This window comes from Paenibacillus haidiansis (assembly GCF_036553665.1).
Taxonomy (GTDB): Bacteria; Bacillota; Bacilli; order Paenibacillales; family Paenibacillaceae; genus Fontibacillus; species Fontibacillus haidiansis.
The window spans coordinates 115,344-165,000 of the sequence record NZ_JAZHPZ010000012.1 but is presented as its reverse complement, the minus strand read 5'-3'; the positions used below and the strand labels follow the sequence as shown (position 1 = coordinate 165,000).

The 49,657-nt window shown below is 46.0% G+C and carries 39 protein-coding genes and 1 pseudogene (1 of these 40 running past the window's edge); 6 read left to right on the top strand and 34 right to left on the bottom strand.

Annotated features, from left to right (window positions below):
• Nucleotides 1-128: 128 nt before the first annotated feature.
• The 14 genes and pseudogenes from V3851_RS20275 to pcrB all read right to left on the bottom strand — a co-directional run bounded on the left by V3851_RS20275 (nt 129) and on the right by pcrB (nt 18,756).
• Nucleotides 129-1,601, bottom strand: a complete 1,473-nt coding sequence (locus tag V3851_RS20275) for an ABC transporter substrate-binding protein (protein WP_331848384.1) — start codon at nt 1,599-1,601, stop codon at nt 129-131.
• Between the two features lie 246 nt (nt 1,602-1,847).
• Nucleotides 1,848-2,714 (bottom strand): MurR/RpiR family transcriptional regulator, encoded by an 867-nt coding sequence (locus V3851_RS20270; RefSeq protein WP_331848383.1) that lies wholly within the window; start codon nt 2,712-2,714, stop codon nt 1,848-1,850.
• 45 nt (nt 2,715-2,759) lie between these two features.
• Nucleotides 2,760-3,809: a DUF871 domain-containing protein gene (locus V3851_RS20265; protein ID WP_331848382.1), complete on the bottom strand. Its 1,050-nt coding sequence runs from the start codon at nt 3,807-3,809 to the stop codon at nt 2,760-2,762.
• 47 nt (nt 3,810-3,856) lie between these two features.
• Entirely contained in the window at nt 3,857-5,326 is a 1,470-nt protein-coding gene (locus V3851_RS20260; protein WP_331848381.1) for a PTS transporter subunit EIIC, read from the bottom strand.
• A gap of 13 nt (nt 5,327-5,339) precedes the next feature.
• The gene (gene murQ / locus V3851_RS20255; protein WP_331848380.1) at nt 5,340-6,233 is read right to left on the bottom strand and encodes an N-acetylmuramic acid 6-phosphate etherase; all 894 of its coding nucleotides are present in this window, start codon (nt 6,231-6,233) and stop codon (nt 5,340-5,342) included.
• A 329-nt stretch (nt 6,234-6,562) separates the two neighbouring features.
• Nucleotides 6,563-7,942: a radical SAM/SPASM domain-containing protein gene (locus V3851_RS20250; protein WP_331848379.1), complete on the bottom strand. Its 1,380-nt coding sequence runs from the start codon at nt 7,940-7,942 to the stop codon at nt 6,563-6,565.
• Nucleotides 7,943-8,112: 170 nt separating this feature from the next.
• Entirely contained in the window at nt 8,113-9,471 is a 1,359-nt protein-coding gene (locus V3851_RS20245) for an ABC transporter substrate-binding protein (protein WP_331848378.1), read from the bottom strand.
• Nucleotides 9,472-9,629: 158 nt separating this feature from the next.
• Nucleotides 9,630-9,770, bottom strand: a pseudogene (locus V3851_RS20240) (BRCT domain-containing protein); the annotation flags it as partial.
• Between the two features lie 585 nt (nt 9,771-10,355).
• Nucleotides 10,356-10,655 carry a hypothetical protein gene (locus tag V3851_RS20235; protein WP_331848376.1) on the bottom strand — a complete coding sequence of 100 codons (300 nt, stop codon included), beginning with the start codon at nt 10,653-10,655 and terminating at the stop codon, nt 10,356-10,358.
• A 153-nt stretch (nt 10,656-10,808) separates the two neighbouring features.
• The gene (locus tag V3851_RS20230) at nt 10,809-11,264 is read right to left on the bottom strand and encodes a hypothetical protein (RefSeq protein ID WP_331848375.1); all 456 of its coding nucleotides are present in this window, start codon (nt 11,262-11,264) and stop codon (nt 10,809-10,811) included.
• A gap of 289 nt (nt 11,265-11,553) precedes the next feature.
• Nucleotides 11,554-11,883, bottom strand: coding sequence for a hypothetical protein (locus V3851_RS20225; protein WP_331848374.1), 330 nt, complete (start codon nt 11,881-11,883; stop codon nt 11,554-11,556).
• Nucleotides 11,884-12,061: 178 nt separating this feature from the next.
• The gene (ligA, locus tag V3851_RS20220; RefSeq protein WP_331848373.1) at nt 12,062-14,077 is read right to left on the bottom strand and encodes an NAD-dependent DNA ligase LigA; all 2,016 of its coding nucleotides are present in this window, start codon (nt 14,075-14,077) and stop codon (nt 12,062-12,064) included.
• An 804-nt stretch (nt 14,078-14,881) separates the two neighbouring features.
• Entirely contained in the window at nt 14,882-17,248 is a 2,367-nt protein-coding gene (gene pcrA / locus V3851_RS20215; RefSeq protein WP_331848372.1) for a DNA helicase PcrA, read from the bottom strand.
• Nucleotides 17,249-18,024: 776 nt separating this feature from the next.
• On the bottom strand, nt 18,025-18,756 hold the full coding sequence (gene pcrB, locus V3851_RS20210) for a heptaprenylglyceryl phosphate synthase (protein WP_331848371.1): 732 nt from the start codon (nt 18,754-18,756) through the stop codon (nt 18,025-18,027).
• Nucleotides 18,757-19,205: 449 nt separating this feature from the next.
• Between pcrB and V3851_RS20205 the strand changes: the two genes are divergently transcribed.
• Complete coding sequence (locus V3851_RS20205) at nt 19,206-19,769, top strand: hypothetical protein (protein ID WP_331848370.1); 564 nt, start codon at nt 19,206-19,208, stop codon at nt 19,767-19,769.
• A gap of 176 nt (nt 19,770-19,945) precedes the next feature.
• On the opposite strand, the gene V3851_RS27005 is transcribed toward V3851_RS20205, so the two are convergent.
• The 3 genes from V3851_RS27005 to V3851_RS20195 form a co-directional block, all read right to left on the bottom strand.
• Nucleotides 19,946-20,029 carry an S-layer homology domain-containing protein gene (locus V3851_RS27005; RefSeq protein ID WP_414859336.1) on the bottom strand — a complete coding sequence of 28 codons (84 nt, stop codon included), beginning with the start codon at nt 20,027-20,029 and terminating at the stop codon, nt 19,946-19,948.
• A 360-nt stretch (nt 20,030-20,389) separates the two neighbouring features.
• Nucleotides 20,390-21,796: an undecaprenyl-phosphate glucose phosphotransferase gene (locus tag V3851_RS20200; RefSeq protein WP_331848369.1), complete on the bottom strand. Its 1,407-nt coding sequence runs from the start codon at nt 21,794-21,796 to the stop codon at nt 20,390-20,392.
• Nucleotides 21,793-22,740, bottom strand: a complete 948-nt coding sequence (locus tag V3851_RS20195; RefSeq protein WP_331848368.1) for a glycosyltransferase family 2 protein — start codon at nt 22,738-22,740, stop codon at nt 21,793-21,795. The genes V3851_RS20200 and V3851_RS20195 overlap by 4 nt, the downstream gene beginning before the upstream one ends.
• Before the next feature lie 144 nt (nt 22,741-22,884).
• Here V3851_RS20195 and V3851_RS20190 point away from each other — a divergent pair, with 144 nt between their 5' ends.
• The 3 genes from V3851_RS20190 (at nt 22,885) to V3851_RS20180 (ending at nt 26,726) form a co-directional block, all read left to right on the top strand.
• On the top strand, nt 22,885-24,009 hold the full coding sequence (locus tag V3851_RS20190; protein WP_331848367.1) for an acyltransferase: 1,125 nt from the start codon (nt 22,885-22,887) through the stop codon (nt 24,007-24,009).
• Between the two features lie 160 nt (nt 24,010-24,169).
• Complete coding sequence (locus tag V3851_RS20185; RefSeq protein ID WP_331848366.1) at nt 24,170-25,117, top strand: glycosyltransferase family 2 protein; 948 nt, start codon at nt 24,170-24,172, stop codon at nt 25,115-25,117.
• Nucleotides 25,118-25,268: 151 nt separating this feature from the next.
• The gene (locus tag V3851_RS20180) at nt 25,269-26,726 is read left to right on the top strand and encodes a glycosyltransferase family 2 protein (RefSeq protein WP_331848365.1); all 1,458 of its coding nucleotides are present in this window, start codon (nt 25,269-25,271) and stop codon (nt 26,724-26,726) included.
• Nucleotides 26,727-27,038: 312 nt separating this feature from the next.
• Here V3851_RS20180 and rfbD read toward each other — a convergent pair whose 3' ends face one another.
• The 4 genes from rfbD to V3851_RS20160 are packed head-to-tail and all read right to left on the bottom strand — an operon-like array spanning nt 27,039 to nt 30,256.
• Entirely contained in the window at nt 27,039-27,911 is an 873-nt protein-coding gene (gene rfbD, locus V3851_RS20175) for a dTDP-4-dehydrorhamnose reductase (RefSeq protein ID WP_331848364.1), read from the bottom strand.
• Nucleotides 27,908-28,930, bottom strand: coding sequence for a dTDP-glucose 4,6-dehydratase (gene rfbB, locus V3851_RS20170; RefSeq protein WP_331848363.1), 1,023 nt, complete (start codon nt 28,928-28,930; stop codon nt 27,908-27,910). The genes rfbD and rfbB overlap by 4 nt, the downstream gene beginning before the upstream one ends.
• Before the next feature lie 15 nt (nt 28,931-28,945).
• Complete coding sequence (rfbC, locus tag V3851_RS20165) at nt 28,946-29,494, bottom strand: dTDP-4-dehydrorhamnose 3,5-epimerase (protein ID WP_331848362.1); 549 nt, start codon at nt 29,492-29,494, stop codon at nt 28,946-28,948.
• An 18-nt stretch (nt 29,495-29,512) separates the two neighbouring features.
• Nucleotides 29,513-30,256, bottom strand: a complete 744-nt coding sequence (locus V3851_RS20160) for a sugar phosphate nucleotidyltransferase (protein WP_331848361.1) — start codon at nt 30,254-30,256, stop codon at nt 29,513-29,515.
• A 92-nt stretch (nt 30,257-30,348) separates the two neighbouring features.
• On the opposite strand from V3851_RS20160, the gene V3851_RS20155 reads away from it, so the two are divergent.
• Complete coding sequence (locus V3851_RS20155; protein WP_331848360.1) at nt 30,349-31,560, top strand: CDP-glycerol glycerophosphotransferase family protein; 1,212 nt, start codon at nt 30,349-30,351, stop codon at nt 31,558-31,560.
• 17 nt (nt 31,561-31,577) lie between these two features.
• Here V3851_RS20155 and V3851_RS20150 read toward each other — a convergent pair whose 3' ends face one another.
• The 6 genes from V3851_RS20150 to V3851_RS20125 form a co-directional block, all read right to left on the bottom strand.
• The gene (locus V3851_RS20150) at nt 31,578-32,735 is read right to left on the bottom strand and encodes a CDP-glycerol glycerophosphotransferase family protein (RefSeq protein WP_331848359.1); all 1,158 of its coding nucleotides are present in this window, start codon (nt 32,733-32,735) and stop codon (nt 31,578-31,580) included.
• Between the two features lie 38 nt (nt 32,736-32,773).
• The gene (tagD, locus tag V3851_RS20145) at nt 32,774-33,172 is read right to left on the bottom strand and encodes a glycerol-3-phosphate cytidylyltransferase (protein WP_331848358.1); all 399 of its coding nucleotides are present in this window, start codon (nt 33,170-33,172) and stop codon (nt 32,774-32,776) included.
• 19 nt (nt 33,173-33,191) lie between these two features.
• On the bottom strand, nt 33,192-34,973 hold the full coding sequence (locus V3851_RS20140; protein ID WP_331848357.1) for an S-layer homology domain-containing protein: 1,782 nt from the start codon (nt 34,971-34,973) through the stop codon (nt 33,192-33,194).
• 66 nt (nt 34,974-35,039) lie between these two features.
• Nucleotides 35,040-37,508, bottom strand: coding sequence for a glycosyltransferase (locus tag V3851_RS20135; protein WP_331848356.1), 2,469 nt, complete (start codon nt 37,506-37,508; stop codon nt 35,040-35,042).
• Between the two features lie 31 nt (nt 37,509-37,539).
• Nucleotides 37,540-38,277, bottom strand: coding sequence for an ABC transporter ATP-binding protein (locus V3851_RS20130; RefSeq protein ID WP_331848355.1), 738 nt, complete (start codon nt 38,275-38,277; stop codon nt 37,540-37,542).
• A gap of 8 nt (nt 38,278-38,285) precedes the next feature.
• A complete protein-coding gene (locus V3851_RS20125; RefSeq protein WP_331848354.1) occupies nt 38,286-39,062 on the bottom strand; it encodes an ABC transporter permease in 777 nt (258 codons plus the stop codon).
• A 113-nt stretch (nt 39,063-39,175) separates the two neighbouring features.
• Here V3851_RS20125 and V3851_RS20120 point away from each other — a divergent pair, with 113 nt between their 5' ends.
• Complete coding sequence (locus V3851_RS20120) at nt 39,176-41,632, top strand: O-antigen ligase family protein (protein WP_331848353.1); 2,457 nt, start codon at nt 39,176-39,178, stop codon at nt 41,630-41,632.
• A gap of 43 nt (nt 41,633-41,675) precedes the next feature.
• Here V3851_RS20120 and galU read toward each other — a convergent pair whose 3' ends face one another.
• The 7 genes from galU to uvrA form a co-directional block, all read right to left on the bottom strand.
• Complete coding sequence (galU, locus tag V3851_RS20115; protein ID WP_331848352.1) at nt 41,676-42,560, bottom strand: UTP--glucose-1-phosphate uridylyltransferase GalU; 885 nt, start codon at nt 42,558-42,560, stop codon at nt 41,676-41,678.
• 139 nt (nt 42,561-42,699) lie between these two features.
• Nucleotides 42,700-42,897, bottom strand: coding sequence for a hypothetical protein (locus tag V3851_RS20110; protein ID WP_331848351.1), 198 nt, complete (start codon nt 42,895-42,897; stop codon nt 42,700-42,702).
• A gap of 305 nt (nt 42,898-43,202) precedes the next feature.
• Complete coding sequence (locus tag V3851_RS20105) at nt 43,203-45,758, bottom strand: U32 family peptidase (RefSeq protein ID WP_331848350.1); 2,556 nt, start codon at nt 45,756-45,758, stop codon at nt 43,203-43,205.
• Nucleotides 45,759-46,077: 319 nt separating this feature from the next.
• On the bottom strand, nt 46,078-46,287 hold the full coding sequence (locus V3851_RS20100; protein ID WP_331848349.1) for a DUF2759 family protein: 210 nt from the start codon (nt 46,285-46,287) through the stop codon (nt 46,078-46,080).
• A 415-nt stretch (nt 46,288-46,702) separates the two neighbouring features.
• Nucleotides 46,703-47,053, bottom strand: coding sequence for a type II toxin-antitoxin system PemK/MazF family toxin (locus V3851_RS20095; protein WP_331848348.1), 351 nt, complete (start codon nt 47,051-47,053; stop codon nt 46,703-46,705).
• Nucleotides 47,043-47,249: a DUF2281 domain-containing protein gene (locus V3851_RS20090; protein ID WP_331848347.1), complete on the bottom strand. Its 207-nt coding sequence runs from the start codon at nt 47,247-47,249 to the stop codon at nt 47,043-47,045. The genes V3851_RS20095 and V3851_RS20090 overlap by 11 nt, the downstream gene beginning before the upstream one ends.
• Nucleotides 47,250-47,367: 118 nt before the next feature.
• Nucleotides 47,368-49,657, bottom strand: the 3' portion of a protein-coding gene (gene uvrA, locus V3851_RS20085; protein WP_331848346.1) for an excinuclease ABC subunit UvrA. Its footprint extends 569 nt past the window's final position; the window shows 2,290 of its 2,859 coding nt (coding positions 570-2,859); its start codon lies beyond the right edge, outside the window; it ends in the stop codon at nt 47,368-47,370.

Below are 49,657 nucleotides of genomic sequence, written 5' to 3'. Positions count from 1 at the left end.
CGAAGCGACAAAAAATAATTTACCACGCCTGACGACGAAAAGCAATAAGTAAAATATCCCAACTTAATATAAACAAAGAAGACCACCCCGGGCAAATTGTCCGGGAATAGTCTTCTTGTACACAATCGCTAATTGGAAGGCTCCACTATAATTACGGAGCTCCCCGCGCTTGAACTTGATTCGGAGCCGCTTCCGTCGGCCGAATCCTCCGAGCCCTTTTTGGCTTCTTTGTCCTTGACGGCTTTGTCGAGGGCTGCCTGACCCTCCTGCTCGACCGCCTGCAAGGCTTCGTCTATCGATTTCGATTTCTTTTCGACCAATGCCATTTCCCTGTCGAGAATCTGTTGATACTCTTGATAAAACTCCATCGGGATTTTTTCCATCCGCTCGTACGAATCATTCGATAATTTCGGCTTCAACTTATAAAAGACCTCAAGGCTGTGTCCGTCATAATCTTTATTGAATCCCATCCGCGACAAAATCCCGTTGTTCATCGTTCTCGATTTGATTCTGGCGAAATCTTCACCGTTTATAAATTTGAGGAAATCCCAAGCGGCATCCGCATTCGGCGATCCGGCTCTGATGCCGAACAGATCGCTGAAGTAAATGGAACGCGTCGTCTCCGGATCGGTCGGATCAACCGGGCCCGAGACCATTCCCAGTTCAAACGGTTTGTAATCCTTTAGGCTATTTTTGACATCCTTTAAGCTTTGCAGCGTATACGGGTCACCGATTGTCATCGCCATCCGTCCCACCAGGAACAATTGACTTTTGTAGTATTCCTCCATCGTGCCGCCCATAAACCCTCCATCTTCGGGGTTATAGACCGCTTTCGATTCAACCGCATCGAGTGCAGTCTTGTAGGCCTTTTTCCAAGAGTCCGTATTGAGCGTCACCTTTAACGTATCCGGGTTGACTGCGCTTAGTCCCTCCGCAGAGGCAATTCTCTGGGCCAGACTGCTAAAGGACATACCTCCATATCTCTCCCCAAAGCCGTAAATCCGGGTTTTGTCATCGCCATCCGTCGGGAACCGGCGGGCCAGCTCCAGAATATCCGCCCAGGTCATCCCGTCGTGAGGAAGCTCAACACCGTATTTATTAAACAAATCGACATTATAAAATACGGCGTCCGCGCTAAAGGTAGGACTTAGCCCGTACAGCTTGCCTCCCCCTTTTTCCTTAAGCATTTCAATCAGTGCGGGATAAATCGTTTCGGTATTATATTTGTCCCGTTCAATCATGGCGTCCAATTCCATGAGTTCCCCGTCGGAGACCATTTTCTCGTAATTTTCCATGCCCAGCATCACGACATCCGGTTGTTCCTTTTTGATGAAATCCCGAATCGCTTTATTATAGTCGGTCACTTCATCGCCGGAGTATATGGATTGGGTGCTGATTACCTCCACATCGACATCCGGATACTGCATGGCGAATAGATCGCCGTATTGTTGGAAGAAATAACTTTCATCGTAAAACATCACTTTCAGACTTCTTTGGGTTTGCGTTTCCTTCTGCGGGTTCGGCGTACAGCCGGCAGCCATCACCAGCATGGCGCTCATCGCCGCAAGCACCAGCTTGGGCAGCAATTTGCCTTTTAACATAAGATCCTCCTTGAACATGATTTTTGCATGCTATGTACCTTGTGAGCTCCGATTTTACCCCCCGTATGATTTTTTTTAATCTGGTCTCTAGAGGTATAACGCATGTTCGACTCAGAAAGTTACAAAAAATTGCTAGTGATTCCACTTCAGCGGAAAAAAATTTGCATACCAAGAAGCCTTTCGGACCTGTCAAGGGACCAAAAGGCTTCTCGTTTGCTTATATGCCCGGAAATGACAGCAACCGGTCTAATCGGCAGCTTCGGTTCGCTTTAAACTGTTGATGGCATCGCGGGTCTTTTGGATTTTATCGAGCGAGGCTTCGATATCGATCGAAGCGCAAACATAATACAACACGTCGATAATGAAAAATTGACTATGCTTCGAGCCGGTCGCCGCGCTTCGGACCTTCGCTTCGGGAGCCAGGGAAGTAAACAGGCTGAAATCGCTAAGCTCCGACAGCTCGCTCTTCCCGAACCCGGTGAAGCTGATCGTCACCAGCCCCGTTTTCTTGGCGAACTTCATCATTTGCAATACTTCCTTGGTAGCGGCGCTGTATGATATTCCTATAAAAACGCTCCCCTTGGGCGCGTTCGCCATGCTCATGGTCAGAACGTGTAGATCCGATAAGGCGTAGGCGTTCTTCCCCAAACGCAGCCATTTCTGCGCGATATCCTCCGCAACCAAAGCCGAGGCGCCGACACCGTAAGCAAATACCGCCGGGGCGTTGTATAGGGTATGCGCCACTTTTTCTATCATTTCGAGGTCCAACAGGCCCACCGTATCCCGCAGCGACTGAACCGCATTCGAAAGAATTTTATCGACCAGGTCGGCGGTATTTTCATTCTTGTTCAAATCGTAATAACCCGACTTTTGGTCTTTGGCCAAATCGGCCGATATCGCCACTTTCAATTCCGGGAACCCCTTGAGGCCCATGGAACGGCAAAAGCGGACGACGGAAGCGCTGCTGGAAAGGGAACGGTTCGCCATCTCCTGCACCGACATAAACACGACTTCTTCCGGAGCGGACAGGACAAAGCGCGCCACCTTTTGCTCGGATTGCGTCAATTTAGGCAGCACATTCTCGATTCGCGACAAAATTTGACCAACACCCACGCCAACGCCTCCAATTAATCTTTCAACCATCTCAATACTATTATATTATTCCCGATCCTGATCTCTGGCAAGAAAACGGAACGGATAACGCCATTTCTGCAATAACGGCAGCAGCGGCAGATCCTCCTGCGCAACATAGCCTATGACGTTGACGCGCTCATCGGATGGCAACGGGTTCACCACGATTTGAAATTCTCCCTTATACCGCATATAGTTGTCGTTATCCAGGGTCAAGGCGCCCCGCGGCCGCTCCACACAATGGTCGGGCGGGATACTTCCCCGAAAATGCCGGCGCGCCTCCTCCGAGCGGATCACATCACGGGCAATATCCGGCCGATTATGATGAACTTCTTCCCATACATGGGATGGCCGCTGTTCGCGGATGCCGAGCAGCACGATTCCTTCATGCCATGAAATAAATTGCTTCATCGTCCATTCGCCGAGCGACAAGTCTCCGATGACCACCAGGTCCACCGCTCCTTCGGCATGCAGCTCCAGGTAGCTGGCGAACGGCGATTGATGCCGGTGCTGCTCCAGCGTCGGCAGTCCCTCATACAGTGGGCCCCGGCGCCGACCGTCCCCCGGAATAAAGGCGCCGACCTTCAAGCCTTGAGCTCTTAACCACTCGTTCTGCGCTTTGAAGGTGTTCCATTCCAGCCCCGTTTCCGGACGGGGGTAATAATTATGCCACGCCTCGAGGGCTGAAAAATCGGCCCCCAATTTTCCGAGATCGTCGAGGAAGGCTTGATCGATCGTACTGGCGTTCAAGGAAACCTGCCAGTTATGAGTCAGCGCGGCGATCTCGGCGTTTTCCATGCCGTTATCTATACGCAGCCCCGTAACGCCCCGGTCTTTAAGTTGTCCGAGCGTGAAGTTACGAAATGCCCGCGGGGACACGTCCACCATCAGTTCCATCCCGTGCTCGCCCGCAAACCCGCCGATCCGCCCCAACGGTTCAAGCAGGTCGGCCGGCTCCTCCTCGGGAATCTGCAAAGAGGTAAAAATCGTATCGAATCCGTATTGCCGCATGAAGGCCAAATACTCCAACGTACGGTCGATGCTCTGCTCTGTCAGCGAAACAAGTACGCCGCCCAATGAAAACCACTCCTTTATCTTTTCATTCATATCATTAACCGTATGAGTTACGCCTCTTTAGGCTGTCTCGCTTCCTTCGGCACGCCGAAAAAGTAAGTGAGCAGGAAGCCGAAGAGGTACGCCGTGATCAAGCCGAGCAAATAGATCCACCATTTGCCGTCGGCGATCAGCAGGAGCATTTCTATGCCGGTGGCTCCGATGGCGATCGCCCCGACGTTGCCGAAGTAGCCGATCACGGCTCCGCCAAACGCGGCCCCCAGGCATGCGGTTACGAAAGGCTTGCCGAGCGGAAGGGTGACGCCGTAAATGAGCGGCTCGCCGATGCCCATGACGCCGACCGGCAGGGCGCCCTTAATGATATTGGCGAGCGGTTTGTTTTTGTAGCAGCGGACCCAAAGCGCCAACGCCGCGCCGACCTGTCCCGCTCCGGCCATCGCCAGAATCGGCAGCAGCACGGTCATGCCCGTCTGGTTAATGAGCTCGATATGAATCGGGGTCATAATATGATGCAGGCCGAGCATGACCATGACCAGCCAGATTCCGCCCAGTACGAAGCCGGATAATGCACCGCCGACGGACAATATCCAGTTGACGGCTGTCAGCAGATAGCTGGCGACAAAGCCGGCAAACGGCATGATCAGGAAGATGGTCAACAATCCGGTAATCAGCACGCTGAGGAAAGAGGTCACAATGAGATCAATCGAATTGGGAATGATTTTATGCAATCTTTTCTCGATGATGGACAGAATCCACACGGCCAATACAACACCGATGATCCCGCCTTGCCCGGCGATAAGCGGATCGCCAGTAAACAAGTTGACGATGGGGAGCTCGGGCTTCATCCCGGTCAACAGCGTGGCGCCCCCAATGACGCCGCCAAGCGACGGACTGGCCCCGAATTCTCTGGCCGAGTTGATCCCGACGAAGATGGCCATATAAGAGAAAATACCGTTCTTAATTACATTCAAGATCAGGTTGAATTGCTGCCAGCTGTCCCCGGCCAGATGCCCGGACGTAATAAAGTTGGCGATCACGGAAGTGATCCCCGCCAGCAAACCTGCGGCTACAAAGGCGGGCGCAAGCGGAATAAAGATGTGAGAAATCGATTTCAAAAAATTTTTAATCGGAGTATTATTCCGTTGCTTATACTTTTCTTTATTTTTGGCGGCTATTCTGGCAGCTTCCTCTTTATTGTCCGATTTATTGTCCGGCCGTGCGCCGTCCATTGCCGGGGCCGAGACATCCGCCGGGATAATCTCGCCCATCTCAACCCCGCTGATATCGGCGATTTCTTTCGCCACCTTGCCGACGAGGCCGGGACCGACAACCACCTGAAGGGTGGATTCAACGACGACCCCCATGACGCCGGGCACTTTTTTCAGCCGATCGATGTCCGCCGCCTCCTCATCGCGTAAAGTGAGGCGGACACGCGTCATGCAGTGGGTCACCAGCTCGACATTTTCGATTCCGCCGATCGTATCCAGAATCCCTAAGGCCAAATCCTTCTCTTTTGCCATTGTCATATCCCCCTTACTTTTGTTGTATGGCCCGGCTAATAAAGCCGTCCGATTCCTCCAGCCTCTTCCGGGCTTCCTCGTAGTTCAGGCCCGCGAGCAGCATCGTCACGGCGGCCTTTACTTGGTGATGGCTCATTTCATAATATTTGGAAGCGGTTTCAACATCGCATCCCGTAATCTCCCGAATCATCGATTTAGCCCGGGCCACCAGCTTCTCGTTAGTGGGTTGAACATCCACCATCAAATTGCTGAATGTTTTGCCGATGCCGACCATCGCCGCCGTGGAGATCATGTTGAGCACCATCTTCTGCGCCGTTCCGGCTTTTAATCGGGTCGAGCCCGTCAACACTTCCGGACCGGTTACAATCTCAATCGGATACTCGGCGTACTTGCTGATTTCAGCATCTTTGTTGCAAGCCAGGGATGCCGTCGCGGCTCCTACTCCTGTCGCATACCTTAACCCGCCGATGACATAAGGGGTTCGCCCGCTGGCCGCGATGCCGAGGACGGTATCTTTGGCGCTTAAGTCCAGTTTCTCCAGATCCGCCGCTCCCTGTTCCGGCGAATCCTCCGCGCCTTCCACCGCGAAGCGTATGGCCGCGTCGCCGCCGGCGATTACTCCCTGCACCATCTCCGGGTCGGTACCGAACGTCGGCACGCACTCGACGGCATCCAGAATGCCCATCCGTCCGCTGGTGCCGGCCCCTAAATAAATAAGGCGTCCCCCCTCCTTAAAGCTCTCGATCACCCGCTTGGTTACAAGTTCGATTTCGGGCAGCTTCTCCTTGATCGCCAACGATACTTTGGCGTCTTCCTCTTGAATAAGTTCCAGGACCGATATCGTTGGCAGTTGATCCAAATCCATTGTGCGGCGATTTCTTGTCTCCGTTGTCAAATTATCCAGCAACCATATCCCTCCTCTTCTATCTGCCCTCAGTGTACATCAATAGAAATAAAATTACAATATATAAATAAATTTATGTAATATTATTTCAGAGTATGTTAGCATAATGTAATGATTGAACCTAATGATTAACCATCCCCCAAAATGAAAAAAATCCTCAAGCCGGAAATCAATCCAGCTTGAGGATTTCATGTTGCGAACCGATTAACTCAAATTACCCGGAACCGATTTGGAAACGCGGCCCGTTTTGACCAAAGCAGCTTGGGCTGCGGAACGGATTACCTTCACGACGCATTCACCTCCTTCACATCATGAAGTCATGATCCAGTCGTTTACGGCCGGGCCTGTTCCCCCGATCCGGCAAATTCCAGCGCGTCATCCCGCTCGTTCTGCAGCCAGATCGTCCTCAGCGTCCGCTTGATCTGACGCTTCTCGTAAGAGCAAGGGCGTTGGCCGGTACGCATTCTATACAACGGGCAATGATTGCCCTGGCAGGCAGGCCGGAAGAAACAGGCTTGGCATTTCTCATCCGTTTCCTCTCCGGACGTCGTCCACAGCGCCAACTTGTCATAATCCAGGTCCAGCGTGCCGTCGGGGTGAATCCAGCCGAGCCGGTTATTGTCCTGCTCCAGCGCCACCGAGCATTTATACAGGCGTCCGTCCGACCCGACGATCAGCGAATTCGGCTTGGCCGCATAGCACACGGCTCCCGTAGGCAGCAAAATATCCGAAATAAACGAGCTGACGGTAAGTCCCGCCTGAATCGCCTGTTCGTTGAATTCCCAGATTTTCGCGTCTTTGGTACGTTCGTCACACACCGGAAGGTTCAAGTCATTCTCCCCTCCCATACAGCCGACGGGACGGAAATACACCTTAAACCGCGGGTCGTCCGCGAACAGATCGCGCAAAACGGGAATGAATTCCGCGACCGCTTCAAGATTGCTGTTGTCGAAATTGACGCGTAAATTAATTTCAAACGGACGATCCACCTGCTTAAGAGACAGCAGATTATCGACAATCGTCCGGTACGTCCCTCCACCGCCGTTAAGCCCTCGCCGGGCGTCGTGCGTCTCGCCTTCGCCGTCCAGCGTGACCATGAACCGTCCGACGTTGAGATCAAGCATCTGCTCAAAGCGCTCCCGCGTCAAATAGTAGCCGTTAGTCGACATTTCGGCGCTATAGCCCGCGCCGCTTTGCTCACAGGATGCCATAAAAGAGCGGGACAGCCGTTCAATGATATGCGGGACGAGCAGCGGTTCTCCGCCGTGCCAGCTGATCGTCAAATGGTTCAGCGACTTGGCGCGGTCCCGGACATAAGCCTCGAGCCCCTCGATCACTTCCTGACGCATCGAAGCCCGCGGAAAATATTCATAGCAATAATTGCAGCGAAAATTGCAGGCCTCGGTGACCAGGAGAACCAGGTGCATCGTGTCCTGCGCGTGGATGGACTGATGCAGGAACAGAGCGCGCCGCATCTCGTCCGTCTCGCCCTTGACGAGAAAGCCTTGCTCGATCAATCCGGCGTACAGCGGGGGAGCGGGCTCCGGTATAGGCGCTGCCGGCCGCAGCCACTCCAATACTTGGCTTCGTTCCTCCGGCCCGAACGAGGCGAGCGCTCCCGTATAGCTGTTATACAGCATCAGGCCGCCGTCGTCGCTCTCGCTTTGCGCGTTAAATCGCGAGGGCTTCCACTGCAATGCGTCTTGATTCATCGATTGTATCCTTCCTTTTGATCAATTCGGAAGCCGAAGCAAATCCTTCGAAGTCGCTGCGTTTCACGCTTCCGTTTACCACTTAATTACTATGAGCGGAAGCGGAGAAGGAATACAATGACGAGGGTCACTATCTTGCTGCAAAAATTTCCCGAACAGCCGTTAAGCCTTTACTCCGTCAAAAGCGCTTGGCCATCCTGCTGTATCGCCTTCAGCGCTTCTTCAAGCGGCTTCGTCCCGTCCAGGACCAGACCGATTTCACGGCCGCGGATCTCCTGGAACCGGGCGGCAAAATCCTGCGGAATTTTATCCTGATTCACATAGCTCCGGTTCAGCTTCGGCTTCAACGCATAGAAGGCATCCAATGCGGTGCCTTTATACTCCTTGCTGTAATCCGTCCTGGACATCAGGCCGTATAAGGTTTTGGAATTGATTCTGGCGAATTCGGCGCCGTTCACGAATTTCCAAAACTCCCAGGCAGCCTCAGGATTCGCCGTCTCCGCATTGATGGCGACGATCTCGCCCAGACTGATCTCCCGGGTGTAGTCAGGTGCGGCTGGATCGACCGGAGCGGCCACGATGCCGTATTCAAACGACTTGTAGTCTTTGGTCAAGGACGGAGCTTCATTCAGCTGCTGCAAAGTCATCGAGCTGTTTACCGTCATGGCCGCGCGACCCGTCATGAAAAGGTCGCTTTGAACCGCTTCTTTAACCGTTCGCATAGAGGCTCCCGGGTCTTCGGGGCTGTAAATCGAATCTGATTTGTAGACGTTTAAGGCGAGCTCGTATACTTTTTTCCAAGAATCCGTATCTATGGTTATCTCCATCGTATCGGGGTTGAAGTAATTAAGGCCTGCCGCAGACGAAAACAGGATCACCAAATTATCAAAGGTCAGCGGATAATCGGCCGCATAGCCGTAATCGACATCCTGTCCACCCCCGTTCTCACCGCTTTGCCCCGGAAAACGTTGGGCCAATTCCATGATTTCTTCCCAGGTCATCCCGTCATGCGGCGGCTCCACCCCATATTCTTCAAACAGATCTTTGTTGTAATATAAGACGCTGCCATAAAAAGTGGGGTTTAAACCGTAAAGCTTATCGTCCCCAATCTCCCGCAGCGCCTCGACCAAACCGGAGAGAATCCCGTCCAGACTGTACCCATCCCTTTGAATCAAGGGATCCAGCTCCAGCAGCTTGCCTGCGGCGACGTATTTTTCGTAAATCGTGGAGTTCAGCATCAGAATATCCGGCTTCTCCCGTTCCACCAGCTCGTCGAAAGCTTCATCGTACGTCTTGCCCCCCGGATTATTGCTTAGCCCCTGCGTACTTACGACCTCGAATTCGACATTCCCCTCCTTCATGGTGAACAAATCGCCGTATTGCCGGTAAAAATAATCTTCATCGGAATACAGCACTTTTATGATCTTCGTTTGATTCTGCTCATCTTCTTTCAGACCCCGGGCGCATCCGGCGATCAGGCTGACGCCTAGGAATATGAGTGCAGTGACATACCATAGCTTCCCCTTCATAATACCCTCCTAAAAAATGGGTTAAGTTTTAGGAAAATAACGCTTGAGGAGAGAGGAAAGTTACAATTTCCGGTAAAGGAAAAAATCCCGGGCCGGGCGCTCCGAATGATAAGAGACGCCGGTCCGGGATTTAAATAAACGGTTCCGTTTATTGATTATTAACTGTCGCCGCCGTTTAACAGGCGGATAAATTCGTTCTCATCCTCGATCACGGGGATGCCGAGCTCCTGGGCTTTGGCCAGCTTGCTGCCGGCCTTCTCGCCGGCGATCACGAGGTCGGTCTTCTTCGACACGCTGCCGAGAGAGGCCGTAACGGCCACCCTCGCTCTTGTCCTAATCCTGATTCGCTACCTTAACGATCTTATTACCCGTAAAAAACTCCGCGATGGTGTAGTACCTCGGACCAGCATTATTGGCCTCTGGTTTTGGAAGATGCCTGAGATGAATGACCTCGTGCTTATCCAAGTTGTAAAAGCGGTACTCTTCGTCCTTATGTTCAAAGCCAAATTTGGTTGCTGATCGATCTACTATGTACCTTTTTATTCGTTCAGCAAAGTCTGCTTCAATACCGTCCAGATATCGTTTCGAAGAGTGGGCTTTATATAAGCGGAAAGATGTTTTCACTAAATACCATCACCTTATTCTATCAATTCGAATTGAAGTTAGTCCCATTATATCGCCAACATAAAGGCTTGACATCCTTTCTCTATACCAATTGCAAAAAGCGAAAACTGTCTATGATAATAAAGTATTTATGTTGTCTTAATTAATGAAACAGCGGTAGCCGCGAACTGAAAAATAAAGTCCTAGACTCCCGCCGCATTAATATTGTACTACCGTTCCCCATTCTCCAGTATATGGGATTTTGGGAATTAAACATAATTCTATGAACTAGAGGTATAACCTTTTGCTTTCATCACAGAACAGAATGCGCTTGAACTAGTTGTTGCGTTAGATTTAATCAAATCTTCGGCAATAATAGCTTCCTCTGCCCACATTGTAATTGGCGGATTTCTCTCAAATGGATGGTCTCCACGAGATATTCCAGAATCAAACTTCACCGCAAGAGTAAGTTTTTTATAACAATACTGTATGATTACTTCTTGAATTAACTTAGGTAATGGGAGGTTCTCATTCACTTTTAAAACATCAAATTTATCAAAAAGCTCCTTTAGAATTTCCACTCTGTTTTCGCTTACAAGTCTTAACTCCGTAAATTGAATTTAACTCTATCATGTCTTTCGACAGGACAAAAGGTGACCTAAATAAATATTTAGGTCACCTTTGTTAGGGGGGTGAAAAATACGATATCAATCTCTATCCCACATCAAGAGAGTTTACCAAGGTATATCTGCACTTTTTAGATATACGATACCATTGGGATTAGCTGCACTACCATGTACTTGTAATGTGTAAGCTCCTGAAGGAACACCACCACCATTTTTGGTCCAATCAAATGTTTCACCAGCTTTAACAGTTTTGTCTAATATTACACCATATTGAGGATAGTCATCACTTTGAAGTGTTACCCTAAACGATTGACTGCCAGTATTCTTAGCTTGTAACTTAAGATTACCTGAACCTTGGGCGATAGATAAAGTTTTCGTATAAGTGGTTTGTCCTCCTTCTAGTTTTAACTCCCATTCTCCAGTAATTGCAAAAGGAGTAATTTCAATCACTTCAGTTTCTTTAGATTTTAAATCACCATTTGCTGAAACAGCACTAGCAGTCCCAACAATAAGCGAAAGAGAAAACGCAGTTGTGCCAATCATCTTCATAATTTTACTCGCCATTACTTTATCCTTCCTCTCCTAGAAAATATTATGGACACGCCCCCTTCCAATATTTTACTCATAAAGAAATCATTGTGTAAATACTTCCAACAAAACATCTCATAAAATTATGCCATTCGACATTATTTCTTATTTTGAATTAATATAACTTTTATTTTCGAAATCAGGAGGCTTGTAAGGGATAACCCTATTCATGTCGATGGTGGTCGTCTCCTAAAGCCTGCTAAACAGTCCACTTCCTCGAATTGATCAAAAGATAACAAAATCCCTTTTCGTATTCTTAGAAATTTTATATGAGGAAATCAACCTCCACCATTGAGCTCCCTGAGGATGTGGAACTGAGCGGGAAGTACCCATAGCAATAGTATAATGCCCGTCTCAGCTCATCGGTGCTTTCATGAACGAGAAAACCGTGCTCGACCAGCCCGGCATACAGCGGCGGGGCAGGATCAGGCGCAGGTGTCCCGGCCTTTAACCATTCAAGCACCTGATTTCGTTCTTCCGGAGAAAATAAGGCAATCACGCCTGTATAGCTGTTATACAGCACCAATCCGCCGTCATCACTCTCGCTCTGCACATTAAAACTCGAAGGCCTCCGCAGCAATGCGTCATGATTCATCGATTCTTCCCATCCTTTTGTTCAATTCGGGTGTTCACCATAACATCGTGCAGGGAAAACAACCCGCGGTTCAATGACGACAATCACTCTCTTCGCGCAAAAAAATCCCCGACAGACGCCACAATAATTGGGCCTACCCGGGGACGGTGAACTAATCTATTCGATTGGTTATGCCGGCCTACTGGCCGTTTAATAGTTTGATGAACTCGTCTTCATCCTCGATCACGGGGATGCCGAGCTCCTGGGCTTTGGCCAGCTTGCTGCCGGCCTTCTCGCCGGCGATCACCAGGTCGGTCTTCTTCGACACGCTGCCGGTCACCTTAGCACCAAGGGCTTCAAGCCGGGCCGTCGCCTCGTCGCGGCCGAGCTGGTGCAAGGTGCCCGTCAGGACGACCGTCTTGCCGGAGAAGAAGGAGTCGGTGACCGGGGCCGCCGGCGCTTCAGGCGCTTTCGCTTCGACGCCGAGCGAAAGCATTTTGTTGATGGCGGCCTGCATGAACGGATCGGCGAAGAACGAGACGATGCTTTCGGCGACGATCAGTCCGATGTCCGGCAGCTCCGTGAGCTCTTCCACGGTGGCGTCCATAATCCGGGACAGATCGCGGAAATGATCGGCCAGCACCTTGGTGGTCGATTTGCCGGTGTTCGGGATGCCGAGCGCGAACAGGAAGCTGGCGAGATTCCGCTCTTTGCTCTCCTCGATCGCGCGGAGCAAATTGTTCGCCTTTTTCTCGCCGAAGCGGTCCAGCTTGATCAGATCCTCGAAGGTGAGCGTATATAGTTCCGCCGCCTCGCGGACGTTCAGCTCGTCGTAGAGCTGTTCGGCCGTTTTTTCACTGAACGTTTCGATGTCCATCGCGTCGCGGGAAGCAAAATGCGTAATCCGGCTGACGATTTGCGGCTTGCATTCAAACCGGTTGTTGCAGAACAGATGCGCGCCGCGCTGCTCGAGCGGGAATCCGCAGGACGGACAATTCACGGGATAAACAATCTCCCCGCCGTCCTGCTCCTCCGTCACTTTGCCGAGAATTTCCGGAATGACGTCGTTCGAGCGGCGAATAAAGACGCGGGTGCCGAGCGCGAATTTCAGGTTTTTGCGTTCGATATCCCCGATATTATTGAGCGTGCAATTTTGAACCGTAACTCCGGCCAGCTCGACCGCTTCCACTTTAGCCAATGGCGTGATTTTGCCGGTGCGGCCGACGTTCCAGGATACCGATTCCAGCACCGTAGTCGTTTCTTCGGCCTCGAATTTGAACGCCACCGCCCAGCGCGGGAATTTGTCGGTATACCCGAGCGCCTCGCGGGTGCGCATATCGGTAAGCTTGATGACCGCCCCGTCGATCAGATAATCGAGGGCGGAGCGTTTTTCAACGATCTCGTGAAGCGTCTCGATCACTTTGTCAAAGCTGTCGTGGTACGTCACATAAGGATTCACCTTGAAACGGTTGTCCTTGAGGAAGGCCATCATTTCCCGGTGATCGGAGAAGCGGATGTTGTCCGAATACCCCACATTGTAGAAAAAAGCGCTCAGCTTCCGCTCCGCGGTCGTCCGCGGGTTCAGGTTGCGCAGGGCCCCTGCAGCGGCGTTGCGGGCGTTTTTGAGCGGCTCGGCGGCCGTCTCGTTGTATTTGGCGAGAACGGACAGGTTCATAATGCCCTCGCCCTGCACTTCAATCGTCCCTTCCTTGTAAGGAATAGTGAGCGGGACGGACTTGATCGTCTTGACCTGGGCAAGAATACCTTCGCCGACGGCACCGTTCCCCCGCGTGGAAGCTTGAACCAGTTCCCCGTCCGAATAGGTCAAATTCAGCGTCAGGCCGTCGAACTTCAGTTCCACGACGTACGTGGGCGCCGGGAGAGGGCTGCCCGGATTTTTGGAGTTGTAATCCGCAATCAGCTTCAGAGCCCGGTTGTTCCAGTTCAGCAACTGCTCCTCGTTCTGCGCCTTATCTAGGCTCCAAAGCGGAGCCAAATGCCGGTGCGGCTTGAAGCCCTCGAGCAATTCGCCGCCTACCCTTTGCGTCGGTGAACCCGGAAGCGTTGTTCCCGTCTCCGCTTCAAGGGCAACCAGCTCATCGTACAGCAGGTCATACTCCTTGTCGCTTACCAGCGGTTGGTCCAACGTGTAATAGTGGTAATTAAACTGATTCAGCTGCTCGATCAGCTGCTCCATGCGCTGCATTTTATCCATGCAGGGACAACCCTCCTTTGTATGTATGGAAACGGAAGGCTAGACGTGCCCGATATCGCGTCGGGTGCTCTTCCGTTTCGTGTTTTACGGTTTTTGGATGCGTTCACGATTGATGCGCAGGTTGGTGGATCAATAAGGGCAAATTTAGGCCTTATTCTCGCCATTTTGCGCTGCCGGTCAAAAATAACGCCTAAAAATGTCCTTATTTGAGTAAATTGATGCTTATACCAGCCGATTTGGCGCATTCGGGCCGGAATAGCGGTAAAAATGGTCCTTTTTTAAGTGCCGTTCACTCAAACCGGCCGAATAAGTACCAAATAGGGCTCTATTTGAGTGGTGCGGACCATTCGCCGAAGTTGAGTTACTTGGGCGATTGGTGCGGCACTGCGGTGGATAAGTACCTTAGGTGACTGATGCGAAAGCGTCGCTTGGTGCGTGATTAGACGACTGGTGCAAACTCCGTGCATGGCGAGTATCTTAGATGATTGATGTGACTACGCCGCAGGGTGGTATTCCGGCTATTGTTGCTACCCTCGCAGGGGCAACTTACTATAATGATTGGTGCGACAACGTCGTTTGGTGCGTTACTCCAGCTACTGTTGCCACCCTCACAGGACAAGTTACTTGGACGATTGGTGTGACAGCGTCGCTTGATGAGTTACTCCGAATACTGTTGCCACAGCTCTTAGATTAGTTACTTGGATGATTGGTGTTACTACGCCGCTTGGTGAGTTACTGAAACGGCTGGTGCTACTCCGTGCACGGTGAGCGGATGGCTCACCAACGGAGCAACAGGGTCCTGGCTTACTCCACCTTCGTGATCGGGGCGAAGCCTGCGAGCAGGCGTTTCACGCCGACCGGCGCCGGAAAAGCGATCTGCAGCTCCGTGTCGTTACCGGAGCCTTTGACCGCCACGACGGTGCCGATCCCCCATTTGCCGTGCGACACCTTGTCGCCGGCTTGGAATGCGCCGCCGGTGCCACCGGCACCCGGCGTCTTCTTGACAGGCGCTCCGGCTGCGCCCGGAGCGCCCATGGTCACCGTGACGCCGCTGCTGCCGGCGCCACCGGTGCTGCGGCCGCCTGCGGCCGGCCGCGGAGTTTCGGCCCCGCCGCCGCGGTGGCCGAAGTTGCTGCCGCCGCTGGCGCCGAAGCCGCGGCCGCTGTACGCGCCGCCGACGCCCGCCCCGCGGCGGTAACGGTCACGGGCGACGCCCGTGTCTTCCTTGAGATCCTCCGGGATCTCGTCAAGGAAGCGGGACGGCGCGTTCGCCGTGGTCCGTCCGAACAGCGTGCGCATCTGCGCGCAGCTGAGGTACAGCTTCTCCTCAGCACGCGTGATGCCTACATAAGCCAGTCGGCGCTCCTCCTCCAGCTCTTCATTATCCAGGAAGGCCCGGCTGTGCGGGAACACGCCTTCCTCCATCCCGATGATGAAAACGACCGGGAACTCCAGCCCCTTGGCGCTGTGCATCGTCATCAGCACGACCGCGTCGTCGTTCGCTTTTTCCGCGTCGCCGTTATCGTTCATGCTGTCGATGTCCGCAATCAGCGCCAGATCCGTGAGAAAGGATACCAACGACTTATCTTCATTATTATTCTCAAATTCCATCGTTACTGACAGGAACTCGTCGATATTTTCCAGGCGGGCGCGCGACTCGAGCGTATTCTCGTTCTGCAGCTCCAGCCGGTATTGCGTCATTTCCAACAATTTTTCGGTAAGCTCGGTGACGGACAAGAACTCCACCATCTGATGCAGCGCCGCGATCATATCATAAAACTCCACCAGCGCATTGCGCGTCCGGCCTGCAAAGCCGAGATCGTCGACCGTCTGCAGCACTTTGTAAATCGACGTCCCGCGCTCCGCTGCCGCATCCGCCAGCTTGCCGACCGTCGTGTCGCCGATGCCTCTTTTTGGCACGTTAATGATCCGCGTCAGGCTGATATCGTCATCCGGGTTCGACAGCAGGCGCAAATAGCCGAGCAAGTCCTTGATTTCCTTACGATCATAGAACTTGATGCCGCCGACGATTTGATAAGGAATATCCGACTTGATCAAAATTTCCTCGATTACCCGGGACTGGGCATTGGTACGGTACAAAATCGCGTGATCGCGGTAGGCTCTGCCATTTTTCACATGTTGCGAAATTTCCGAAGTGATAAAATACCCTTCATCATGCTCCGAATCCGCGCGGTACACCTGAATTTTGTCGCCGTCACCTTTGTCGGTCCAGAGGTTTTTCGGCTTGCGGCCGGTGTTCCGGCCGATCACGCCGTTGGCGGCATTCAGAATCGTCGAGGTCGAACGGTAGTTTTGCTCCAGCATGATCGTGGTCGCTTCGGGATAATCTTTTTCAAAGTTGAGAATATTGCTGATATCCGCGCCGCGCCACCGGTAAATCGACTGGTCGCTATCGCCCACCACGCAGATGCGGTGATGCTTGTCCGCCAGCATGCGGCACAGCATATACTGCGCGCGGTTCGTATCCTGGTATTCATCGACGTGGATGTACGAAAACTTTTTCTGATAAAAGTCGAGCACCTGCGGCTCATTGTTGAACAACTCGATCGTCTTCATAATCAAGTCATCGAAATCAAGCGAGTTGTTGTTGCGCAGCTTTCTCTGATAGAGATCATAGACTTTGGCAACGATGCCCTCAAAATAATCTCCAACCTTCTGCTCATACTGCTTCGGCGTGACAAGCTCGTTCTTCGCCGTGCTGATCATCGACTGAACCGCCTTCGGCTCGAACTTCTTGGTGTCGATGTTCAATTCTTTCATGCAGTTGCGAATGACGGAAAGCTGGTCCCCGGAATCGAGAATGGAAAAATTCGACGTAAATCCGATCCGCTCGATATCTCTGCGGAGAATACGCACGCACATGGAGTGGAAGGTGGACACCCAAATGTCCCGCCCTTCCGAACCGCCCACGAGCCGGGACACCCGGTCCTGCATTTCGCGGGCCGCTTTATTCGTAAACGTGATGGCCAAAATCGCCCACGGCGGCGCTTTGCGCGTCGCGATTAGGTAAGCGATCCGGTGCGTCAGCACGCGGGTCTTACCACTGCCCGCGCCGGCCATAATGAGCAGCGGGCCTTCCGTCGTTTCGACGGCTTTTCGCTGCTCCGGGTTAAGACGGGCCACCGCCTCTTGTATGTTCAAAGGTTGCATAGAAATGTTCCTCCTCATTGCTCAGGTACTGATTGATATTGACTTGGTGAATATATATTAACTGGAAATATCCCGCTAATTTCGGATTTGTTGCGTTATGTTGACATTTAGACGGAACCCCCCCCCGCTAATTTCGCGGAAATGAGCCGAATGAGATGATTCCGGCGGAATTAGAGGGACAATTTTCTGCTAATTTCTCTTAAGCAGGTTGTTTGAGTGATTTAGCGGGAGGAAATTTCTGTATTGTGACGGTTGCGATCGGGTAACGCCACACACGGATGTTAATACGTCGAAAATCTCTCATTTCAATGTCTAACGGTCATTACAGCGGTTATTTGCGTGTTTTAAGTGTATTAAGTTAAAGGAAGGCTAATAAGAACAATTGTGACCGTTAGATTTCAGAAGTGGCAAATGTGGAGCAAATAGCGGCTCTAGCGTCCGTGAACTTGATGCTCTTTTGAACTACAGTAACTGTCGGGTTCGGCCTCATCGGGTTCGTTGATAAACGGTGTTACGGGTGGATCCCGTTTTTCGGGTTACCAGATATTAGGGGCAGGAGGTCTCATATCAATTCCCCATGGTTCCCTTGTTCCCAAGTTTATTGGGTTTTCTACATTCCCGATTTCCCTGAGTTGCCCGTGCTACCGAATCTCCGTGTTCCGAGTTTTCCATACTTCCGAATTTTCGAGTTAACAAGTTCCAATCTGTGTCCCCTCGAATCCATTTTACTTCAAATCCACCACCAGTCGGCTTCCTCAGGTCCTTCGGTTCAAGGTTCAAATCGAGCCGCCTGCAAGCGGATCAACCGCCCCCGAGGGACCCGCTTTGACCGCCCTAACCGTTTCGAGCGCGCCTTGTAGGTCGCTGTATATCGCATTACCGACGACGACCGTGTCGCATACGGCGGCCGCCCGGCGGGCCGACTCGGCATCAGCGATGCCTCCGCCATAGAACAAGCGGGAATTATTCAGTTTCCTCCAAACCTCTGACACTAATTCCATATCGCCTATCTTACCACTGTACTCAACATATACGATAGGCAGCCCTAGCAGCTTGTCGGCAAATTGTGCATAAGATCCGGCCAGGGCAGAGTCCAAGGCGGTATCCGCTTCGGTTATTCGAGCCACGGTGGCCTCCTGGTTCAGGACAATATACCCTTCCGGAATAAGTTGCTCCCAAGGAATAATGTACCCATATTGCTCTATTGCCCGGACATGTTGGCCGATGAACCAATCCGGATGACCGGCATTAAGTACAATCGGAATCATGTACAAGTCAAATCCCGGAACAACTGCCTTCAGATCAGACACTTCCAAAACACAGGGCACTTCGAACCGACGTATACGCATGAGCAAATCAATCGTATTGTCATATGTCACGCCGTCCGACCCGCCGACCATAATAGCGTCGGTCCCGGATAAGCAAACTGCTTCCAGCGCCGAATCTTCCAAAAACCTGTCCGGATCCAGCTTAAATACATGCCGCCAGGATGTAATTATTTGTTTCAAAACGATTCCTCCAACAAGTTCGGGTGCTAAAAAGTTTTCAAAATAGCAGACGGCAGACGATGGAGCAAATCCGGCAAACTATCTAGAAAAACGGGGCATCCTCGCTTTGCCCCGCCGTCATTATCCGTCTTGTTTCACGGTAATTTTGAGAGCCTCTTCGGTCCCGTTCTCTCCGTCCAGTTCTAGTCTATGTTACTGTAGATACCCTGTCAACGTTCGCATGAAAGGCGAACAGTTTTAAAACGATGAAATAGACAATCATTTCCGATATGTAATGGATTAAAGTAAATAATGAAATTTATTTGTATACATCTTTCAAAGAAAAATAGATCATTGGTATAATAGGGAAAAATGTGGTATTATGTGGAATGTTAGGTAGATTATTAGGAGGAGGGTTGGATAGAATACCGGGGTTTCAATCTATTTTAATTTAAGGAGGCACACTTGTCATGAAATTGTTCAAACGTTCAATTATTTTCGTGATGCTTGCTGCTATGGTATATTCCTTTTCTGTGAGCGCCTATGCGGAACCACTTTTAATTTCCGATTCAAGCCCTAAAGTCACTCAACATTTTTCGCAAGAATTGCTTGATTTTCTAGGCGTGACAGAAGAAGAGTTAATTGAAAATTTAAAAAATGCAAAACCGGCTGAAATTGTAAATGGAAGTAAATCCGTTGTTCCATTTGCATCTAAACTGGTGTATTCATTTAAGGATATGCCTAAATATGGTGACGACGGAAACTTCCTTGTGTCCGATACCAGATTCTATCCTAATTCAAATGGTGAAGCCACTGTAACATTAACTCAGTGGAGTCCTACCGGAAAATCCCCTCATGTGGCCTATTTATTAAAGAGCATTAATGATCAAACGGATTATCGTTATGTTAACGGAGAATACAAAAGCACAAATACCACAATCAAATTTAAGGATCTTGATCCAAATGATTTGTACGCAATTGTCATCATTAACGAGAGTAATTTTACAATTACAGGTAATGGATATATAAATTAACAGTCGGATGTTTTTGAATTAATTAGGCCTATACTAAAAAAGGAGTACCCTTCTATCTCTCGAGTTCGGCTGAGTCGCCTATCCACTCGAAACTTGAGGGTACTTCCTTTTTATCTATATATCCATTAAAAAAGCCTGTCGTCTCGTTTAAGAGACCAAAGTTTGGGAGTTATAACTTATCGTTTCGGAAACATCCGCGCATTAGATTTCGGTTTGAAAGTGCCGTTGGTATAACCCTTCATATAGCCTTTATCCGCCACCTTGGTCAAATCGGTTTATGTATCCTTTGTCCTTCCATGTACTTCTCCGCCCACTGGGTTTATACCTCTCCTAATGTGCGGGCATTTCCGTTCCCGCTGGCATGCGCCCACTAACTCCCAAAATGTACTAAGTAGTTTCTTTTCGTTTTTGACAGCGTCAAGTTAAACTCCCCTTTTTTCTAGTAAATTGCATAGTAAAATAGGTATCAAATCACTCCTTCCCTACCAATTCAAATTAATCGGATAGACTCAGTATTTCAAAAAAATCCGTTATACTTATGTAAAACAAGAATGGACATACAAATTCTCAAAAAAAATGCGCCCTTTCGACAAGGGCGCATTTATTTCCAATATTAAGATTCAGTAAGCATTCTTGTTCACAAACCCGTTGACCACCGTTCTCAGTATGATCTTCACGTCCAGCAGAATCGACCAGTTCTCGATATAGAAAATATCGTGTTCGATCCGGTCTTCGATGGACGTGTCGCCGCGCAGCCCGTGGGCTTGGGCATAGCCGGTAATTCCCGGCCGGACGTGGTGCTTGACCATGTATTTGGGAACTTCCTCGCGGAACTGCTCCACATAGTAAGGGCGTTCGGGACGCGGGCCCACCACGCTCATCTGACCGGCCAGCACATTGAAAAATTGCGGCAGCTCGTCAAGACTGGTCTTGCGCAGGAATGTGCCGAATTTGGTGCGCCGCGGGTCATTTTCCGTCGTCCACCCGTTATCGACCGCCCCTTCAGGCAATGTCCGCATGGAGCGGAATTTGTACATTTGGAACCGCCGCCGGTTAAGCCCGACCCGCTCTTGCTTGAAAATCACCGGCCCTTTGGAGGTCAGCTTAATCCCGATGGTAATTAGCAGCATCAACGGCGAAGTAATGATGATGGCGATCAAGCTGAACACGATGTCAAACAATCGTTTAGCCAGGCGGTTGCCGGTCAGATCGAGCGGAATATCGCGGACATTGATCATCGGCATTCCCGCAAAATTATCGAAATAGGGCCGGGCCGGCAAAAAGTCGAAGAAGTCCGGGATAATCAGCGTGCGGACGCCTATTTTCTCGCAAGTGGCAATAATTTGGGCATACCGCGAATGGGCATCCAGCGGCAGCGCCAGCACCACTTCGTCGATCAGCTTCTTTTCCAAGATCTCTTGCAGTTGATCCACCCTGCCCAATATTGGCCTGTATCTGACCGCTTCGGTCTGATTCCAGACCCGCTGATCGTCCAAAAACCCGACAATTTCATAGCCAAGCTCCGGATATTGTTTCAGGTTATCATGGAATTTCCGGCCGATCGACCCCGCTCCGATGATGAGCACAAACTGCTTGTTATAGCCTTTTTTGCGCAGATGCTTGAGCGATCTTTTCAGGAAATACCGGTAAAGCATGATGAACAACAGGTTGAAGATCATATAGAAAAATAAGTACGCCCGCGAGATGTCGATCTGTTTCACGAAGAACATCAAGCTGAGCAATACAAACAAGCCGGTAAAATGAACCTGGATCAGCTTCAGCACTTCGTCGGAGAAGCGTTTTTTGCGTTTGGGAGAATAGAGTGAGATAAGTATCCCGATAAACACGGCAATCGCGCCGTAAACGAGGCTCCAAAACGCATAGATCTCCACCGGCAAAGGCCGCTCAAACCGGACCCAGCCGCTTTCGAATTTCAGCCACCAAGCAAGAAGAAAGGAGATCTGAATAAACGCAAAATCCGCCAAAATATAAAGCTGTGTCAAAAACCGCTGGTTTTTGCGAATCATCGTCTCACCTCCGCTTGAGCGTTAGCTGACTCGGGCCGGTTTGCGGATGCGGGCATATCGGTCTTGCCGGAAGTCGTGCCGCTCCGCGTAAGGAGTTTATTTTTTAATAGAGATAAAGTAAATTTCAAGGCAATACCGCAATATACGGCCAGATTGGTCGGCCAAGCGTATTTCCGCTTGTAATGCTTCCGGTGGAACACCCACATCGCCCGGTGGAATTCGTAAATGATCTTGACCGGCTTGCGACGGCTGCTGGCTCCCTTATAGTGAACAATATATGTGGCCGGATGGTAGTCAATCCCCCACCCCGCCTGTTTAATCCGGTAGCACCAATCCACATCTTCCCCATACATGAAAAAGGTTTCGTCCAAACCGCCGACCTGCGCGATCGTCTCCTGCCTTACCATCATGAAGGCGCCGACCAGACAATCGACCGGATAGGTCTCGTTCGGATCGAGATAGCCGAGCTGGTACCCGTTGAAACGGGGATTGTCCGGAAACATCCGGGAGAACCCGAACGCATAGTAAAAAGAAGCCGACGGCGTCGGAAACCCGCGTCTGCACGCTTTATCGAGCGAGCCGTTCGGCAGGATCACCTTGCACCCCGCCGCCCCGAGCCCCGGATGCTCATCCATATAAGAGATCATCGTCCGGAACGTATCCGGCTGCACGATTGTATCCGAATTGAGCAGCAGAACGTAGCGTCCTTTTGCGATGTCCATCCCCTGGTTATTGGCTTTGGCAAACCCGGTATTCTCACGGTTCTCTATCAGATGAACCTGCGGAAACTGCTCGCGAATCGCCGCCACCGAATCGTCCTTCGACGCATTGTCAACCACAATCACTTCATACGAATAGACCGTCTCCGAATCATACACCGACCTCAAACAGTCCAGCGTCAACCCGCACGTATTATAGCTGACAATGATCACACTCAAATCCATGATAGCGCTCCTGACAAATATAGTAATCTATCGACATTATAGCATAGTTGAAGAGAGTAGGCCTTAACCTTAGCCTCAGTTGACAAATAAACAGTTATTCATTAAGGTAGCGGATAGTACATCAGGCTGTAGAGGAGGATTTTTTTGAAAAAAGCTTCATTAGAAGAAATCCAGATCCTGAGGGGCATCGCATTTTTGGCGGTTGTTATGCAGCATACCATTGCGGGAATCTTTTATCAGCCGGGCCTCAGCCCTATGGCGCTAAACGTTGCTACCATTACCCTCGGTTTGATCCGGTTCGCTGTCCCGCTATTTGTATTTATCACCGGTGTGGTACTGTTCTATAATTACGATGCCAAAATAGACTATATAGCCTTCTTGCGAAAAAGATTCAAGCAGGTCGTTATCCCCTATCTGGCCTGGACCGTGTTTTACTATGTATGGGTCGGTTTTTTAAGCGGGGTTGCCGCGACAAGCACATGGGATCAATTGCTGCAAGTTATTAAACTTTCTCTTACCGGAAGTGCTTCCTATCATCTATGGTTTATGGTCATGATTATACCGTTTTATCTGCTGTTTCCGCTCTTTAAGCTCCTTATTTCGAAAAACAGGAAATGGTGGGTCAACTTAGCGGTAGTTGCGGCTGTATTCGTAGTCAATCTGCTTCTGGTATACGCCTTATCCAAAGGCATGATTCAAAGCGACAACCCTAATCTGGGCTTCATTTATAACTACTTGGATCGCAATTTTCTATTCTGGGTCTTTTATTTCATATTAGGCGGATTTGCAGGTTTATATTATGACCGATGGAAAACCTTCGTGCGGAAAAGCTGGATCTTTAGCTGCGTACTTCTGGGAATTTGCATGTATTACATTAGTTCCAAAATTGTACGTATTAATGAAGGGGTGACGGATAACCCTTATCTGTTCAGTGCCAATGTAACCGCGCCCTTAAATCCTCTCATGATGGTAACGATCCTGCTCCTGCTTTTCTTGGTATTCACCTTGGCCGAAAAAATCGCAGCAAGCCAGGCTCGTCCCGCCAACCTGCTGAGGACCTTCGGCAAGTATTCTTTTGGCGCTTATCTCATTCACGCCTTTACCTTAAAACTAGTAACCAATCTTGCCCTTAGTTATCTAGGCGTATTAGGAGTATTCGCTCAGACGATCATATCCTTCGTTCTATGTTCGCTGTTAAGCCTGATATTGTGTATAGGGATTAGCAGAGTGAAGAGTTCGTTCGGGGAGGTATTGGTGGGGAAGGTGTAGGTTGGCATGGTTGCCTTCCTCGTTGAGGATATTTTTCGATGTGATATGATAACCATAGAAATAGACCGTCACCTTAGGCAGGCAGTCTATTTCCGTTTATGAAATGAAAGTATAAGTACAGTCAATTAGCCGAGTTTTATTTGTCTAAGGAGGAAAACTTTTGAGCGCTCCTAAATTTTTGGTTCTTCTATCAACTTATAATGGTGAAAAATTCATAGAAGAACAATTGGACAGTGTGTTGAAGCAACAAGAGATTGAACTTCACATACTTATCAGAGACGACGGTTCAACGGATAATACTGTATCTTTGATTAAGCGTTACATGAATTCCTATACCGGAAATATCAGCTTATTAGAGGCTGAAAACATAGGAGCCAAGGGCAGCTTTTTTGAGTTAATCGAGTTGGCATTTAAAGACCTTCCAACCTATGATTTTTTCGCATTTTGCGACCAAGATGACATTTGGAATAGCCAAAAGCTTAACCGAGCCGCTGATATTTTAAAAAAAGAGCCCTCATACCTTCCATTAATGTATTGTTCAGCTACTCAAATGGTTGCCTCGGATTTAACGGAACTAAGTATTTGGCCTGCTCCTCCAAAGAAAAAGTTAAGTTTTTATAATGCACTTGTAGAAAATGTGGCTGTCGGCTGCACTACTGTTCTAAATCAAAATGCTTTTAAACTTATTGCCTCATCTCTCCCTAAAAATATAAACCATGTCATCATGCACGATTGGTGGGCATATTTATGTATATCCTCTTTTGGTAAGGTAGTATTTGATGATCAACCGTTCATTTTATATCGCCAGCATGCCAATAATGTTCTGGGTGGTCAAACGGATAACTTAATTAAAAAATGGAAAAAAAGATTTCAACGATATTTTAAAGGCCAAAACCACTATATTATTAGCAATCAAGCGGAGGAGTTTTTTAAATGTTTCAATAACCAATTGGATGAAAAGAAACAGCAAGATTTAAAAAAGTTCATTCTTTCTACTAAAAAGGCAAGCTTACCAAGATTAATATATGTACTACAATCTCCATTCTACAGACAATCTGTAAGCGATTGGATAATCCTAAAAATTGTTTTTCTAATAGGAAATATATAATTTTTTTGAAATTGGCATAAATTGATAGAATAATATAGTACCTATAGATTTTAATTAACTTTATAATTTTGAGAGTATTGTGCTTCAATAAAAGTTTTTAACAGAATAAAGACTATTCGAATTGCAAAAATAATAATCTTAGGGGGTCTCTATGGTTAAGTTATCCATAATAATTCCAACATACAATTGTATGAATAGAAATTACAACAATGATTTATGTCTTAATAATTCTTTAAAAAGTCTTAGTGATCAAACAATGTGCAAGGAAGAATATGAATTAATTTTTGTTGATGATTGTTCAAGTGATGATACAGCATCATTCATTGAAAAAAATAATTACATTAAAAAAAATAAAGTTACAATAATTAAATGCAAAAATAATTCTGGTGGAGCCAGTGTTCCTAGAAATATTGGAATGGAAAATGCCTCTGGGGAATTTATTTTTTTCATGGACTCTGATGATTATTTAAGTAAAAATGCATTAGAGAATATGTATAATTTTGCAAAACATACAAATAGTGATATCATTGTGCCAAAATTTTTAGGAGTGGGAAGAACAGCAGCAAAAAAGATATTCGAAAAAGGAAATATTACTAATGCAAATATAATTAACGATGACTTATTATCAACAATGACATCTTTTCGCTTGTATAAAAGGGAATTCCTATTAAAAAATAATATAAAGTTCCCAGATGATTTCAAACAATATGAAGATTTTTATTTCAATATAAATGCTTATACTAAGAATCCAAAGGTGGCCATTCTTGCCGATGATATTTATTACTATTGGGTTAGAACTGATGGAGAGAATCTTTCTCAAATAAATCTTGATTTTTCATCATTCTTGTATTACCATGCCAAAATACTTGATCTTTTAAAAAATGAAAATTCCTTTCTAATTAAAATTAGATATGTAATTCGAATACTTCAACTTTGGCGAATTAAGCAAATATATAAGGAATATGAAAAACTTGAGGAAGATATTAACGCTAATTATGATCATAAATTGTTTAAAGAATTTGTTATTAATAACATTGGACAAGAAGTTATTCAGTATCTACCAAGAAAAGAATCTCTATTATTAATGTACGTTACCAAATATGATAGATATAGAGTAATGGAATTATCAAAAGCTATAAATTTTCATGAAGAAAAACAATATTATATTTATTCCAAAAATGTAGTTAGTAATTCTTTTGAAGATGAATTAATGAGTAATTATTGGCTTCGTAAAATGTATGGGGTTCTTAATTTAGAACTTATTGATTTAATTGTTAGAAATTCAATGATTAATATTAAATTTAATATTTATAGTAGTATTGGAAGGAACTTCGATAAATACAGATTAATTTTGAAAAGTAGATCAGCTGATGATAGTTTAATTATTAATAGTAGTGAGCCTTCATTTTGTTTTAATATTAATGATTTATTTACATTCACAAAAGGATACTGGGATGTATTCGTAGAAGTAGAATTAAATAATAATTTAGTTCTAGGCAGTGCAGTTCCAATGAATGAAGAAAAAATAAAAAACCATGATAAAAACCAGATATTTCAATTTTATCGAAATTGGATTGGAGGGCTAACATTAATATATAATAATAATTAACATTAACTTATAGAATATCTTTAAAAAGGGGCATAAGATCTTTGCTAGGTGATTATAAAAACCAAAGGCCCCTTTTTGAGGTATGATCTTTAAGACTGCAAATTTATCCGTAAGCATGCAGTCGTAACTGATAAAAAATTTATGAATATGTCTGTTCGCCTAAATGCCAAGTTTGACACGGTATTTAAACATGACGAATCTTTGCCCGGCACGATTCCTCCATAAAATCTGTAACAAAGCCAAGAAAATGGTGGGATTACATTCTACGCTACGGTAAATAAAGTATTCTAAGACAATCCGATGTGCTGACATTTATTTATTTATAGTTAGGTATACTAAAAGAAATTCCCGTAACCCTTCCCGCCAAGGCCGCAAATCCTTCAGGCCATTTGTACGTATCGAAAGATGCTCCATAACCGAATTCCGGGGGCGAGGCGCCGGCCGCGGGAAGTCTTCCGTCGAACAAGGATTAACTTGTACCGAATAAGTCTTGCCTAACCCTTCCCCCGCTTCCTCAAAAATCGCCTTTGCAAACTCATACCACGTACATGAATCCGTATTGGAAGCATGATAAATTCCGTACTTCTCGGTCTGAACCAATTCCAGCAAAAAGCTCGCCAAATCCACAGTATATGTTGGTGAGCCCTTTTGATCATTAACCACATTAAGGACCTGCTGTTGCTCGCCTAAACGCAGCATTGTTTTCACAAAATTATTACCGTGCAAGCCATATACCCAAGAAGTCCGAACAATAAAGTACGCCGACGATAAACTTTGAACCAAAATCTCGCCGGCACGCTTCGATTTTCCATAAATACTTTGCGGGTTCGTATTGTCATATTCATGATAAGGAACCTCGGACATTCCGTCGAATACGTAGTCGGTGCTGATATAACAAAACTTGGCCCCTACCTTTTCGCTGGCGAGAACCATATTCCGGGTTCCTACCGCATTGACGGCATAAGCCGCATCAACCTCCTGCTCGGCTTGATCGACAGCCGTGTAGGCGGCGCAATGAATGACCACATCCGGTTCAGTTTCATTCAGTCGTAGGAAACAAGTTTCAAGAGTAGTGATATCCAGCGAATGCCGGTCGAATGGAAAAACCGTGTGTCCCGCTTGTTGAAAAAGGGATACGACATCTTTCCCAAGCTGCCCCTCCGCTCCTGTCACCAATACCTTCATTGCTGATCACCCAGCCGTTCGCCATATTGCTTGACGTAATATTCTTGATAGGCCCCGGATAGGATCCGAGTCCACCAGTCTTTATTATCCAAATACCAGGAGATCGTCTCCTTAATCCCGGTTTCAAAAGAGTGCTTAGGCTTCCAGCCGAGTTCGGTCATCGTTTTGGTCGGATCTATGCCGTAGCGACGATCGTGACCGGGGCGGTCTTTAACGAGAGTAATCAGTGACTCCGGCTTGCCAAGCTGCTCCAAAATCGTCTTTACGATCCGCAAATTCGTCCGCTCATTATTTCCACCGATGTTATAGACTTCGCCGTTACGTCCTTGATGAATAACAAGATCTATAGCGCTGCAATGATCCTCGACATATAACCAGTCGCGAACATTTAAACCGTCGCCATACACCGGAAGAGGCTCATCCGCCAACGCTTTGGAAATCATTAACGGAATTAACTTTTCCGGAAATTGAAATGGACCGTAATTGTTGGAGCAGCGAGTTATATTGACAGGCAAGCCAAATGTCTCATGGTATGCACGAACCAACAAGTCTCCGCCTGCTTTGCTCGCCGAATAAGGGCTGTTAGGTGCCAATGGCGTTGTTTCGCTGAACAATCCAGTGTCTCCGAGCGTCCCGTATACTTCATCCGTCGAGATCTGGACAAATTTTTTAATATTATGTTTTTTTGCAGCCTCCAAAAGAACTTGCGTTCCGAGCACATTAGTCTTTACAAACACATCCGGTTCCAGGATACTTCGGTCCACGTGAGATTCAGCCGCAAAATTGATGATTACGTCAACATTTTGACCAATAACTTCATCCATGGCCTTGGCATCCCTAATGTCCGCTTTAATGAACGTATGGTTGGGGTTATCTTCAACCGACTTCAAGTTCTCCAGATTCCCCGCATATGTGAGGGCATCCACATTGACGATTTCATAGTCAGGGTTTTGCCTCAACATATACAGAACAAAGTTACTACCTATAAACCCGGCACCGCCGGTTACGAGCAATTTCATGCGAATTTGATCCTCCTAATCGAAATTCATATCCGCGTCCGCAAATAGGGGGTGCCGTCGATCCTTGTCCGACAGCTGCGGTTCACTCACCGGCCAATCAATATGTAACGCCGGATCATTCCATAATATGCCGCAGTCATGTTCAGGGGAATAATATTCGTCCACTTTATATAAAACTTGGGTGTTCGGAACCAGCGTGCAGAATCCATGGGCAAATCCTTTAGGTACCAGGAGTTGGCGTTTGTTATATTCACTGAGAATCACCCCGACCCATTGCCCGAAGGTAGCCGAATTCCGGCGGATATCCAAAATCACATCATAAATAGCTCCGGACAACACCCGCACCAGTTTCGTCTGGGCTTTCGGATTGAGTTGATAATGCAGCCCTCTCAACACTCCCGGTTCCGCCGACAGGGACTGATTATCTTGAACAAAGTTATAATTCAAACCAAGTCCGTGCATAACCGTTTCGTTATAACTCTCCATAAAAAAACCCCGGTGATCCCCATATACCACCGGTTCAAGCAGCGAGGCACCTTGCAATTTTAAAGGAATGAGTTTCATTTCATAATTCCTCCCAATTCAAAGCTTAAGCTTACCGAACTCTTCGCCGAACACGATATCCTTAGCTAATTCATTAGCCCGGGCAAATGAAGCATGTGTCCCCGCATCCGTCCACCAGCCCTGCAGGATATCAAAAGTAAGCTCTCCTCGTTCAATATATGCATTATTTACGTCCGTGATTTCCAATTCGCCCCGAGCCGAAGGCTTTAGAGTCTTAATAATTTCGAATACCGTATGATCAAACATATAAATGCCCGTCACAGCAAAATTTGACTTAGGTTGCTTAGGCTTTTCCTCGATTGAAATGATGTGTTCTCCTTGAAGTTCCGGGACTCCGAAGCGGGTTGGATCGGGAACTTGCTGAATCAGGATCTTGGCTCCTTTTTTCTGTTCACGGAAGTTAGAGACATACGGTGTAATATCATCAGCAAATACATTATCGCCCAAAATAACGACCATTTGATCTTCACCTACAAAATGTTCCGCAAGACCGAGGGCTTGTGCAATTCCGCCCGCTTCATCTTGGACTTTATAAGTAAAGTTTACTTCCATCTGGCTACCGCTACCTAGCAAATTGACAACATCGCCCATGTGTTCTTTGCCAGTAACTATTAGAATGTCGGTAAGCCCTGCTTGTTTAAGCTTATAGACCGAGTGAAAAACCATCGGATATTTACCGACGGGTAGAAGGTGCTTGTTGGTGACTTTGGTTAAGGGAAAAAGGCGGGAGCCTGTCCCGCCAGCTAGAATGATAGCTTTCATCTTGCCCTCCTGCTATTATTTTGAAACAGACTTTTGATATTATATAATTGTATAGCTAGTATTTTTATAAAAAATTTTGGAAGGAAGCAACTATGCGGGTACTAAAATTAATAGGAAACCTTTTTTTATTACCTTTATACTTATTTTCCCTCATTGTTCCCCGTAATAAAAAATTGTGGGTTATGGGATCTTGGTTTGGAAATAGATATTCGGATAGCAGCCGCTACGTATTCGAATATATCACAGAAAATGAACCAGATATCAGAGCTATTTGGCTTACTCGACAAAAAAATATTGTTCGTGGACTTCGTAGCAAAAATTTAGAAGCCTATTCGATCTATTCACTTAAAGGATATTGGTATTCGTGCAGAGCTTCCGTAGCCATGTTCACCGTTAATATTACAGACGTGAATACAATAGGATCATCAAAAGCGCTAAAATTTCAACTTTGGCATGGCATCCCGCTGAAAAAAATTGTTTATGATGATAATTATAATAATCCCATAAATAAGACAGGACTTGTAAGAAGCTTATCACAAATTAAATCGTTTTTGCTTCCCTTTAAAGATGTTTATGGAAAATGGGATGCTGTAGCGTCAACAAGCCCTTTAGTATCTAATATTTTCAAATCAGCGTTTCAACTTCCGGAAAACAAGATCTTTATCACAGGAACTCCGCGAGGGGATATTATTTTAGATAAAGAGCCAGATAAACCTTCTGTACTTAAAATAAACCCATTAGATTTACCAATTGAAAAGAAAATTTGTTACTTTCCCACTCATCGTAACGATGCTAAAGCTTTATCTGACTTTATAAACTCAATTAATTTAAGCAACCTACCAGACTTTTTAGAGAAACACAATACTATACTTTACATTAAACTACACTATTACAATCTTGCAAACCATACACACCGGATTGATACACCTCGTGTAGTTTTATTAAATGAGAATGATGAATCCGATATTAATTATTTACTGCCTTGGACAGATGTCCTTATCACAGATTATTCAAGCGTCTACTTTGACTATTTGCTTCTAAATAGACCTATTATTTTCACACCTTTCGACTTAAATGAATACATGTCTAAAGACAGAGAACTTTATGGTGAATATGAGCTTCTTACTCCGGGCTCCAAATGCAATACATGGAATGAGGTTACCGGAGAATTAACCAAATTATTCTCGGGTAATGATGAGCACTATGAAATACGTACCAAAATGAAAGAAGAATATCACACCTTTTCTGATACCAGAAATTCAGAACGTGTGGTTGGTGTCGTAAAATCACTATTAAACCAATAAAAGCCCTTTTCGGGCTTTTATTGGTTTATCATGTATATTTGTTTGATTTTATCAACAACTCTTGAAGCAGCTTTACCATCGTCCAAATAATTAAATTGTTCAATGAATTTCTCATATTTTTCTTTATATAACTCAAAATTTGCTTCGCTTGAATTAATAGCCTCAATTAATTGCTCTTGGTCATATACTACTGGACCTGGCGACTCTTTGCGAATATCGAAATAAAATCCCCGCAGTTCATTCCTATACTTCTCAAAGTCGTATAAGTACAGAATAATAGGCTTTCTTAATATACTATAGTCGAACATAACAGACGAGTAATCGGTTATCATAAGGTCTGCTACCAAATAAAGCAACTGAATATCTTGATCCGGATGAAACACATAAATAAAATCATTCAACTCATAATTAAAACGGATTTGTTCCTGCTGAAAATAATGCAATTTAATAACAATGATAAAATCCTCAGCAAGCTGTTTCTTCATGAGAGAAAGATCAAGATGGAGATTCAATTTCCACTTTCCTGGCCCATAATACTCATCGTCTCTAAACGTTGGCGCATACAAGATAATTTTTTTATTTACAGGAAGGCCCAGTTTAATTTTGAGCTGATAAATAGTAGCTTCATCATTATGGTTCATCAGGATGTCGTTTCTTGGGTAACCCACTTCCCAAAAATCTCCTTGAAAAGAAAAAGCACTTCGAAATTTCTCGGTAGAATAATGATTTTGTGAGATCAAATAATCCCACGATTTCACATCCTCAACAAATTTCATTTGATAATCCGTTAAGTTTGTATCCCCCGCGATATTCATAACATGCATATCTAGTGCTAGCTTCTTAAGAGGAGTTCCGTGCCATGTCTGAACTATTTTTCTTTCTTTTCTTTTTGTGAATAACTCTGATTGCCTTGAATCTACAATCCATAAGCCAGAAATAGAAGCATAATATAAATGCTTAAATCGCATCTTTTTTACTTTTATGCAGCAACCTGGAATACTGATACTCGCGTTTTCTAATACCCATATGCATTTAAACTGACGATCCAACCCTTGCGTAACAAATTCTTCATAAATATATTTGGGGTTACCGGAATAACTTCTGCCTACACTGCTTTCAAACAAAATAACCTTTTTGTTTAAAGGAAGAACTTTGATAAGGGCATGGTAAACCATGGAATAAATCCATAAATAAAACTTGTATATCCGACTTTTCATGCGTGTGCTTTTTTAAATAAATCTTGCTTAATTTTAGTTGTGGAAACTCCAATTGTACGAGGCAAATAAACCACTTCACAATATTCCTTCAAGAAGTCAAACTTGCCCTCCCAATCATCGCCCATGACAAAAACATCGACACCTAACTTCTGGACATCTTCCACTTTTTGTTCCCAGCATTTCTCTTCAATTACAAGATCAACATATCTGATAGCCTCGAGTATAAGCTTTCGGCTTTCGAAAGAAAAATAAGTTTGCTTATGTTTAATAGCATTAAAGTCATCATTTGATAAGCCAACAATGAGGTAGTCTCCAAGATCCCTTGCCCGTTTAAGTAAATTGATATGCCCTTCATGCAGTAAATCAAAGGTACCGTAAGTTAGGACTTTTTTCATTCTTTCTACCTCTTCTCCATTAAGAGACTTTCTGGAAATTTAACGCCCTAGATAAAGCTACAATAGCCTCAGCTCTTGTTGAATTAGCATAAGGATTAAACATATCGTGCTCTCTTCCAACAATAATCCCTGCCTCTGCAGACTCAATAGCATAATTCACAGCCCATGAAGGGATATTTTCTACATCTTTATAAGTATTTAATTTTAATTCTTCATTGTTTGGTAATTCAAGTATTCTACCTATAATAGTAACCATTTCTGAACGAGTCAAATATTGTTTTGGTTTAAAATTACGATCTTCAAATAAAGTAATTACTTTTGCGTCTACTGACTCAAAAATAGCTTCTTTTGCCCAAACACTAATATCTTCTTCATCGTTTATAGAAATATCCTTTAATGATACTTTAGGTAGATCAAACATTCTATCAACTAATACTATAAATTCTTCTCTAGTTATCGAATTATTTGGTGTAAATGATGCATCACTATAACCTTTGATATATCCATTAACCGCTGCTTCCTCAATGTAATCCCCCCCCCAATGCTCATTAATATCCTTAAAGTGCTTAACCCCGTTTAAATAATAAAACGTTATGTCGCCAAAATAATTATCATAGTAAAGATCAGGTAAAGGCGCTGGAAGCTCGTTAATTTGATTTGTTATCAGAAATAACGGCTGCTTATCGTTGGCCGACATATATAAAGAACTTGAATAACCACCAATTTTTACGTCAGGGAATATCCATAATAACGATTCCATTGGTAATTGAGCTGGTAACACCTGAATATTCAAATCATCCAAAAATTCTTTTCTCTTTAATTCTTTTAATTCCTTTTTAGTATTTGGATCCCAAACTGGATGTGGTTTGAAATATATGTCATAAGTTTCACTAAAATCATTATTTATGCTATTAATAACTTGTTCAAAGTTCCCCTTTTCCCCATCTAAACTTGTACCAGAAATAATAAGTTCTGGTTTAGCAGATTTATTAAAAAATTGTTTGAATTTATCAACTTCTATTCCGACCGCCTTTGCAAAATCAGCCTTTGTGTCCGAAGACAATGAATTATATATATCTAACGGAGACTTTTTAATAAGATGCATCTTATTTTTCTCTTTAGCCACACTTAAGTCATTTGTTTTTAGATATTCAGGATACTGAAGCCAATAGTCAACATTTTCTTGTTGCGCAGCGGAATACATTCCTTGATACATTGGCATAGTACTAGAAGTAGTGTTTTTATATTTCTGACCATTATAAGCTCTGTCAAATTCACTTGAATATTCTTTAGCCTGATTTAGCCAATTAGTATAGCTTCCTTCTTTACCAAATAGGTTTGAAAAGTAACTATATGTCGCCGTACCATCGGATAATAGATGAACCTGATAATTTTCAATAGGTATATTATTATTGGCAAAAAGCTGAATTATTAAATGAACTCGTAAATCGTCGGTGTATAGATTAAATATTGTACTATCATCTAACGCGTAGATTCTATTAATTAGATTGTTAAAATTTTCTAGCATTACGTCTCCGTAGCCTTCTTCGAAAGATACCATTTCAACCCAGTTAGGTAAGTATTCCTTATTAAATGTATCTTTGCGCGAATACCACATATAAGATTCAGACTCATTCAAAAATGTATTTAGACCTGCATACAAAGTTGGGAGAGTACCTAAGGTAATATAGATATTTACTTCCCTATTATTTTTACTTTCATTTGCATATGAATTTAGAGGGTAAATTAAGTTAAATATTAGTACTATCACTGTCCCCATTAAGATTGACTTTCTTTTCATTTTTATGTTCTCCTTCTAATTTCTAAAATTAAAATCTTTAGAACTTAACTTTTAATAATTGCAAAGTTAGCATATTTCTTTATAAAAATTCTCCATAGTCTTCTTATTATATGAAATGTAATCAAAACTATTAAATTTTATATTTTTTTCTACAAATTCTTTCATACCTTTAACTAATCCCTGCACACTATTTTCAACCAATAATCCATATCCATCTTCCAAAACAAACCTTGAACCAGGGATATCAGTGGAGATAATTGGCTTTCCTAAAACCATTGTCTCAAGTAATACCATTGGTTGTCCTTCATAATTAGATGATAAAACGAAACAGTCACACTTATTTATAATAGGAAAAGGATTTTCTAATTGCCCAGTTAATATAACTTGCTCAGAAAGAGAAAGCTTGTTTATTTGACTAATTAATTCTTTCTTTAAAGGGCCATCACCAATTATGAATAGTTTTGTATTGGGAAATTCACTATTTACTTCATAAAAAGCATTTATCAATTTTATATGATCTTTTTCTACTGAAAATCTCCCCATTGTTACAAATGAAATCGTATTATCATCTGGAAGGCTTACTCCCTTAAAAGAAACGGTTCTATTATTATGATTTATAGATATGGCATGATAAACTACATTACCTATCTTTACATTTGAAAATTGCTTGGCCTTCTCTGATATAGCTTGGTAATCAATACTATTAGTAACAGTTATCATCTTATTAGAAATTCCACTTATATAAGGTGATAAATTACTTTCATTTATCTCTCTTGTTGTACTTGAAACAGATGCAATCTTATCAAAATATTCATAAAGGGGAAAAATAACTTCGAATCTTTTTTTATGTTTACTTTTTTGACTTTCAGCTAGCATATCATTATGCAAGAAAATACTCTTTTTTTTGAAGGAATTAAAAGCAAATAATTGGGTCCAAAGTTCAGAATAACCGCTAAAATTTATAGCATTATCGAATACAACATCACCAAAAACCCTATGGAACTCATCTTTATAAACTTTTGTACAATAAAATTGTCTAAAAAAAGCATACTTTGAAAGTTTAGATACTATAAGGTGACTATAATGCTCAAAAAACCTAAAGTTAAAAGTGCCTAATCTATATAATTTATTCGCTCTTGGATTTATTTTTTGGACATTTCCTAACTCGATCTCTTTATACTTATCATTTAATATCAAGGTAATATTATATTTGGAATAATCAATATTATTTAATAAATTATTTATTGAAGAAGTTATTCCGTTATTTTCAAAACCACCTGGATATATAAGAATTTTTTTTCGGTTATCTTGAACTGAATAGACATTAAAATTACTGTCATTTTTAAAGATAATGTCAACTATTCTGTTTGTTACATTCCCATCATCTTTAGTACAATATTTATCCTTATATTCTTTTAATCTATTTTCATATTTATCTTTAACCGATTCGACATTAATTATATTTGCTATTAGTTCTTGAAGTGTATAACAAAGAGGTCCCGGCAGAGTATTAAGGTCTAGATAAAATCCACGATCTTTTTTATATGATTCCCAATCGTAAACATAAAAAAGTATAGGTTTTTTACGAGGCAAAAAATCAAAAAAGATACTAGAATAATCTGTGATTAAAACATCTACAATGGACATCAATTCATTTGTATCTATCCAATCAGGAACCAAATTAACGTTTAAATTCATCTCATTTTTTAAGTATTTATAGATAAAAGGATGCACTTTTAATAAAATCTCATAAGAATCCCCTACAGATTTTTGAATTTCTTTCACATCATTTTGTAATTGTTCCGTAGTGTTTATTTCCCTATTTTCCCCTGTCCCTCTCCATGTAGGTGCATAGAGAATTATTTTTTTTGTACTTGAAATTTTCAAAGTATCTCTAACAAAAGAAGAGGCTTTAAATAATAAATCATTACGTGGATACCCCTCATTTATTATTTTCCCAGGGAGGATAGTTAATACATCATGAGAATCTAATAAATTTTCTGTAGTAAATTGATTTGGCATAACAATATAGTCACAGTGAAGGAGGTTTCTTTGAATATTTTTATGATGTGCAAAATCAGCCTTAGCAATATCCTTTCCCATATGTTTCAATGGCGTTCCATGCCATGTATTAATATATACTTGCTCTAGTCTCTTATTAAAATACGATGGAAAGGTAGTGTTATTTATTAAATATTTTGCTGTAGCTAAATACTTTAAGTACTCCCTACTATTTAGGGCAACGAATTCTATGTTTTTGTTATTAGAATATTTTGATACATTCGGATCATTTAAATCATTTAGCACCCATATATGTTTAAAATCGCTAAACTCAAATTTTTCCAGAAGTTGTTTGAAAATTGCGTATGGGTTACATGTCATACTTCTTCCGTGGTATGCCTCGTATAAAATAGTTTTTTCATTTATCTTCTTTCTATCTCTATAATAAGCATATTTTAACCGCAAACGATAATTGGGGTTATTAAAAAAGCTTTTAATAGGTATTAAAATATTTTTTAGAATTTTTTTAATCAAAGTACTATTCCTCCCAATTCCTCTTCCCGTCTTAATTTTCTAAGAATTCTTTACAAACAACACTAGGCTCTCCGATTTTTCTTACACTTCCATTTTCAAGCCATAACACTTTATGGCATAAATTCTCAACCTGCCTCATAGAGTGTGAAACAAACAACACTGTGGTACCGCTATTGATTATAGACATAATTTTTTTTTCACTCTTCTCTTTAAATTTAAAATCACCGACTGATAAAACCTCATCTAATATTAATATATCTGGTTTAACTATAGTAGCTATTGAAAAACCTAGTCGGGCTTTCATTCCAGAAGAGTAATTTTTAAGAGGAGTATGAATAAACTTCCCAATTTCAGAAAATTCTATTATTTCTTCTATATGTTCATTAATAAATCGACGTGAGTAACCTAACACAAGGCCATTCATATAGATATTTTCCAAACCTGTTAATTCACCATTAAATCCAGCTCCCAGTTCGATCATAGGTGCGATTGTACCTCTCCGGACAACCTCTCCTTGCGTAGGCTTTAATATCCCTGATACGATTTTTAGCAAAGTACTTTTCCCTGCACCATTCCTACCAATAATCCCCAAAACCTCTCCTTTCTTAACAGAAAAGGACACATTATTAACAGCATAGAAATCTTCGTAGTGAAGTTCTCGCTTTGCTTTCTTGATAAGATAATGTTTCATTGAATTAATTTTCTCTGTAGATAGACGATATTTCATAGAAACTTTTTTTACCTCTAATGATATATTCGAATTATTCATAAGCCCTCTTAAATGTAAAATATAAATTTATCTTGCTTTTTATAAAAAACAAAAAGTCCGAAAAAACAAATACAACATGAGTACAAAAGTGTAATTCCAGCTATATTAAATGAAGGTAATGTGCCTTCCATTATCAAAGCTCGAAACATAACTACAACATTAAAAAGCGGGTTTATTTCTATAATAAATTTATACCTATCGGGAATTATAGAGGCCGGGTAAAAAATTGGTGTCATATACATTATTACCGTTAAAATAATAGAATACAAATGCTTCATATCCCTAAAAAACACATTAATCGTCGCTAGGAATAACCCAACTCCAATAGAAGTAAGAAACAAACAAATCATAGGATATATTGCCAGTAGGTTTATCCAATTTAGTGACATACCGGTAACCAACATGACTAACACTAATGGTACCATGGAAATCAAAGTCGTAATAAAAGATGAACAGATTCGAGAAAGAGGAAATAAATACTTTGGAATATATACCTTTTTAATTAGATGCCCATTAGCTCCAATCGAATCCATCGCAAAATTTGTAGACTCCGAGAAAAATTGATACATTAAGCGACCGGTAAGCGTATAAACAGGAAAATTATCTATATGCTTGTTGAACAAAGTTGAGAATATAATTGTTAGAACAATCATCATTAATAGCGGGTTTAACATACTCCATAAAATTCCTAAAACTGAGTTTCTATATTTTAGCTTTATATCCTTTTTGATCAACTCAAAAAATAAGTCTTTATATTTCATAAAGTTATATACATGATCCTTCATAGATACTGCCCCTTAATCACTCGTAGATATTTGTCAATCATTCTGCTATTCTAGCTCCGGCACTCTCCTTATGCTAAAATACTATCGTACCTATTTGCAAAGGAGATAAATACGTGTCGAATCCAGTATACGGGAAAAAAGCCGCAGCGTCGAGAAATGGGGAAAAATTTCCGGCGGCGCTTTGGGTGTTGATGGTTGGACTTATTTTATTTTTGGTATGGGCACCGTTTCAAGCCGGCGTGTTTAACGGGCTGGTGCTTAACTTTGAGAAGCCGATTTTCTGGTCCGTCCTTGTCGGGAGCTTGCTCATGCTGGCATGGGTCGCCTCGTACTACAAACAGATCAAGCTGGAGGAGCAGCGCGACTGGATGGCGGTTTGGGTACTGCTGATCCCTGTTACCTACCTCCTATCACTGATCACGGCAGCCAGTACATATTATGCAATGAATGCCGTGTTAATTCAGTGTCTCTATGCGATTCTTTTCATCATCGGCCTACACCTGCTGCGAAGCAAACTAGCTAATTCTATCATAGAAACTACTATGATTGCCGTGGCTTATATCATTGTTCTGTTCGGCCTGTTTAATTGGTTAGGGCAAGGCAAGACGGTCTCGGCTATGGTTGGCTGGTTTACGAAAACAGTAATCAACGGTCAATATAATCAAGCCGTGTGGATTGACGCCAACGGTCCGCGTTTGGCTTCGGTGTTCCAGTATCCGAATACGTACGCCGCTTTCTTGATGGCTTTCTTCTTCGTGGCCGTATTTGCGATCACCCGCTCGAAAAAATGGTACAGCCAAGTCATCCACGCGTTCATGCTCGTACCGATGGTTTTGTCGATTCTGCTCACGCTGTCACGCGGCGGTCTTGTATTTCTGCCGATCGTCTTCATTATTCTGCTGTTGTTCCTTAAGCCGGCCAAGCAGATCCTCTGGATTCTTTATTGTGTGATTGCCGGCGTTGCTACAATAGCGGTCGCAAAACCGGTAACCAATCTGGGACAGCAATTTCATAAGGGAGAAATCGGCGACCCGGCCAAAGGCTGGCTCTATGTGCTCGGAGCATCGATCATTGTCGCCGTGTTGGCTTGGTTGATTCAGCGTTTCGTTGCACCTTGGCTGGAAAAACGTACGGAAGGCTGGTCCGCGAAAAAGCTCGCCAACCTGTGGTTGCCGCTCGTTTCCGTGGTTGCCGTGGTCATTTTGGCCGCACTGCTGCTGGGAACGAACCTGAAGCACGTCCTGCCGGGCAATATTGGTGACCGCCTTGAAAATATCAACATGCAGCAGCACAGTGTTTTGGAACGTCTCACGTTCTACAAAGACGCCGTGAAGGTTATCAAAGATTATCCGGTGATCGGGGCAGGCGGCGGGGCTTGGGCCCAGATCTATGAGAAATATCAAAACAATCCATATCAGAGCCGCCAAGCGCACAGCTTCGTCATGCAGTATTTGGTCGAAGTCGGGCTTCTCGGATTTATCGTTCTTGTGGCGTTCCTCGCCTATGTGTTCTATAAATACATTCGCGGATATATCCGTTCCGATGAGACGAAGCGCAACTCGTATTTCATCTATTTCATCATCGTGTTCTCGCTGCTGATCCACAGTTTGATGGACTTTAACATGAGTTATGTGTTTATCGGGATGCTGGTCTTCCTCGGTCTCGGCGGGATGGCCGCGGCGATGGACAACGCTCCGGTGAAACGGTTGAAGCTTAAACCGTCCGGCATACGTCCGTTGTACAGCGCGGTTATGGTAATTGGATCGCTGGTGCTGATCTTCACCTCGATCCGGTATATCCAAGCCAACAACGCGATTGAAAAAGGGAATGCCTTGATCTCGACAAGCACCGATTTCCAAGAAATCCGGGAGCCGTTTACGGATGCATTAAAGAAACGCAGTAATCAACCGGATGCGATACTGACCTATAACTCCCTGCTTAAAGCAGCCTATCAACAGACGGAGGAAGAAGCTTTCTACAATGAGGATCTTAAGCTTCTGACCGACGCGCTGAAAAAGGATGAGTTCAACAAAAACATGTATTTGCAGCTCATCTCCCTGTATCAATTAAAGGGGGAAACCGATAAGGCCTACGATGTGCTGAAGGACAATGCCGACCGCTACACCTATGATCAGGATTGGTATGAGAAGCTGATCGTTCAATCTTTTGAGCTGGGTTATGAAGCGCTCGGAAGCCAGGATGTTGCCAAGAAAGAAGAGTACTTCACAGCGGGTCTCCAGGCTTACGATCATGTCGTTCGTGGCGTCGAACACTTGAAGACCCTGCCGAAGGGGCAGCTTCAAGGCGGAGCGTTCGCAGTAACTCCGACGATGGCGCTGAATGCGGGTAAAATGCAATATATGATGAACAAGCCGGCCGAAGCGGTTGAAATTCTTAAACAAGGAATCGGCAAGGATCTGAATGATCCGACAAGTCGGGAAAGCGCCCGCTGGTATTTGGCCGCATTGCAAAAATCCGGCGGCAATGACCAAGCCGTGTATGACAGTTTGATGCAAATAGATCCGAGCGAAAAAGAATCGATCGAGGAAATTGCGGCATTGAACTTCTAAGCCACCGGCCGCCAACCAAACCAAGAAAAAAATCGGCTCTCTCTTAAGAGAGGCCGATTTTTTTATCTTCCGTAATTTCCGCCATGTATTTGAGCAGGTCTTCACGCAATTCTTTTTTCTGCAGTGCATAATGAATTATGGTTTTGATAAAACCGAGCTTCTCGCCGACATCATGACGCAGGCCGTCAAAATTGTAGGCGATGATGCGCTCTGTCTCGCTCAAACGAGAAATCGCATCGGTCAATTGAATCTCTCCGCCCACTCCCTCATGCTGCTCGTCCAAAATGTCGAATATGGTTGGGGTTAAAATATATCTGCCCATAATCGCCAGGTTCGACGTAGCCTTGTCGGCCGGCGGTTTCTCAACCAGTGCCTTGGCTTGATACACGCGGTCGCCGATCTCGGTGCCGTCCACAATCCCGTAGCGGGACACCTCTTCCCAAGGAACCGGCTGTACCCCCACGATTGAGGCCTTCTGGAAGTTGTACACGTCGATCATTTGCTTCAGACAAGGAACCTCCGATTCGACGATATCGTCGCCCAGCAGGACGGCAAACGGTTCATCGCCGATAAACTTCCGCGCGCACCAGATCGCATGCCCTAAGCCCTTAGGTTCCTTCTGCCGTATGTAGTGGATATCGGCCATTTCCGAGGACTTGCGGACCTCGCTGAGCAGCTCCCATTTGCCTTTTTCCGATAAATTCTGTTCCAGCTCGAAGGAATTGTCAAAGTGATCCTCGATTGCCCGCTTGCCTTTACCGGTCACGATAATAATATCCTCAATTCCCGATGCCACGGCTTCCTCCACGATATACTGGATCGTCGGCTTATCCACGATCGGCAGCATTTCCTTCGGCATCGCTTTCGTCGCAGGCAGGAAACGGGTTCCCAAGCCGGCGGCGGGAATGATCGCTTTGCGAATTTTCATGATGGACTATCTTCCTTTCCCCTAACTTCAAGATGGGGACATTATATCATAATTTGGCCGCAAAAAAGACACCATACAAACAAAAACCGCCTCCCCGGGATAAATATCCTTAAGAAGCGGCAGTAATTGAAGTTTTCTTTTAGTGGATCCAGAACTTCAGGCGCGACACGATAGGCTGAGGCGCTTCCTCGTAGCGGTCCCGGCCTCCCGGTTCAGGGGTGCGAAGATGGCGCTCTGTACCGTATTCGATTTTCCGGTATTCTTGTTCGCCGTCAATCTCCAGACGTCCATGAACTTTAGTGACCACCGATTGCATTTCGAGGAATCCTTCAAACATATCATTTACCCTCCTACAAAGTGGATTTAAATGAATCATCCACTAGTTTTGTTTACGTTTTCATTATACCACATCAGAGTTTTTTTAATCACTGATAAATATCGTTTATCGATCATTTTTAGGGACGTTTCACAAAGTGTTTACAATTAAAAAAGCCTTTCGTGGCGCGGGTTTTCGCCATGTCTGCGCCCGAAATACAAGTGTCCCTCATCAGAGTAACAGCGCCCGAAATATCCATATAATTGGAAAAACCGACCTTCATACGCATATAGTGAAGGCCGGTTTTTTCTATCAATTTTATTTTGTTATTTTACAAGCTGTCCGCGTGTAACGCCGAGCTGATTGGTCGCTTTCAGCGTGCGCCAAACCTGGGTGCCGCTGATCTCGCCGCGAAGCGCCCGGTTGTACAGATCGATCACCTGATGAACCTGCTCCGGCGTCTCCTCCAGGAACTCCACCCGGTAGTTCGGCACGCCGAGCTCCATAAAGTTGCTCAGGTATTCCGCCCCGGACTGCTCGATCGCGTTGTAGACCGTATTGCGGCAGCCTTCGTCGACGCGGACCGGATGGCTCATGCCGATCCGGTCTTGCAGCGAAGCGCGATGCGCCTCGCAAGGGCGGCCGCAGTTGGTGTAGTCCGTACCTTCACTGAGGAAGGTACAGTACACGCAGTGCTCGGTATGGAACATCGGCAGATGCTGATGGATGACGATTTCCATGCCCGCCGTCGGGCTTTGCCGCAGCAGATCGACCATCTGCTGGACGTTCAAATCGTAAGACGGCGTAACGAGGTCGCAGCCCGCCTCGAGGAACAGCTCCACCGTTTTGTGATTGGCGATGTTCAGCGAGAAATCGCCAATCAGCCGCGGATGCGAGGCGGACGGGTTTTCCATCCGGTGGCGCAGGTAGAAATACAGCGCACCGGTATTGCGCACCAGCACCGCGTCGGGTTGAAGACGCAGGATGTTGTTGTGGTAGCCGTTCTCGCCCGGCATATGGATGCGCGGCGTGGCCAGCGCGATTTGCTTGCCGGCCGCCCGAACGGCTTCCACCGCTGCCGGGAACTGCTTGATAAACTCGAAGTCGGCGTAAATCATCTCCACGCCGGCTTCGAGCGCAGCCTGCACCTGCGGCAGGCTGCGGCACAGCGCGGTGAGCTTCGCCTCACCGCGCTTAACCGGCGCGCCCGTGGCAGCGCCTGCGGGCAGCCCCGCTGCGCCCCCGCCGCCCTGCGTGGCGGCAGGCGCAGCCTCGATGGCTGCCGCCCGCGTGTACACGGGCGGCTTCGGACGCTCGGCGGCGAGCAGCTCCACCGCGCGCCGGCGGATGCCGTTCAGCTCGCGCATCGGCAGGATCACGTCGCCATGCAGCTCCATGTCCAGCCGCTCGAGCTGGAACACCGTGCCGCCGAGACGGCCGAACTGCTCTTCGAGCAGAGCGCCGTCCATCGGCCTTTTCAGCGCGACCTCGAGCTCCAGCTCCGAGTCGACGCGCACCGTCGTGCCCTTCTGGACATCGGTCCAGAAGGTGGTCAGCAGCCCGCCCGCGTGGCCGACCGCCCGCACATGTACCGGGAACACCCGGTACGGCTTGTCGGTCTCGAACGTCTGGCGCAGCCGCTTGTCCAGTGCCGGATCGCTCGTCTTCCAGATCCGGTCGCCCACATGCACGCGGCGCAGATCGACGTCGCTGCGCCCAGGCACGATATCGACGATCCACGTCTCGTCGGCCTCGCCCTCCAGCTTCACGCCTTTGCGCCGCAAATCGTATACGCGGCCGCCCTCTTCCTTCTTCGTCGGATCGCCCGCGTCAAATACGATGCCGTCGCCGCGCTTCAGCGGCGCTTCCAGCTTGCAGACCACGCCGTCGCGGAGCACCTGCTCCACCCGGCCGAGGTAAACGCCGCGGCTTTTCGGGAACGTTCCGTCAAGCAACTTCTTGTTGTTCGTCCCCTCCAGGAACCCGTGCGTAAAGCCGCGCGAAAAACTCTGCTGCAGCTCGCGGATTTCTTCCTTGGACGGACGCGTGTCATCCCCGTCAAAATACCGGTCGATCGCCTTCCGGTACTTGCTCACCACATTCGCCACATACTCCGGACTCTTGAGCCGGCCTTCGATTTTGAAGGAAGTAACGCCCGCTTCAATCAGCTCCGGAATAATGTCAATCGCCGCCAAATCTTTAGGCGACAGCAAATAAGCGACATCACCCATCGGCTTCGTCTCCCCGTCGACGATCAAATCGTACGGTAAGCGGCAGGCTTGCGCGCATTCGCCGCGGTTGGCCGAGCGTCCGCCCCACATTTCGGAGGTCAGACATTGGCCGGAATACGACACACAGATCGCCCCGTGCACAAAAACCTCCATCGGCAGCTTAGCCTGATCGCCAATCGTTCTAATCTGCTTAAGATTGTTTTCGCGTCCAAGCACAACCCGCTCCATATTCCAAGGCTTCGTAAACTCCACCGCCTCCGGCGAAGTAATCGTCATCTGCGTCGAACCGTGAATCGGAAAATCCGGCGACAGCTCGCGGATCAGCTTAACCAATCCGAGGTCCTGTACAATCACCGCGTCTACACCGGCCTCCATACAAGCCTCAATCAGCTCCTGGGCCGCCGCCATTTCATCTTCAAACACCAATATGTTAAAGGTCAGGAATCCCTTGACCCCATAGCTGTGCAAAAACGCCATAATCTCCGGCAGCTCGTCCATCCGGAAATTGTTGGCCCGCGCCCGTGCATTAAACTTTTCCACGCCAAAATACACCGCATCCGCGCCGTTTGCAACGGCCGACCGCATGCAGTCCCAATCCCCTGCCGGAGCAAGCAGCTCCACATCCTGTCTTATTAATGCCGTATGGCTCATGAGTTCCTCCCGGAAGTCCCGCATTGACGGGCCATTTAATTAATATAATAAATTAGTTCTCTCTGATCCTTAAAACTCCCATAACCTAATCATTTTAGCAGACATGGCCCGAACACACTAGCCATCAAGCGGCGGGAAGCGTTGGAACCATTGGAACCTCTTGAATCGCCGAAACCTTTGGAACTTCTAGCTACACTGTACACCTATAACCTTTTCACACGCGCAAAAAGACACCCCATCCCTCACCCGGAACAAAGTGCCTTTTCCGTACCCGCTTCCATCCTACGCTCGATCATCGATGCAATAAGCTATACGCGAATTAACTGAACCACGCCTGGATCATAGCCGCATCGGACGCCAAAAACACCAGCAGGCTGAAAATGCCGAACCCGATCGCGAACAGATTTTTTTTCGGACGCTCCTTCAGCAGTCGGATAACCCCGATCAGGATGACAATCGTAAACAAAATCATAAAAATATCAAACCCGTTAAAGGTCGTCGATACTTCCCCTGCCGCAGCGAGTAACATAGCATGCCCTCCTCGATTAAGTTCACGGTTTTTTCCATCTTCCTCTATGTTAGCTTCTCATTAAAGCGGATGCAAGCAAAATGACAAGAAATTGTTGAATTTTTCTTCTTTTATGTTAAGTAATTCATATCTTATTCATTCATCATCAAATCCACAATTGCTCTACGTAAAAAGACTGTATCCCACATATGGACAAACACAAAAAATGTCCACCCGAAAGGTGGACATTCGGGGTATTATCACCCGTGTGGAAAATAATCTATATGTTGTGCCTCCACTAAACCACATTCACTACATTTTGAATCAGTACACCCCGGAGCGATCTATCTCCTGCAGCGGAACTGTCCATTTCTCAAAAGACAAAACCCCAAGAAAAATCCGCCATTCACGGACAATTTATAATCATACCTATTGGTTAAGCCCCTAAAATTGAGAAAAGCTCATATAATCTGGCCCTTACTTGACTCATCTTTTCGGAAGAGATTTGCCCGAAGCTCTTGATCACAATATTATCCGAAAATGTATAGATTTTATCTACCCGAATGCCCGATTCAACCTTAAGTTGTCCCTTAACTAGATCACTTTCTGAAATCTGTATTAAGTAATCCCTTTCGGCGATATTCGAGGTAATCGCAGCGACGACAATATCCTTGTGCGATTGATTATACTCGGTATTAGATAGTACAAGAACAGGGCGTTTTTTAGTTGACGAAAGATCACTGTAAGGAAACGGAATAAGTAAGATCTCCCCCTGACTATACATCATTCCAAACCTCGTCATCCACCGGATTATCCCAAAAATCCATGCTTGTGACGCTAACCTTTTCAAGCTCGCGAATTTCCACTTCTTCCCGTTTCATTTTTAGATACCTGATAAAATCGTATACTTCTCTAGCATCCTGATCCGGGATAGTATCAATTAATTTTTTTAAATCCTCCTTATTAACACTCAACGCGAACACCCACCTTCGTGTTAAATCTGGTTTACATTATACCACAGTTATAAGAAAAGTCCGCAGCACCCCCACCATGGCTCTGGCGAGGTACTCCGGACTCTTGCAAACTTGAGACTATGAGCGACTATGAGCGAACCCGCAATTCCTCCGTCCGCTTCGTGTCGCGCTCCAGGATGGGGGCGAGGTAGCGGCCGGTGTAGGACTCTTCCACTTTGACGATTTGCTCCGGCGTGCCGCTGGCGATGATCGTGCCGCCGCCGCTGCCGCCTTCGGGGCCGAGATCGATGATATAGTCGGCCGTCTTGATGACGTCGAGGTTATGCTCGATCACGAGCACAGTGTCGCCGGAATCGACCAGCCGATGCAGCACTTTCAGCAGACGGTCGATATCGTCCACATGGAGCCCTGTCGTCGGTTCGTCCAAGATGTAGATCGTTCTGCCCGTGCTGCGCCGGTACAGCTCGGAAGCAAGCTTGACGCGCTGCGCTTCGCCGCCGGACAACGTGGTCGCGGGTTGTCCCAGCGTCACGTAGCCGAGACCCACATCAAGCAAGGTTTGCAGCTTGCGGTGAATTTTCGGGATATTCTCGAAGAAATGCGTCGCATCCTCGATGGTCATCTCCAGCAAATCCGCAATGCTCTTGTTTTTGTATTTGACTTCGAGCGTTTCCCGGTTATACCGTTTGCCTTTGCAAATCTCGCAAGGCACATAAACATCCGGCAGGAAGTGCATTTCGATCTTGATGATCCCGTCGCCCTTGCAGGCTTCACAGCGTCCGCCCTTGATATTGAAGCTGAACCGGCCCTTCTTGTAGCCGCGAAGCTTCGCCTCGTTCGTTTGCGCGTACAAATCGCGGATATCGTCGAATACGCCGGTATACGTCGCCGGGTTGGAGCGCGGCGTACGGCCGATCGGCGACTGGTCGATGTCGACCACCTTGTCTACATGCTCCAGCCCCTTCATCTCGCGATATTGTCCCGGACGCGTTTTGGCGCGGTTCAGGTCCCGGGCCAACGTTTTGTATAGGATTTCATTGACCAGTGTCGATTTGCCGGACCCGGATACGCCCGTCACCGCCGTAAAGACCCCGATCGGGAACTTCACGTTGATGTTCTTCAGGTTGTTTTCCTTCGCGCCCTTGACCTCCAGCCAGCGGCCGTCCGGTTTGCGCCGCTCCCCGGGTACCTCGATAAACTTCCGTCCGCTTAAATATTGTCCGGTCAGTGATTTCGGATCGTCCATGATTTCCTGCGGAGTTCCTTGCGAAATGACCTGTCCGCCGTGAATCCCCGCTCCGGGGCCGATATCGATGATATGATCGGCGGCCAGCATGGTGTCCTCGTCATGCTCGACGACAATCAGCGTATTGCCTTGATCCCGCATATGCGCGAGGGTCGAGATGAGACGGTCGTTATCCCGCTGATGCAGCCCGATGCTCGGCTCGTCGAGAATGTACAGCACGCCCATCAGACTTGACCCGATCTGCGTCGCGAGCCGGATCCGCTGGGCTTCGCCGCCGGATAGCGTTCCGGCCGCCCGGCTCAAGGTCAAATACTCGAGCCCGACATTCACCAGAAAGCCCAGCCGGCTGTGAATCTCTTTCAGAATCAGTTGGGCGATGGCCGCTTCCTTCTCGCTCAATACCAGATTGTCGAAGAACTTCGTCGCTTCGCCGATCGACAGATCCGTCACGTGCGCCATATTCTCGCCGTTGATGGTTACCGCCAGAACTTCCTTCTTCAAACGGTGGCCTTTGCAGGTTTCGCACGGCTTCGAGCCCATGAACTGCTCGATGAATTCACGAATGCCTTCCGATCCGGTTTCCCGGTACCGCCGCTCCAGGTTGGGGATAATCCCTTCAAAAGTAACATAAGCGTCTTTACTTACGCCAAAATCGTTCTGATACCGGAACCGGATCTTGGTGGACCCGGTGCCGTAAAGGAGTATGTCCATCTGGTCTTTGGTCAGTTCCGAGACAGGCACATCCTGCGGAATATCATAATGCTCGCACACCGACCGCAGAAACTGCGGATAATAGTTGGACATCCCGCCGGCCCAGGCTTCAAATGCGCCTTCTTCAATACTCTTGCCGGGATCGGGAACCAGCAGGTCCGGGTCGATGATCATCTTCATGCCGAGACCGTCGCAGTCCGGACAAGCCCCGAACGGGCTGTTGAACGAGAACATCCGCGGCGACAGCTCATCGATGCTGAAGCCGCAGATCGGACAGGCGTAGTTGGAGCTGAACCGCAGCTCCTCTTGGCCGATGATATCGACAAGCAGTTGTCCGCCGGACATCTTGAGCGCCGTCTCGATGGAGTCGGCCAGCCGGCTGCGGGCGTCCTCCTTGACGATGATCCGGTCGACGATGACCTCGATGGAGTGCTTCTTGTTCTTCTCCAGCTCGATATTT

Coding starts and splice junctions, on each gene's coding strand:
- V3851_RS20205 (WP_331848370.1), top strand. CDS start 19,206: ATGAAATTGTTCAAACGTTCAATTATTTTCGTGATGCTTGCTGCTATG.
- V3851_RS20260 (WP_331848381.1), bottom strand. CDS start 5,326: ATGGCAAAAGAGAAGGATTTGGCCTTAGGGATTCTGGATACGATCGGC.
- rfbB (WP_331848363.1), bottom strand. CDS start 28,930: ATGAAATTGCTCGTAACCGGCGGTGCCGGGTTTATAGGTAGTAACTTT.
- V3851_RS20250 (WP_331848379.1), bottom strand. CDS start 7,942: ATGAATCAAGACGCATTGCAGTGGAAGCCCTCGCGATTTAACGCGCAA.
- V3851_RS20140 (WP_331848357.1), bottom strand. CDS start 34,973: ATGAAAAGAAAGTCAATCTTAATGGGGACAGTGATAGTACTAATATTT.
- V3851_RS20100 (WP_331848349.1), bottom strand. CDS start 46,287: ATGTTACTCGCTGCGGCAGGGGAAGTATCGACGACCTTTAACGGGTTT.
- V3851_RS20125 (WP_331848354.1), bottom strand. CDS start 39,062: ATGAAGGATCATGTATATAACTTTATGAAATATAAAGACTTATTTTTT.
- V3851_RS20200 (WP_331848369.1), bottom strand. CDS start 21,796: ATGATTCGCAAAAACCAGCGGTTTTTGACACAGCTTTATATTTTGGCG.
- V3851_RS20195 (WP_331848368.1), bottom strand. CDS start 22,740: ATGGATTTGAGTGTGATCATTGTCAGCTATAATACGTGCGGGTTGACG.
- rfbC (WP_331848362.1), bottom strand. CDS start 29,494: ATGAAACTCATTCCTTTAAAATTGCAAGGTGCCTCGCTGCTTGAACCG.
- rfbD (WP_331848364.1), bottom strand. CDS start 27,911: ATGAAGGTATTGGTGACAGGAGCGGAGGGGCAGCTTGGGAAAGATGTC.
- ligA (WP_331848373.1), bottom strand. CDS start 14,077: ATGGATAAAATGCAGCGCATGGAGCAGCTGATCGAGCAGCTGAATCAG.
- V3851_RS20150 (WP_331848359.1), bottom strand. CDS start 32,735: ATGGTTTACCATGCCCTTATCAAAGTTCTTCCTTTAAACAAAAAGGTT.
- V3851_RS20180 (WP_331848365.1), top strand. CDS start 25,269: ATGGTTAAGTTATCCATAATAATTCCAACATACAATTGTATGAATAGA.
- V3851_RS20130 (WP_331848355.1), bottom strand. CDS start 38,277: ATGAATAATTCGAATATATCATTAGAGGTAAAAAAAGTTTCTATGAAA.
- V3851_RS20245 (WP_331848378.1), bottom strand. CDS start 9,471: ATGAAGGGGAAGCTATGGTATGTCACTGCACTCATATTCCTAGGCGTC.
- V3851_RS20110 (WP_331848351.1), bottom strand. CDS start 42,897: ATGTTTGAAGGATTCCTCGAAATGCAATCGGTGGTCACTAAAGTTCAT.
- galU (WP_331848352.1), bottom strand. CDS start 42,560: ATGAAAATTCGCAAAGCGATCATTCCCGCCGCCGGCTTGGGAACCCGT.
- V3851_RS20230 (WP_331848375.1), bottom strand. CDS start 11,264: ATGGCGAGTAAAATTATGAAGATGATTGGCACAACTGCGTTTTCTCTT.
- V3851_RS20105 (WP_331848350.1), bottom strand. CDS start 45,758: ATGAGCCATACGGCATTAATAAGACAGGATGTGGAGCTGCTTGCTCCG.
- V3851_RS20095 (WP_331848348.1), bottom strand. CDS start 47,053: ATGATGTATAGTCAGGGGGAGATCTTACTTATTCCGTTTCCTTACAGT.
- tagD (WP_331848358.1), bottom strand. CDS start 33,172: ATGAAAAAAGTCCTAACTTACGGTACCTTTGATTTACTGCATGAAGGG.
- V3851_RS20225 (WP_331848374.1), bottom strand. CDS start 11,883: ATGAATCATGACGCATTGCTGCGGAGGCCTTCGAGTTTTAATGTGCAG.
- pcrA (WP_331848372.1), bottom strand. CDS start 17,248: ATGCAACCTTTGAACATACAAGAGGCGGTGGCCCGTCTTAACCCGGAG.
- V3851_RS20160 (WP_331848361.1), bottom strand. CDS start 30,256: ATGAAAGCTATCATTCTAGCTGGCGGGACAGGCTCCCGCCTTTTTCCC.
- V3851_RS20275 (WP_331848384.1), bottom strand. CDS start 1,601: ATGTTAAAAGGCAAATTGCTGCCCAAGCTGGTGCTTGCGGCGATGAGC.
- V3851_RS20155 (WP_331848360.1), top strand. CDS start 30,349: ATGCGGGTACTAAAATTAATAGGAAACCTTTTTTTATTACCTTTATAC.